At 63.1% G+C, this 56,621-nt stretch carries 49 protein-coding genes, 1 tRNA gene and 3 pseudogenes (1 of these 53 running past the window's edge); 21 read left to right on the forward strand and 32 right to left on the reverse strand.

Translation table 11 applies throughout. From position 1 onward, the window contains the following. Positions 1-382, reverse strand: a 382-nt coding sequence (locus tag ASR47_RS06220; RefSeq protein ID WP_483790120.1) for an IS21 family transposase, incomplete at its 3' end; no start/stop codon positions are given. A 254-nt stretch (positions 383-636) separates the two neighbouring features. Between ASR47_RS06220 and ASR47_RS06225 the strand changes: the two are divergent. Next, positions 637-2,001, forward strand: a pseudogene (locus tag ASR47_RS06225) (AAA family ATPase); the annotation flags it as partial. An 86-nt stretch (positions 2,002-2,087) separates the two neighbouring features. Here ASR47_RS06225 and ASR47_RS06230 read toward each other — a convergent pair. Then, complete coding sequence (locus ASR47_RS06230) at positions 2,088-3,770, reverse strand: AMP-binding protein (RefSeq protein ID WP_065306896.1); 1,683 nt, start codon at positions 3,768-3,770, stop codon at positions 2,088-2,090. Between the two features lie 212 nt (positions 3,771-3,982). On the opposite strand from ASR47_RS06230, the gene ASR47_RS06235 reads away from it, so the two are divergent. Beyond that, positions 3,983-5,587, forward strand: coding sequence for a response regulator (locus tag ASR47_RS06235; protein WP_065306897.1), 1,605 nt, complete (start codon positions 3,983-3,985; stop codon positions 5,585-5,587). Positions 5,588-5,591: 4 nt separating this feature from the next. Here ASR47_RS06235 and ASR47_RS06240 read toward each other — a convergent pair whose 3' ends face one another. From ASR47_RS06240 to ASR47_RS06250, 3 genes are all read right to left on the reverse strand, one after another. Beyond that, positions 5,592-6,560: an IS1595 family transposase gene (locus ASR47_RS06240; protein WP_065306898.1), complete on the reverse strand. Its 969-nt coding sequence runs from the start codon at positions 6,558-6,560 to the stop codon at positions 5,592-5,594. Between the two features lie 91 nt (positions 6,561-6,651). Continuing rightward, positions 6,652-7,107: a response regulator gene (locus ASR47_RS06245; RefSeq protein WP_065306899.1), complete on the reverse strand. Its 456-nt coding sequence runs from the start codon at positions 7,105-7,107 to the stop codon at positions 6,652-6,654. Positions 7,108-7,116: 9 nt separating this feature from the next. Then, a complete protein-coding gene (locus tag ASR47_RS06250) occupies positions 7,117-9,360 on the reverse strand; it encodes an ATP-binding protein (protein WP_245714274.1) in 2,244 nt (747 codons plus the stop codon). Between the two features lie 187 nt (positions 9,361-9,547). Here ASR47_RS06250 and ASR47_RS06255 point away from each other — a divergent pair, with 187 nt between their 5' ends. The 4 genes from ASR47_RS06255 (at position 9,548) to ASR47_RS06270 (ending at position 14,454) form a co-directional block, all read left to right on the forward strand. Then, entirely contained in the window at positions 9,548-11,908 is a 2,361-nt protein-coding gene (locus ASR47_RS06255; RefSeq protein ID WP_065306900.1) for a DNA polymerase II, read from the forward strand. 248 nt (positions 11,909-12,156) lie between these two features. Beyond that, positions 12,157-13,479 (forward strand): enoyl ACP reductase FabMG family protein, encoded by a 1,323-nt coding sequence (locus tag ASR47_RS06260; RefSeq protein ID WP_065306901.1) that lies wholly within the window; start codon positions 12,157-12,159, stop codon positions 13,477-13,479. Positions 13,480-13,630: 151 nt separating this feature from the next. Then, positions 13,631-13,717: transfer RNA gene (locus ASR47_RS06265), tRNA-Leu, on the forward strand. Between the two features lie 167 nt (positions 13,718-13,884). Next, the gene (locus tag ASR47_RS06270; RefSeq protein ID WP_065306902.1) at positions 13,885-14,454 is read left to right on the forward strand and encodes a site-specific integrase; all 570 of its coding nucleotides are present in this window, start codon (positions 13,885-13,887) and stop codon (positions 14,452-14,454) included. Here ASR47_RS06270 and ASR47_RS06275 read toward each other — a convergent pair. From ASR47_RS06275 to ASR47_RS06285, 3 genes are all read right to left on the reverse strand, one after another. Beyond that, positions 14,435-14,887, reverse strand: a complete 453-nt coding sequence (locus tag ASR47_RS06275) for a VOC family protein (protein ID WP_065306903.1) — start codon at positions 14,885-14,887, stop codon at positions 14,435-14,437. The genes ASR47_RS06270 and ASR47_RS06275 overlap by 20 nt on opposite strands. A gap of 393 nt (positions 14,888-15,280) precedes the next feature. Beyond that, positions 15,281-15,859 (reverse strand): NnrU family protein, encoded by a 579-nt coding sequence (locus ASR47_RS06280; RefSeq protein ID WP_065306904.1) that lies wholly within the window; start codon positions 15,857-15,859, stop codon positions 15,281-15,283. A gap of 37 nt (positions 15,860-15,896) precedes the next feature. Continuing rightward, a complete protein-coding gene (locus ASR47_RS06285) occupies positions 15,897-16,262 on the reverse strand; it encodes an Imm10 family immunity protein (RefSeq protein WP_171898904.1) in 366 nt (121 codons plus the stop codon). A gap of 130 nt (positions 16,263-16,392) precedes the next feature. On the opposite strand from ASR47_RS06285, the gene ASR47_RS06290 reads away from it, so the two are divergent. The 3 genes from ASR47_RS06290 to ASR47_RS06300 all read left to right on the forward strand — a co-directional run bounded on the left by ASR47_RS06290 (position 16,393) and on the right by ASR47_RS06300 (position 18,267). Beyond that, complete coding sequence (locus ASR47_RS06290; RefSeq protein WP_082988771.1) at positions 16,393-16,884, forward strand: GNAT family N-acetyltransferase; 492 nt, start codon at positions 16,393-16,395, stop codon at positions 16,882-16,884. Positions 16,885-16,892: 8 nt separating this feature from the next. After that, complete coding sequence (locus tag ASR47_RS06295) at positions 16,893-17,393, forward strand: hypothetical protein (protein WP_065306906.1); 501 nt, start codon at positions 16,893-16,895, stop codon at positions 17,391-17,393. Positions 17,394-17,469: 76 nt separating this feature from the next. After that, positions 17,470-18,267 (forward strand): hypothetical protein, encoded by a 798-nt coding sequence (locus tag ASR47_RS06300; protein WP_065306907.1) that lies wholly within the window; start codon positions 17,470-17,472, stop codon positions 18,265-18,267. Between the two features lie 58 nt (positions 18,268-18,325). On the opposite strand, the gene ASR47_RS06305 is transcribed toward ASR47_RS06300, so the two are convergent. The 4 genes from ASR47_RS06305 to ASR47_RS06320 form a co-directional block, all read right to left on the reverse strand. Next, entirely contained in the window at positions 18,326-20,641 is a 2,316-nt protein-coding gene (locus ASR47_RS06305; protein WP_065306908.1) for an NADP-dependent malic enzyme, read from the reverse strand. 209 nt (positions 20,642-20,850) lie between these two features. After that, the gene (locus ASR47_RS06310; protein WP_065306909.1) at positions 20,851-21,444 is read right to left on the reverse strand and encodes an SMI1/KNR4 family protein; all 594 of its coding nucleotides are present in this window, start codon (positions 21,442-21,444) and stop codon (positions 20,851-20,853) included. Between the two features lie 7 nt (positions 21,445-21,451). Beyond that, the gene (locus tag ASR47_RS06315; protein ID WP_065306910.1) at positions 21,452-22,045 is read right to left on the reverse strand and encodes an SMI1/KNR4 family protein; all 594 of its coding nucleotides are present in this window, start codon (positions 22,043-22,045) and stop codon (positions 21,452-21,454) included. Between the two features lie 67 nt (positions 22,046-22,112). Continuing rightward, the gene (locus ASR47_RS06320) at positions 22,113-23,288 is read right to left on the reverse strand and encodes an MFS transporter (RefSeq protein WP_065306911.1); all 1,176 of its coding nucleotides are present in this window, start codon (positions 23,286-23,288) and stop codon (positions 22,113-22,115) included. Positions 23,289-23,407: 119 nt separating this feature from the next. On the opposite strand from ASR47_RS06320, the gene ASR47_RS06325 reads away from it, so the two are divergent. Then, a complete protein-coding gene (locus tag ASR47_RS06325) occupies positions 23,408-23,926 on the forward strand; it encodes a MarR family winged helix-turn-helix transcriptional regulator (RefSeq protein ID WP_065306912.1) in 519 nt (172 codons plus the stop codon). On the opposite strand, the gene ASR47_RS06330 is transcribed toward ASR47_RS06325, so the two are convergent. Next, positions 23,923-24,519, reverse strand: a complete 597-nt coding sequence (locus tag ASR47_RS06330) for a hypothetical protein (protein WP_065306913.1) — start codon at positions 24,517-24,519, stop codon at positions 23,923-23,925. The two genes, ASR47_RS06325 and ASR47_RS06330, sit on opposite strands and share 4 nt — an antisense overlap. Positions 24,520-24,598: 79 nt before the next feature. Here ASR47_RS06330 and thiL point away from each other — a divergent pair, with 79 nt between their 5' ends. Next, positions 24,599-25,579, forward strand: a complete 981-nt coding sequence (gene thiL, locus ASR47_RS06335) for a thiamine-phosphate kinase (protein ID WP_065306914.1) — start codon at positions 24,599-24,601, stop codon at positions 25,577-25,579. A 25-nt stretch (positions 25,580-25,604) separates the two neighbouring features. On the opposite strand, the gene ASR47_RS06340 is transcribed toward thiL, so the two are convergent. Together ASR47_RS06340 and tnpA are read right to left on the reverse strand one after the other, a co-directional pair. Continuing rightward, positions 25,605-26,189, reverse strand: a complete 585-nt coding sequence (locus ASR47_RS06340; RefSeq protein ID WP_082988772.1) for a PaeR7I family type II restriction endonuclease — start codon at positions 26,187-26,189, stop codon at positions 25,605-25,607. 153 nt (positions 26,190-26,342) lie between these two features. Next, positions 26,343-26,638, reverse strand: a pseudogene (gene tnpA / locus ASR47_RS06345) (IS200/IS605 family transposase); the annotation flags it as partial. Between tnpA and ASR47_RS27840 the strand changes: the two are divergent. Further along, positions 26,631-27,655, forward strand: a pseudogene (locus tag ASR47_RS27840) (RNA-guided endonuclease InsQ/TnpB family protein); the annotation flags it as partial. The pseudogenes tnpA and ASR47_RS27840 overlap by 8 nt on opposite strands. Here ASR47_RS27840 and ASR47_RS06355 read toward each other — a convergent pair. Then, the gene (locus tag ASR47_RS06355) at positions 27,625-30,186 is read right to left on the reverse strand and encodes an EAL domain-containing protein (protein ID WP_065306915.1); all 2,562 of its coding nucleotides are present in this window, start codon (positions 30,184-30,186) and stop codon (positions 27,625-27,627) included. The pseudogene ASR47_RS27840 and the gene ASR47_RS06355 sit on opposite strands and share 31 nt — an antisense overlap. Further along, positions 30,183-31,460 (reverse strand): sensor histidine kinase, encoded by a 1,278-nt coding sequence (locus ASR47_RS06360; RefSeq protein ID WP_065306916.1) that lies wholly within the window; start codon positions 31,458-31,460, stop codon positions 30,183-30,185. The genes ASR47_RS06355 and ASR47_RS06360 overlap by 4 nt, the downstream gene beginning before the upstream one ends. Positions 31,461-31,729: 269 nt before the next feature. Between ASR47_RS06360 and ASR47_RS06365 the strand changes: the two genes are divergently transcribed. Next, positions 31,730-32,209 (forward strand): CinA family protein, encoded by a 480-nt coding sequence (locus ASR47_RS06365; RefSeq protein ID WP_065306917.1) that lies wholly within the window; start codon positions 31,730-31,732, stop codon positions 32,207-32,209. Here ASR47_RS06365 and ASR47_RS06370 read toward each other — a convergent pair. Then, a complete protein-coding gene (locus ASR47_RS06370; protein ID WP_245714275.1) occupies positions 32,202-33,974 on the reverse strand; it encodes a GGDEF domain-containing protein in 1,773 nt (590 codons plus the stop codon). The genes ASR47_RS06365 and ASR47_RS06370 overlap by 8 nt on opposite strands. Before the next feature lie 224 nt (positions 33,975-34,198). Between ASR47_RS06370 and ASR47_RS06375 the strand changes: the two genes are divergently transcribed. From ASR47_RS06375 to ASR47_RS06390, 4 genes are read left to right on the forward strand one after another with little or no spacing between them, the layout of a single operon-like run. Further along, positions 34,199-35,122 (forward strand): metallophosphoesterase family protein, encoded by a 924-nt coding sequence (locus ASR47_RS06375; protein WP_065306919.1) that lies wholly within the window; start codon positions 34,199-34,201, stop codon positions 35,120-35,122. Positions 35,123-35,165: 43 nt separating this feature from the next. Beyond that, positions 35,166-35,894: a P-loop NTPase family protein gene (locus ASR47_RS06380; protein ID WP_065306920.1), complete on the forward strand. Its 729-nt coding sequence runs from the start codon at positions 35,166-35,168 to the stop codon at positions 35,892-35,894. Further along, the gene (locus ASR47_RS06385; protein ID WP_065306921.1) at positions 35,894-36,235 is read left to right on the forward strand and encodes a hypothetical protein; all 342 of its coding nucleotides are present in this window, start codon (positions 35,894-35,896) and stop codon (positions 36,233-36,235) included. The genes ASR47_RS06380 and ASR47_RS06385 overlap by 1 nt, the downstream gene beginning before the upstream one ends. A 28-nt stretch (positions 36,236-36,263) precedes the next feature. After that, on the forward strand, positions 36,264-39,089 hold the full coding sequence (locus ASR47_RS06390; protein WP_065306922.1) for a M16 family metallopeptidase: 2,826 nt from the start codon (positions 36,264-36,266) through the stop codon (positions 39,087-39,089). A 126-nt stretch (positions 39,090-39,215) separates the two neighbouring features. On the opposite strand, the gene ASR47_RS06395 is transcribed toward ASR47_RS06390, so the two are convergent. The 3 genes from ASR47_RS06395 to ASR47_RS06405 all read right to left on the reverse strand — a co-directional run bounded on the left by ASR47_RS06395 (position 39,216) and on the right by ASR47_RS06405 (position 41,179). After that, complete coding sequence (locus ASR47_RS06395; protein WP_065306923.1) at positions 39,216-39,617, reverse strand: ribosomal maturation YjgA family protein; 402 nt, start codon at positions 39,615-39,617, stop codon at positions 39,216-39,218. A gap of 82 nt (positions 39,618-39,699) precedes the next feature. Further along, positions 39,700-40,632 carry a cysteine synthase A gene (gene cysK, locus ASR47_RS06400; protein ID WP_065306924.1) on the reverse strand — a complete coding sequence of 311 codons (933 nt, stop codon included), beginning with the start codon at positions 40,630-40,632 and terminating at the stop codon, positions 39,700-39,702. 82 nt (positions 40,633-40,714) lie between these two features. Next, positions 40,715-41,179, reverse strand: a complete 465-nt coding sequence (locus ASR47_RS06405; RefSeq protein ID WP_065306925.1) for an FKBP-type peptidyl-prolyl cis-trans isomerase — start codon at positions 41,177-41,179, stop codon at positions 40,715-40,717. Positions 41,180-41,277: 98 nt separating this feature from the next. Between ASR47_RS06405 and ASR47_RS06410 the strand changes: the two genes are divergently transcribed. Next, positions 41,278-41,796: a 2'-5' RNA ligase family protein gene (locus ASR47_RS06410; protein ID WP_065306926.1), complete on the forward strand. Its 519-nt coding sequence runs from the start codon at positions 41,278-41,280 to the stop codon at positions 41,794-41,796. A gap of 4 nt (positions 41,797-41,800) precedes the next feature. Here the strand turns inward: ASR47_RS06410 and tcdA are convergent, their stop codons facing one another. Further along, a complete protein-coding gene (gene tcdA, locus ASR47_RS06415) occupies positions 41,801-42,643 on the reverse strand; it encodes a tRNA cyclic N6-threonylcarbamoyladenosine(37) synthase TcdA (RefSeq protein ID WP_065306927.1) in 843 nt (280 codons plus the stop codon). A 123-nt stretch (positions 42,644-42,766) separates the two neighbouring features. On the opposite strand from tcdA, the gene pdxH reads away from it, so the two are divergent. Both pdxH and ASR47_RS06425 read left to right on the forward strand, forming a co-directional pair. Continuing rightward, positions 42,767-43,963, forward strand: a complete 1,197-nt coding sequence (gene pdxH / locus ASR47_RS06420; protein WP_065306928.1) for a pyridoxamine 5'-phosphate oxidase — start codon at positions 42,767-42,769, stop codon at positions 43,961-43,963. A 116-nt stretch (positions 43,964-44,079) separates the two neighbouring features. Then, positions 44,080-45,327, forward strand: coding sequence for an SAM-dependent methyltransferase (locus tag ASR47_RS06425; protein ID WP_065307006.1), 1,248 nt, complete (start codon positions 44,080-44,082; stop codon positions 45,325-45,327). Positions 45,328-45,335: 8 nt separating this feature from the next. Here the strand turns inward: ASR47_RS06425 and msrA are convergent, their stop codons facing one another. Next, positions 45,336-45,869: a peptide-methionine (S)-S-oxide reductase MsrA gene (gene msrA / locus ASR47_RS06430; protein ID WP_065306929.1), complete on the reverse strand. Its 534-nt coding sequence runs from the start codon at positions 45,867-45,869 to the stop codon at positions 45,336-45,338. A 167-nt stretch (positions 45,870-46,036) separates the two neighbouring features. Here msrA and ASR47_RS06435 point away from each other — a divergent pair, with 167 nt between their 5' ends. Beyond that, positions 46,037-46,543: a flavin reductase family protein gene (locus tag ASR47_RS06435; protein ID WP_065306930.1), complete on the forward strand. Its 507-nt coding sequence runs from the start codon at positions 46,037-46,039 to the stop codon at positions 46,541-46,543. Between the two features lie 50 nt (positions 46,544-46,593). Here the strand turns inward: ASR47_RS06435 and ASR47_RS06440 are convergent, their stop codons facing one another. From ASR47_RS06440 to ASR47_RS06480, 9 genes are all read right to left on the reverse strand, one after another. Then, the gene (locus tag ASR47_RS06440) at positions 46,594-47,277 is read right to left on the reverse strand and encodes an OmpW/AlkL family protein (RefSeq protein ID WP_065306931.1); all 684 of its coding nucleotides are present in this window, start codon (positions 47,275-47,277) and stop codon (positions 46,594-46,596) included. 84 nt (positions 47,278-47,361) lie between these two features. Further along, positions 47,362-48,732 carry an SGNH/GDSL hydrolase family protein gene (locus ASR47_RS27380; RefSeq protein ID WP_065306932.1) on the reverse strand — a complete coding sequence of 457 codons (1,371 nt, stop codon included), beginning with the start codon at positions 48,730-48,732 and terminating at the stop codon, positions 47,362-47,364. A 254-nt stretch (positions 48,733-48,986) separates the two neighbouring features. Further along, a complete protein-coding gene (locus tag ASR47_RS06450) occupies positions 48,987-49,997 on the reverse strand; it encodes an L-threonylcarbamoyladenylate synthase (protein WP_425402720.1) in 1,011 nt (336 codons plus the stop codon). Then, a complete protein-coding gene (locus ASR47_RS06455) occupies positions 49,994-51,211 on the reverse strand; it encodes a 5-(carboxyamino)imidazole ribonucleotide synthase (protein ID WP_065306934.1) in 1,218 nt (405 codons plus the stop codon). Before ASR47_RS06455 ends, ASR47_RS06450 begins: the two co-directional genes overlap by 4 nt. After that, positions 51,212-51,712: a 5-(carboxyamino)imidazole ribonucleotide mutase gene (gene purE / locus ASR47_RS06460; protein ID WP_065306935.1), complete on the reverse strand. Its 501-nt coding sequence runs from the start codon at positions 51,710-51,712 to the stop codon at positions 51,212-51,214. 1 nt (position 51,713) lies between these two features. After that, entirely contained in the window at positions 51,714-52,607 is an 894-nt protein-coding gene (locus ASR47_RS06465) for a phosphoribosylaminoimidazolesuccinocarboxamide synthase (RefSeq protein WP_065306936.1), read from the reverse strand. A 117-nt stretch (positions 52,608-52,724) separates the two neighbouring features. Continuing rightward, positions 52,725-53,789, reverse strand: coding sequence for a class II fructose-bisphosphate aldolase (fba, locus tag ASR47_RS06470; protein WP_065306937.1), 1,065 nt, complete (start codon positions 53,787-53,789; stop codon positions 52,725-52,727). Between the two features lie 86 nt (positions 53,790-53,875). Further along, the gene (pyk, locus tag ASR47_RS06475) at positions 53,876-55,324 is read right to left on the reverse strand and encodes a pyruvate kinase (RefSeq protein ID WP_065306938.1); all 1,449 of its coding nucleotides are present in this window, start codon (positions 55,322-55,324) and stop codon (positions 53,876-53,878) included. A gap of 135 nt (positions 55,325-55,459) precedes the next feature. Continuing rightward, positions 55,460-56,621, reverse strand: partial view of a phosphoglycerate kinase gene (locus ASR47_RS06480; RefSeq protein ID WP_065306939.1) — the 3' portion only. It continues 50 nt past the right edge of the window; the window shows 1,162 of its 1,212 coding nt (coding positions 51-1,212); its start codon lies beyond the right edge, outside the window; its stop codon occupies positions 55,460-55,462.

A 56,621-nucleotide genomic window follows, 5' to 3' on the forward strand; every position in this document is an offset into this window, starting at 1 on the left:
GCATCGAGCGCTTGAGCTGCCTGGCGAAGCGGCGGTAGTTTTCGCAGAACTGCGTGTAGCCGTAGGTCTGGCGATCGGCATAGTCGGCGCGGTGCTCCTCCCACAGCAGCATCAACGTCATGCCCTTACGGCGCAGTTCCTGGTGCAGGTAGCCATAATCGGGCTGCACATAGTCACTCGCCTTTTGGGCGCCGACCAGCAGGCGCCGCTCCAGTGCCGCCTCGTCCATGCTTTGTACAGTGAGCCAGTCCAGGCCAGCTGCCGCAGCCAGGCCGGCGTACTTCGTGACCACACCTTTAGACAGGCCAAGTGCATTGGCAATCTGCTGGTGCGACAATTTGGCGTCAAGTTTGAGTCGTAGTACGTCCTTAATTTTACGCATATTGATCCTCGGTGCGGGCACGCCATCTCCAGTCAAAAGCTGGGAGCCTACCCGTTCGGTTGCAAAATGCGTAACGTCATCACTGCGCTGTACAACACCATTCCGGCATCGTGACCAGCGATTCCGGTATCGTGACCGCTGATTCCGGACAATGCCCGAAATCGGTCACGTTCGCCCGGAATGGGCGGTCACGTTCAAACGGAATGGCTGGTCACGATGCCGGAATCACTGGTCACGTTCGTCCGGAATACCCACTGATCGGCATGGACGACATCAAGCAGGAAGTGCTGCACCTGGAAGACATGATACGCAACCGCGGCGTGTACAAATCGCACAATATCGACAAGCCCTTCAATGTCATGTTGACGGGCCCGGCCGGTACAGGCAAGACCAAGCTGGCCGGCTACCTGGCCAAGCGGCTCGATATTGCGCTGATCCAGGCCTCGGGCTCGGCGCTGGAATCGGGCTATGTGGGCGGCGGCGCCAAGGCCTTGAATGCGCTGTACCGCAAGGCTTGCGCACGCGGCAACTGCATCATTTTCCTCGACGAAGCGCAGACGCTGTTCATGCCGCGCGGGCGCGGCGAGCGCAAATGGGAAGACGACACGGCCAATACCTTGCTGGGCCTGCTCGATGGCGTGAAAAGCAGCGAAGGCGCGGGCGTGATCTGGATCGTCGCCTCGAACTTCGACGATGCATCGAGCCAGATGGACGAGGCCATGCTGCGCCGCTTCCCCGTAAAAATCAATTTCCGCCTGCCCAACAAGGCCGAGCGTGGCGCCCTGCTGAAACATTTCCTGTCGCAAAAAGCAGAAGGCTGCGTCGACTGGACCGGGCTGGACCTGGCGCAGGTGGCCGAAGTGACGGCCAACCTCAGTCCGGCCCTGCTGGAAACCGTGGTCGAACGGGCCAGCATGCTGGCGATCCAGGAAAAAGTGCTGATCGATACCGATTTGCTGTTCCGCGCCTTCGAACGCGCCACGATCGGCCTGGCCGACCGCGCCGCCACGGCCGAAAAACACCTGCAGCGCGAACGCATCGCCCTGCACGAACTGGGCCACTTCTTCATGCAGATCGATCCCTATTTGCGCGCCGGCATGCCGCTGGCCGAAGTGAAACACAAGTCGCACCTGCTCAAGATCAGTACCGAAGCCGTCTCGAAGATCGGCGCGCTTGGCTATGTGCTGTCGTCGGGCGACGACCTGTCGCTGCGCACCCTGGAAGAACTGGAGCGCGACGTGATCGGCCTGTATGGCGGTGTAGCGGCCGAGGAACTGTTTTACGGCGCGCGCGGCATCTCGGTGGGCAGCCAGAACGACATCGAAAAAGCCACCACCCTGCTCGACACCATGGTCAACAAGCTGTCGATGTATTCGCGCTCCAAGTTAGATTACCGCCAGCTGAAACACGAGCACGGCGACGAGCGCACCCTGGCGCTGGTGGAGGCCAAGGCGGACGAACTGTACAGCTACACCCTGAACGCCATCGCCGACTACCGCGGCGCCATCGAGGCGATCAAGGTGGTGCTGCTGGAACGCTATGTGCTGTCCAAGGATGCGGTGTTCGAGCTGCTGGAAGAGCATTTGCAGACGTCTTCACCACGATTGCACGCAGTTTGATTGCTTCACTCCCCACCACGGTGTTGCCAGCAAGGTTGTCGGATCAGCGGGGCAAAGCCGCGCGTAATCCGACACCAGCGCCAACCTCAATCCGGCCCCAAGCCCAGGTCCGTCGCCACCTGCTGGCGCAGCAGGTACTTCTGGATCTTGCCGGTCACCGTCATCGGAAACTCCCCGACAAAGCGCACATAGCGGGGGATCTTGTAATAGGCGATCTGGCCGTCGCAAAAGGCGCGGATGTCCTCGGCCGTGGTCGCTTGCGCGCCGGGGCGCAAGATGATGCAGGCGCACAGTTCCTCGCCGTATTTGGCGTCCGGCACGCCCACGCATTGCACGTCGAGCACGCCGGGGTGGCGGTATAAAAATTCTTCCACTTCGCGCGGATAGATATTTTCGCCGCCGCGTATCACCATGTCCTTCGAGCGGCCGACGATGCTGCAAAAGCCGTTGGCGTCGATCACGGCCAGGTCGCCCGTATGCATCCAGCGCGCCGCGTCGATCGCTTCGGCGGTTTTGTCCGGGTCGCCCCAGTAGCCCTGCATCACCGAATAGCCGCGCGTGAGCAATTCGCCCTTTTCGCCGCGCGGCACGATGCGCCCTTCGCCATCGATGATTTTCACTTCCAGGTGCGGATGCACGCGGCCGATCGAGGACACGCGCATTGCGCGCGGATCCTCGATCGCTGTCTGGAAACTGACGGGCGAGGTTTCCGTCATGCCATAAGCGATGGTGATCTCATCCATGTGCATCAGCTCGATGACCCGCGTCATGACCTCCATCGGACAGGGCGAGCCGGCCATGATGCCGGTGCGCAAACTCGACAGATCGTATTGCTGGAAGTCGGGATGATCGAGCATGGCGATAAACATGGTCGGCACGCCATGCAGGCCCGTGCAGCGCTCGGCCTGCACGGTGTCAAGCACGGCTTTCGGATCGAACCCTTCGCCGGGAAACACCATCGCCGCGCCATGCGTGACGCAGGCCAGGTTGCCCAGCACCATGCCGAAACAGTGGTACAGCGGCACCGGAATGCACAGGCGGTCCTGCTCGGTGAGGCGCATGGCCTCGCCGATAAAAAAACCGTTATTGAGGATATTGTGGTGCGTCAGGGTGGCGCCTTTCGGTGCGCCGGTGGTGCCGGAAGTAAATTGAATATTCACGGCGTCGTCGAATTGCAAGGTGGCGCTGACCGCGTCCAGGTGCGCCAGGTCGGCCCCGGTAATGCCGTCCAACAGGCAGTCGAAATTGTGCATGCCTGGCGTGGCGTCCTGGCCCAGGCGGATCACATGGCGCAGCTGTGGCAGGCGGGTTGACTGCAGCTGGCCGGCGCGGCTGGCGGCGATCTCCGGCACCACGTCCTGCACGATGGCCAGGTAGTCGCTGGACTTGAAGCTGGGCGACAGGATCAGCGCGCTGCACGATACCTTGTCAAGCACGTATTCGAGCTCCGCGCGGCGATAGGCGGGGTTGATATTGACCATGATCAGGCCCGCCTTGGCGGTGGCGAACTGGGTCAGCACCCATTCGGCGCAGTTTTGCGACCAGATGCCGATGCGCTCGCCCGGCTGCAGGCCCAGCTTCAGCAAGCCGGCGGCCAGGCGCCGCACGCGCTGCTGGAATTCGCCGTAGGTCCAGCGCACTTGCTGGTGAGCCACGATCAGGGCGTCGTGCTGGCTGTAGCGTGCGGCGATGGCGTCCAGATAAGCGCCGATGGTCGCACCGATCAGCGGTGTCTCGTGGGCACCGTGCACATAACTCATGTCTTGCATACCGTCTCCAGGCAGGGTGGCGCGACGCGCTCTTGTATTGACGAAAATAAGAAAAATTATAGCCCCATCGCCAGCTGGCATGCGGCGCTGTTGTCAAAGTGCCAAAAAGCAGCGCACGGCTGCAAGCGTTGATGATGCAAGCAATCAAGCTCATGTAAAATATTTGCATGCCGGCCCGGGATGCTGGATATCGTCTTCCACCTGGCTTGCTTATGACTCAAGAAACTCCGCGCATTTCCGTTCTGCTCATCGATGACGAAGCCATCGCGCTCGACCTGATCGCCCATGGCCTCGAACGCGAGGCCGACGTCACCCTGCGCTACGATCCGCGCTCGGAAATGGCGGTAGCCCTGGCGCGCGAAACGGCCGCCACCATCGTGCTGGTCGACCTGCGCATGCCGGGCGCGGACGGTTTTGACGTGATCCGCATGCTGCGCGGCGACCCGGCCACCGAACATATCCCGGTGGTGCTGCTGTCGTCCGAAGACGACCCGTCGATCAAGGTCAAGGCCTTTGCCACCGGCGCCAACGATTATCTGGTGAAGTGGCCCGATCCGCGCGAACTGCTGGCGCGCGTGCGCTATCACAGCGCCGCCTATATCGCCCGCCAGCAGCGCGATGCGGCGTTTATCTCCTTGCGGCTGAGCCAGGAAGAGCTGGCCGTGAGCCAGTCGGCGCTGCACCAGGCGCAAAAAATGGAAGCCATCGGCCAGCTGACGGGCGGCGTGGCCCACGATTTCAACAATGTGCTGCAAATCATCGGCGGCAACCTGCAACTGATCAAGCTGCTGGGCGGCGTCAGCGAGAAGGCCAGCAGCCGCATCGAGGTGGCGCTGGCCGGCGTGGAACGGGGCGCCAAGCTGTCGGCCCACCTGCTGGCGTTTGCACGGCGCCAGCCGCTGCAGGCGCAACTGATCAATCCGGGCAAGGTGCTGCGCGACATGGGCGACATGATACGCCGCCTGCTCGACCCGCGCGCCGTGATCGACACCGATATCGAACACGGCCTGTGGAGCACCATGGTCGACGCCAACCAGCTCAACAACGTGCTGCTGAACCTGGCCATCAATGCGCGCGACGCGATGGCGGCCGGCGGCACCCTGACCATGCGCGCACGCAATATCAAGGCCGGCGCGATGCAACTGCCCGAAGTGGGCAATGGCGACTATGTGATGCTGGAAATTGCCGACACCGGGGTCGGCATGGAAGAGGCCGTGCTGCAGCGCGCCTTCGAGCCGTTCTTTACCACCAAACCGACCGGCCAGGGCACGGGCCTGGGCCTGAGCATGGCGTATGGCTTCGTCAAGCAGTCCGGCGGCGAGATCATCCTCAAGAGCGAAGCGGGAGTCGGCACCAGCGTGAAGATTTTCCTGCTGCGCAGCGAACAGGAGGCGCTGCTGGTCGAGGAGCCGCCGGTAGTGCCCCTGACGCGCGGCCTGGAAACGATTTTGGTGGTGGAAGACGAGGAGGAAGTGCGCCGCTCCACCGTCGAGCTGTTGTCGGCCCTGGGCTACAAGGTGCTGCAGGCGGCCCATGCGGGCGCGGCGCTGAACCTGGTGCGCTCGGGCATCCCGATCGACCTGGTGTTTACGGACGTCATCATGCCGGGCGAAATCAGCAGCCTGCAATTGAGCGAGGCGGTGCGCGAACACCTGCCCGACACGCAGATCCTGTTTACCTCGGGCTATGCGGAAGGCGTGCTGGCCCATGAAGGACGGCTCGATCCCGGCGTCAACCTGCTGCAGAAACCGTACACACCCGATGTGCTCAGCAGCCGCCTGCGGCAGTTGCTGCGGCGTCGCAAGGCGGCAAATTAATAGGCTATGTCACCATCAAATGTGGGAACGTCCCCAAAGTGGCCCTGAGCAAGCTTTCGGGGGACAATATTCTTTTGGCGTCGAGTATCCAGCGCCAGCCCAGGTAGTTGGGCAGGTAGCGCGTGGCCACGCCATGAAAGGCGCGCAGCCAGCCGCGCAGCCGGCTGTGATAGGCGTTGACGTTCTGCACATGCACCGTGCCGCGCACGCGGATGCCGGCCCGCAAGTTGACCGCCGCATGTTCGATGCCGATTTCCCTGGCAAAAGCGGGATAGGCAGGATGGCCATCGCTGACCAATAAAATGTCACGGTCGATCACCGGCGGCAGGCAGGCATGCAGTGTGGCCTTGGTCAGCCGGCCCATGCCGGCGACGAAATCGACGGTTTGGCCGGTGCGGTCGCGCGCCACCAGCACGCACATCTGCTCGTTGGAAATGCCACGCTGGCTGGCGCGGCCACCGCGCTGGCGTGCCGGCCGCGTCATGTGTCTTGAACCTTTTTGCGACTCCAGCAGATACATGTCGTCGGCCTCGGTGATGCCGTGCAGGCAGCGTGGCCGGTCGGTCTTGGCCAGTGCCAGGAAGCGGTGGCGCCAGCGAAAGCTGGTGTTGCGATGAATAGTCACTTGCGCGGCGGCCTTGCGCACCGAAAACGAGTTGAGCAGGCAATCGGCATAGGCCAGCCAGCGTTCCTTGTGGTGCAGGTGCGCCAGCGGCGTACCTGTCAACGCGTTGAAAGTTTTGCGGCAGGGCACGCAGCGATAGCGCTGCAGGCCGTGGGCCTGGCCATGCCGGTGGAAATGTGTCGATAAACATGCCGGACAATGCAGTTGCGCCTGCGCTGTCTGCTCGATCAGGGTGGCGGCCGCAACCTGTGGCGCGCTGGTGCGCAACAGATCGCCGCTGGCAAGGCGCTGGCGGTGCGACAGTTGCGGGAATTGCCTGGCGAAGGCCTGCCACTGGGCGGTGTCCATGATCGGCTCCTTGAAAGGCAATACCTGACCAGTTAGAGCGCAGAAATTTCACGGCGTTCCCACCGTTTTCGCTGACATAGCCAATTAATACTTATTGCGGCCGGATATAGCGGTGCGACCCTGGCGGCGGTTCATTCAACACCGCCCAGAAGATGCCCAGATCGGCAATCGCGCGCACGAATTCCTCGAAATCGACGGGCTTGACGACATAGGCGTTCACGCCCAGCTCGTAGCTGCGCAACAGGTCCTGCTCTTCCTTGGACGAGGTCAGCATCACCACCGGGATGCTGCGCAGCGCCGGCGTATTGCGAATTTCCTTCAGCACTTCCAGGCCGTCGATTTTCGGCAACTTCAGGTCGAGCAGCACCACGGCCGGATTGCCGACCTCGCGCGCGGTGTACTGTTCGCGGCACAGCAGATAGTCGAGCGCTTCGGCGCCGTCGCGGGCAATGATGACCTCGTTGGCCAGCTGGCTCTTGGCCAGGGCGATCAGGGTCAGCTCCAGGTCATGCGGATTATCTTCGACCAGTAAAATGGGTTTTAACATAGGCTAACCTTACGTAACAATATCTTTGGGAATGCTGAATGAGAATGTGGCGCCGGCACCCGGCGTCGATTCGGCCCACACCCGCCCGCCATGGCGCTCGATAATGCGGCGCACATTGGCCAGGCCGATGCCGGTGCCGGGAAAGTCTTCCATGCGATGCAGGCGCTGGAATACGCCGAACAGCTTGTGCACATACTCCATATTGAAGCCGGCGCCATTGTCGGCCACGTGAAACACCACTTCCTGGGTGTTCTCGGTGGCGCTGATGGCGATGCGCGCCACTTCCTTGTGGCTGGTAAATTTGACGGCATTCGACAGCAGGTTGTACAGCGCCAGCTGGACGAAAGTCGGATCGGCCTTCACCGAAGGCAAGACGCCGATATCCCACTCCACCTTGCGCTCGCGGATATCGAGCGCCAGCTTCTGGATGCAGCCGCGCACCAGCTCGGTCATATTGACGGGACTGGGGTGCAGGGCGGCACGGCCCATCTGCGAAAAACTCAGCAAGTCGTCGACCAGCTTGCCGGCCAGGCGCGCCGAATCCTTGATGTTTTTCAGGAAACGGCGGCGCTTTTCCAGGTCTTCCGCACCCGCCGTTTCCATCAGCAAGTCGGAAAAGCCGGCGATATGGCGCAGCGGCGCGCGCAGGTCGTGCGACACGGAATACGAAAACGCTTCGAGTTCCTTGTTGGCGCGGCCCAGTTCCTCGGCCAGCTCGGCCATTTGCTCGGCCCGTTCCAGCACGATGCCGAGCAGGGCGCCGCGAAACTCGACGGCCAGCTCGATCTCGCCGTCGTGCCACGGCGCGCTGATGCCATTGATGGTTTCGCGCCAGCTGGCAAAACTGCTGCGCGGCGTCAATTGCCCAGGCCCGCTCTTGTCCTGCGGCTGGCCGGCCCAGTCGATGGTCTGCACCACTTCCGGCCGGAACCACAGCAGATAATGCGGGTGGATGCGCGAAATCGACATCGACAGCAGGCCGCTGGCATTGCGCCTGTAGGCGCTGGCCGGCGCATGCAGGGCGCTCAGCTGATCGGTATGGAACACTTCGCCATGGCCGTTCGCGCCCAGCCACTGCACCAGCTCGCGCACCTCCTGCTCGTCGGGCGCGTCGCCGTAGGTCAGCACGCGGTCGTCGACAACGATGGCGGCGCCGTTCGCACGGGCAAAGCGCAACAGATCAGGAAACACGCCGCACAGGCTGTCGGCAAAGTCGGCCTTCTGCTGCGTCAGGCCAGCCAGCATGCTGACCATGGTGCGCCGCACTTCCAGGCGAAACTCCAGTTCGCCGGCGTCGCTGCGGCTCTCGATGCGCAGCGCCAGGATCTGCCCCAGCTGCTCGCACACGGTGCGCTGCTCGAACGCCACCGGCAGGGGCGTGGCGTTATGGCAGGAAATCAGGCCCCACAACTGCCCCTTGACGATCAGCGAGACCGACATCGACGCCAGGGTGCCCATGTTGCGCATATATTGCAGGTGGATCGGCGAGACGCTGCGCAAGGCCGCATGCGACAGGTCATTGGGCGCGCCGGTCAGCGGGTTGACATCAGGCAGCAGGCGCGCCGGCGTGTAATCGGCGTCGTGGATCAGGCGGATGCGGTTGAGCAGGTACAGCTCGCGCGCCTGGCGCGGAATATCGCTGGCGGGAAAGCGCTGCCCCAGGTAGTAGCCATAGCCCTCGGCCCGGCTTTCGGCCAGCACATGGCCATGGCCGTCGCGGTCGAACTGGTACACCATCACGCGGCCAAAACCGGTGACCTCGCGGATCTGCTGGGCGGCCAGGCCGCTCATCTCGGCGATATCGTGCACATCGTTGATTTTCAACAGAAAACTGCCCACCTTCGGATACAGGTAGCGAAAATCGGGCGGCGTGGCGCGGGTCACGACTTCGAACTCCAGCATCAGCAGGCGGTCGAAAACATGGGCCAGCACATCGAAGTAGCGCTGGTTGCACACTTGGACGGTGCCCAGATGCGTGGGCTGCGCGCTCAGTTCCACGCGCGCCAGCTCGGCTTGCAGCTGCAAGGCGGCCCGTTCGCCCAGGATCGCCGGCAGCGCTTTGCCCAGCGCCTGCTCGCCGTCCACACCGGTATGCTGTGCCAGGTTGGCCGACACCTGCACCACACGCCGCTCGCCCTCTTGCGGCAAGGCCAGCAAAAAGCCGTGCGGCTGGATGCTGCCGGGAATGCGGATCGGCTCCTGGTCGCAGGCGGTGAGGTTGAACGTGGGCGGGGCAGTGGCGGCTGGCATCATGGCGGGTATGTCGGCAACGCGGGCCGGTCAGGCGGTGGGAGTAGCATTATTGTACTAGAGGCCGATGACCTGCGCCGCACGTGATGGGCGCTGTTGCACGCTGTCGTGCATTTTCACCACGGCCCATTTGCATTACCATGCAGCCCAGCGCGGCTGGCGCATAGCCATTCTTATAGCAAGGTCAACGGTGCAATCTTTACAACAGGGCTTTATTTTGACCCGCCACTGGCGCGACACCCGCGACGGCACGCTGGTCGAGTTCTGGCTGGCCACCGACGACGGCCCGCGCCAGGCGCGCCTGCCGCCGCAGACTTCGGTCGCCTTTATACCGCTTGAACAGCAGGAACGGGCCGAACTGCTGCTGCGCGGCGAGCGCCATGCCGAACTGCGGCCGTTGACCCTGTGCGACTTTCACCATCGCCCGGTGCTGGGCCTGTATTGCAAGCAATACCGGCAGTTGCTGAAGCTGGAGAAACACTTGCGCGCGCACGGCGTGGACGTGTACGAGGCAGATATCCGCCCGCCCGAACGCTACCTGATGGAACGCTTTATCACGGCGCCGGTGGTGTTCGAGGGCGAGCCCGGGCAGGAGCTGCACCTGAAACCCGCGCCCGGCTACCGCCCCACATTGAAACTGGCCTCGCTCGATATCGAAACGACGGCCCATGGCGAGCTGTATTCAATCGCCATCGAAGGCTGCGGCCAGCGCCAGGTGTATATGCTGGGGCCGAAAAACGGCGGCGACGAGGCGCTCGACTTTGACCTGGAATACTGCGCCAGCCGCGGCCAGCTGATCGAGCGCCTCAACCGCTGGATGGAACAGCACGACCCGGATGCCATTATCGGCTGGAACGTGGTGCAGTTCGACCTGCGCGTGCTGCGCGAACAGGCCCAGCGCCACAAAGTGCCCCTGAAGCTGGGACGCGGCGGCGCCGAGCTGGAATGGCGCGAGCACGGCGGCAAGCAGGAACATTATTTTGCGGCCGCCGCCGGCCGATTGATCATCGACGGCATCGAGGCGCTGAAATCGGCGACCTGGAATTTTTCCTCGTTCAGCCTGGACAACGTGGCGCAGACGCTGCTGGGCGAAGGTAAGTCGATCGACAATCCGTATCAGCGCATGGCCGAGATCGACCGCCGCTTTCGCGAAGACAAGCCGGCGCTGGCGCGCTACAACCTCAAGGACTGCGAACTGGTCACGCGCATCTTTGCCAAGACCGAGCTGCTGACCTTCTTGCTGGAGCGGGCCAGCGTGACGGGCCTGGCGGCCGACCGCAGCGGCGGCTCGGTGGCCGCTTTCGAGCACCTGTATTTGCCGCTGATGCACCGGCAGGGTTATGTGGCGCCCAACCTCGGCGACGTGCAGGGCGACAACAGCCCGGGCGGCTTCGTGATGGATTCGCGCTCGGGCCTGTACGACTCGGTGCTGGTGCTCGACTACAAAAGCCTGTACCCGTCGATTATCCGCACCTTTCTGATCGATCCGGTGGGGCTGGTGGTGGGCACGCGCAAGGGTGAGGGTGAGCGCGAGGCAGATACCGTGCCCGGCTACCGGGGCGCGCAGTTTTCAAGGCTCAAACATTGTTTGCCGGCCATCGTCAAGCAGGTATGGCAAGGCCGCGAGACGGCCAAGCGCGAGCGCAACGCGCCACTGTCGCAGGCGCTGAAAATCATCATGAACGCCTTTTATGGCGTGCTGGGCTCAAGCGGCTGCCGTTTTTTCGACCCGCGCCTGGCCTCGTCGATCACCCTGCGCGGCCACGACATCATGCACCGCACGCGCGAGCTGATCACCGAACAGGGCTACCAGGTGATCTATGGCGACACCGATTCCACCTTTGTCTGGCTCAAGACCGCGCATGACGACGCTGCGGCCGGCAAGATCGGCCGTGCGCTGGTGGCGCAGGTCAACGACTGGTGGACGACCTATCTGCGCGAAGAATTCGGCCTCGACAGCGCGCTGGAACTGCAATTCGAAACCCATTACCGGCGTTTTTTGATGCCGACCATCCGCGGTTCGGAAGAAGGCAGCAAGAAGCGTTATGCCGGCCTGGTCGGCAAACCGGATGGCAGCGAAGAGATGGTCTACAAGGGCCTGGAAACGGTGCGCAGCGACTGGACCCCGCTGGCCCAGCAATTCCAGCAAGCCCTGTATCTGCGCGTCTTCCAGCGCGCGCCCTACCAGGACTATGTGCGTGACTATGTGGAACGCACCCTGGCCGGCGAGCACGACGCGCTGCTGGTGTACCGCAAGCGGCTGCGCCGCCCGCTCGACGACTACCAGCGCAACGTGCCGCCCCATGTGCGCGCCGCGCGCGCGGCCGACGCCTATAACCTGGCGCAAGGGCGGCCGCTGCAATACCAGAACGGCGGCTGGATCAGCTATGTGATCACGGTGGCCGGCCCTGAGCCGCTGGAGACGCAGCGCTCGAATATCGACTACGAGCACTACCTGACCAAGCAGCTGCAGCCGGTGGCCGACGCGATATTGCCGTTCCTGGGCGACGACTTTTCCAAGCTGATTTCACGCCAACACGATCTATTTTGAAACGATTTTGCTTGCCTTGCCCCTGCCATGAGGTAATATCGGCGCCTGCCCGGCCTCGGCCACAGGCGCAAGCCCCGGCACAGGCGTAAAATACGCCATGGCGAAAGAATAAGAGCTGTACCAGTGACAAGAAGATGCGCCCCGGCCGCGATGACAGGGCTGAAGTGGCGCATACCGCACCGATGTTGAACCAGCAAGCACGGCGGCCTCGCTTGCCCCCTGCCTGTTATTTTTAGATTGAATACACCATGACCCAGATCACGTCCTTGAGAGACATTCCGCAAAAAAACATCTTCCGCAAAGGCGATACCTTCGTGCTGTTTGGCGAGCTGTTCGGCCGGGGCTATGTCAATGGCCTGCTGGACGAAGCGCGCAAGGCGGGCATGAACATCGTCGGCATGACGGTCGGCCGCCGCGATGAGAACCTGGCGCTGCGCCCGCTGAACGCGGAAGAGCTGGCCGAAGCCGAAGCCAACCTCGGTGGCCGCATCATCAATGTGCCGCTGATGGCCGGTTTCGACCTGGACGCCCCCGCCGGCGAACCGACCCCGACCGCCCTGCTGGCCGACCTGACCCTGAAAAGCTGGCAGGAAGACAAGCTGGACTGGGAAAAGATCGAGCGTTCACGCGCAGCCGGCACGGCCCGCTTCACCGCCTCGGTGGCGAAAGCCATGGCCGAACTGGACAGCCTGATTCCTGACGGCAGCAATGTGTATTTCGCCCACACCATGGCCGGCGGCATCCCGAAGGTCAAGGTCTTCCTGGCCATTGCCAACCGCATCTACAAAGGCCGCGGCGAGCGCTTCATGTCTTCGCGCGCCCTGCTCGACAGCGACCTGGGCAAGCTGATCCTGATGAACTTCGACGAAGTCACCGCCAATACCCTGCAGCACCTGATCGACGGCAGCGCCGCCATACGCAATCGCATCGAGCAGCAAGGTGGCCAGGTGCGCTACAGCGCCTACGGCTACCACGGCACCGAGATCCTGATCGACGGCAAGTACCAGTGGCAGACCTACAGCAACTACACCCAGGGCCTGGCCAAGATGCGCCTGGAAAACGTGGCCAAGGCCGCGTGGGACAAGGGCATCAAGGCCACCGTCTTCAACTGCCCGGAAATCCGCACCAACTCGTCCGACATTTTTGTCGGCGTGGAACTGTCGCTGTTCCCCCTGCTCGACGCCCTGAAAAAAGAAGGCGGCGGCGGCTGGGCCGAACAGCAATGGGAAACCTGCCAGGCCCTGCTGGAAGACGGCACCTCGCTGCAAGACCTGCTCGACCGCATTGCCGCCTACAACGGCGACGCCACCAGCGTCCACTTCCGCAACTTCGCCGCCTGGCCAATGGACAACACGCCGGAACTGGCCGAAGTGATGATCGGCACCTCCGACGACATCACCAAGCTGCACAAGGACCGCAAGGAACTGATCACCGACCACCTGAGTTCCTTGGTACTGGAAGGCACGGGCCCGCTGATGTTCCACGCCATGTCGGACCCGCAAGCGCCCGTCGTCTGGCTCAACCACGACATCATCGCGCGCCAGCTGAGCGCGGTGCATAACCCGGCCTAAGCTGCTGCCGTAGCCCTGCAACGCCGCCCCTGGTACCTGCCTGCGGCGGCGTTTTGCATGGCGAATGCGCTAGCGCGCAAACGGTATAAATGATAGGCAAAGCAAAAAACTTGCCGGATCACGATAAATCAGTAATAATGCGTCTCGCGTTGCCGGGATGGCGGAATAGGTAGACGCACGGGACTCAAAATCCCGCGCTGGAAACAGCGTGCCGGTTCGATTCCGGCTCCCGGCACCACCAGACATTATCTAGAAGCACCGAAAAGGCCATAAAATCCAATGTTATCAAGGGTTTAGTGGCTTTTTTTACGTCTATCCCATCCGGCTTTATCCCGATTAAACCCGACAAAAACCACTAGTCATTACGCACGAATTACGCAATGATTACGCACCAACGGGGGATCAATGGCATCATTTAGAAAACATAAGTCAGGATGGCGAGTAGAAATTTTTGTCCAAGGCACACGGGAGTCCGGGGTATTTTCAACCAAGGCTGAGGCATCATCCTGGGCGGCCGAGCGCGAGTCGCAGCTGCGGCGCAGCGATGCTTCAGGCATCGTCCTGGAAAAAACCTGCCCGCAGGCATTCGAGCGGTACCGTGACGAAGTTTCCGTCCACAAAAAAGGCGCACGCTGGGAAACTATCCGACTGGCGGCGATCGCAAGTCACCTGGTCGCAGGCAAGAAGCTGGGCGAATACCTCATCGCTGAAGTTACGCCTGACATTTTGGGACAGTGGCGCGACATGCGTCTCAAAACAGTATTGGGGTCGACGGTCAATCGGGATCTCAATCTGATTTCTCATGTCTTCACCACTGCCCGCCGCGAATGGAAGTGGGCCGCCAAAAGCCCGACTGCTGATGTTCGCCGCCCTAAAGACCCACCGCCCAGGGACCGCCTGATCAGCCAGGAAGAGATTGACAGGATCTGCCTGGCTCTTGGCTACGACGGGCAGTTCACTCCGGATGTTGCATAAGTTCTATGGTGTGGCCGTCAGGTCCTCGGGTGTAGACCATGATTGTTCCGCTAGGCGCAGTTTGCGGTTCGCCGGTTGCCGTCCATCCATAAGGGGCCATGCGATTTAGCATTGCGCGAAGATCGGTCACGGCAAACGTCAAATGAGCCGAACCGACGTCGCATGGACGTTGTTTCAAAACCACGCGATCTTCCGGCGAATCGTACTCAATCAGCTCAACTCTATATCCATCGGGGCCCTCCAGGAGAGCGTTTCTTAAATAAGCCCCCGACACGCCGACCACTTGTTCCATCGCGTGCCCACCGCCAAGTTCTTTGCGATACACGAGTTGAAAGCCGAGGACCTCAGTCCAGAAATCAAGTACGCCATTGATCGACGCGACAGTCAGCCCAGTGTGCTCGGTGCGCAATACGGTAGAGGTTTGGTCCTTCATAGGTGCATCCTGTTCACAGTCGAGGCCGCAGATTTATGCGAGCGTTAAGAATCCAGTCCGGATTTCCCCCATTACTTTAACAGATGACCGTCATGGGGCGTAAGCGGACACCGCGATAGAGAAGCCGACGCCTCAAAAAAATCGCAGCAGTTTTCGGCCATGCTTTTCAAGAAAGTATTCCCTCGCTGCCGATACTTGCTGGGAGGAAAATACAAAATCAAAAAAATCATCGGGATTACTAGCATTTCTGAGTTGACATAGCGGTTTTCGATTCCGGCTCCCCACCAAAGGATCACGTCCTACCGTATTAAGAAACATCAAAACCCGCTCTTCTCATAGGAGGCGCGGGTTTTTTTTGTGATCATCACCGGCGCCAGGCCAGTTCGCCACCCGTTATCCAAACGGCCTGACTCCAAACAGCACACCATGCAGCCAGAAGGCGAGCAGTACCCATAGCGCGACGCCGGCAACGATGGCAATCAAGGTGCCGCGCAGCGTGCCGGCGGGGTAATGCGTCACTGCGCGGCGGTCGCGGCCGATGGCGGAGACGAGGTCGGCGCTGGACCAGAGCAGGAAGCTGCCGAACAGCAGCAAGTCCGCCAACGTACCGTTGGACAACAGGTGTGCCACGGCCCACAATTGCGTGCCCAGCAGCATCGGATGATGGAGCCTGGCCTTGATGGAGTTGCGCGGCACGTTGGCGGCCGCCAGCAGTACCAGGGAAAACAGCATGAGCAAACCGCTGAGATGGCGCAGGGCCGTCGGCGGCGACCACAGGGCCACCGGCTGCTGGCGCGCCAGGCCGTAGCCCCAGATGACCAAGATCAGGCCAGCCAGCGCGGCGACCGAATACACACCCTTCCATTTTTTTTCGCCGAGGCGCGCCAGTTGGGCGCCGCGCCAGCCATCGGCCACGATGCGTACCGAGTGTACGCCCAGAAACAGTAACAAGCCTGCGATCAGAACGGTCATGCTGTGTCCTTTCCAAGGTATCGCCGATGGAGCCGGGTCAGCGTTCTTCCCGGTAGTAATCGCAGCCTTCAAACGTGGTGCGCAGTGCCTGCTGCAGCTGCGCATAACGCTCGGGGGTCAGGTTGAAACGCACGTCGATCTGGCCGTCGTCGTCCATCTGCATGGCGGCTTCGGCATCCATCTGCACCGACAAGCGGTTGGCGTGCAGGATCACGGCGTGCATGTGGCCATACCACGAGAAGCCCTGGCCGCAATATTCGATATACGGCTCGTCCATGCCGAGCGCCACGTCCTGTTCGTCGTACTCGTCGGCGCGCTGGAACATCAGGTAGACGGGGTCGCCGTGGGCGGCGGGTGCGCCCAGGGTAGTGATCAGGGCGTCATCTTCCTGGAGGACGGACATTTCGGTGGCGGTAAATCCTGCGGACATGGCGTGCTTTCAAAAGGTCGATGCCGCCACCATAGCGCAATTGGCAGCTGGCGAACAGCCGCATCTATAATTGCCGGTCATCTACTCATCGCAGGAGTTCGCCTTGTCCTCGCCTTACACCACCCGCCTTGCCATTCCCGATGTGGCCACCTATTGCCATCTGCGCAATGCGTCGGGCCTGAGCCCCAAGACGCTGGAAGCGGCGTCAAAAGGACTGCCGAACTCGCTGTTTGCGGTACAGGTGCTACAGGACAACGAGATCGTCGGCATGGGCCGCATCATCGGTGACGGCGGCTGCTTTTACCAGGTGGTCGATATCGCCGTGCTGCCAGAGCACCAGGGCCGTGGGCTGGGCAAGCTGATCATGCGCGAGATCATGCAGTACATCGAACAGCAAGTGCCGGCCAGCGCCTATGTCAGCCTGATCGCCGACGGCCAGGCGCATCAGCTGTACGCACAGTTCGGTTTCACGCACACCGCGCCAAAGTCGGTGGGCATGGCGCTCAAGCGCCAAGTTGGCATGGCGGCCAGGGAGGCGGCTTGCTATAGTGTCGGCAACGCGTGCCCGACGCCAGCCTGCCACCTTGAAACCTGAGAGTTACCATGCTTTACCTGCTCGCCTTTGCGACCGTTGTCGCGCTGCTGTATTACGTGTTCCGCGACCGTACCGCCGTCCAGCCGCTGTCGACAGCACTGGTGTCGATACGCGAGTATGTGCCGGCGATTCCGCCTGGCGCGCCGGCGCACCACTGGACCGATGGCGGACGCTATGCGTCCGAAGTGGACAACGATGCGATGTACCAGCCGGCGATCGCCAAACTGGCCGGCGAACACGGCCCCGGCAATGCCGATGAAAAATGCCTGGCGCTGCTGGTGTGCGACGACGCCAACCCGTTTCAGGACAAGGCCATCGCCGTGTTTATCGATGGCCAGCTGGTGGGTTACCTGGCGCACGGCGACGCGCTGCGCCTGCACCGCAACCTGGCGCACCGGGACCTGGCCGGGCACTTGAGCTCGTGCGACGCAGTGATCCGTGGCGGCGGCTTGTGGAACGGCAAGCGCCTGTCGTATGCGGTCTGGCTCGACCTGGCCCCGTTCAACTGATCGTCCCTTCAAGCGTGCAAGTGGCGCATGACGAAAAGGCTATACTTGCCTGATCATTCACCATCAGGGCACGCACATGGATCTACCACTGGCCAGCTGGGGCAGCAGCCTGTTGCCGTTCGGCGGCGAACTGCTGTGGACCGCCCTGCCATGGATACTGCTGTGTGGCGTGGCCGGTTTTGTTCTTGCCGCCCTGATCTGTTACCAGCTGGCCCGCAAATGCCTGCTGGTACGCCGCCCGCCGGCCTGGCATGTGGCAGCCAAGTTCAGCTATGTGCTGATCCTGGTGGCGCTGCCGGTGCTCGGTGGCGCGTTTGGCGCCGTGCACAGCGTGCATCGGGTGCTCAGCCAGGCGCTGGTGCGCGATCTGCAGCCGGTGTTCGCAACCCATGCGCCGGCGCTGCGCATCTACCTCGAGCAGCGCGTCAGACTGATGGCGCCAGACCAGCCGGTCAGCATGCGCAGCCTGCTCGAACCCCTGGTGCACAGCATGGTTTACCGGCCCGCTTCCAACAGCTACTGGGAGCGCAGCAAGGCGCACTGGATCAATGAAATCATCCTGCGCCGTGGCGGCGTGCTGCTGACCGAGGTGCTGCAGGATCAGCTGATCGCGCGTGCCGGCGTGCTGGGCGACACGTTGACGGGGGCGGACCTGCGCGACTTGAGCAAACTCGACAAATCCCTGCCGATGGTGCTGATCGACGCCATCGAACACCAGGCCAGCGCCTATTTCCATTCGCTCAAGCTCACCGTGGCCCTGTTCGCCTTGCTGGCGCTGCTGCTGGTGTGGTGCGAGATCATGCTGTACCGTCACTACTACCTGCGCCGTTATCCACCCGCCACGGCCATGCCGGTCACCATGCCACCGATGTAAAAAAGCCGCCCCTCCTTGCGGATGGGGCGGCTTTCCGGCGGCAAAACCGCTCAGGACCTTACACGCGTTGCGCTACCGCATCGACCACGCACAGGGCCGTCATGTTGACGATGCGGCGCACGGTGGCCGATGGCGTCAGGATATGCACCGGCTTGGCGCAGCCGAGCAGGATAGGGCCGACCGCGATGCCGTTGCCGGCGGCGGTTTTCACCAGGTTGTAGGCGATGTTGGCGGACTCGATGTTCGGCATCACCAGCAGGTTGGCGTCGTGTTTCAGGTCCGAATTGGGCATCAGCTTGTGGCGCAGCTTGCTGTCGAGCGCCGTGTCGCCATGCATTTCGCCATCGATTTCCAGTTCCGGCGCGCGTTCCTTGATGATGGCCAGCGCGGCGCGCATTTTTTGCGCCGAGGCGCTGTCGCTGGAACCGAAGTTCGAGTGCGACAGCAGCGCCGCGCGCGGCGACAGGCCGAAGCGGGTCATCTCTTCGGCGGCCATGATGGTGATCTCGGCCAATTGCCCGGCGTCCGGGTTTTCATTGACGTGGGTGTCGACCATCACCAGCTGGCGTTCAGGCATGATCAGCACGTTCATGGCGGCGTAGACATTGCTGCCGGCGCGCTTGCCCAGCACCTGGTCGATATATTTCAGGTGCAGCTGGGTGGTGCCGAAAGTGCCGCAGATCATGCCGTCGGCATGGCCCTTGTGTATCATCATCGAGCCGATCAGGCTGTGGCGGCGGCGCATTTCCAGCTTCGCGTATTCCTCGGTGACACCCTTGCGGCTGGTCATCTCGTAATACGTGGTCCAGTAATCGCGATAGCGCTCGTCGAAGTCGGGGTTGATGATGTCGAAGTCGACACCTTGCTTCAAACGCAGGCCGAACTTCTGGATGCGCGTTTCCAGCACGGCCGGACGGCCCACCAGGATAGGACGCGCCAGTTTCTCGTCGACCACCACTTGCACCGCGCGCAGCACGCGCTCTTCTTCGCCTTCGGCGTAGACGATGCGTTTCATTTCATTCGCGGTTTTCTTGGCCACCTGGAACAGCGGCTTCATGAAGGTGCCGCTGCGATAGACGAATTGCTGCAGGCTGTCGGCGTACGCTTGCAGGTCGGCGATCGGACGCGTGGCCACGCCCGACTCTTCGGCCGCCTTGGCCACCGCCGGCGCGATCTTGATCAGCAAACGCGGATCGAACGGCATCGGGATCAGGTATTCCGGGCCGAACGACAGGCTGGTGAAACCATAGGTGGTGGCGACGATGTCGGACTGTTCGGCGTGCGCCAGTTCGGCGATCGCGTGCACCACGGCAATTTCCATTTCACGCGTGATGGTGGTCGCGCCGCAATCGAGGGCGCCGCGGAAAATATACGGGAAGCACAGCACGTTGTTGACCTGGTTCGGGTAGTCCGAACGGCCGGTGCAGATGATGGCGTCGCCGCGCACGGCCTTCACGTCGTCGGGGGCGATTTCCGGATTCGGATTGGCCAGCGCCAGGATCAGCGGGTTCTTGGCCATGGTCTTGACCATGTCCTGTTTCAGCACGCCGCCGGCGGACAGGCCGAGGAAAATGTCGGCGTCCGGGATCACTTCGGCCAGGGTACGGGCGTCGGTCTCGCGCGCGAAACGTTCCTTGTCCGGATCCATCAGTTCGGTACGGCCCTTGTAGACCACGCCGGCCAGGTCGGTGACGAAAATGTTTTCCAGCGGGAAGCCCAGGTCGACGATGAGGTCCAGGCAGGCCAGGGCGGCGGCGCCGGCGCCCGAGACCACCAGTTTGCAATTCTTGATGTCCTTGCCGACATACTGGATGCCGTTCAGGATCGCCGCGCCAACGATGATGGCGGTGCCGTGCTGGTCGTCATGGAAGACGGGAATCTTCATGCGTTCGCGCAGCTGGCGTTCGATATAGAAACACTCGGGCGCCTTGATGTCTTCCAGGTTGACGCCGCCAAAGGTCGGCTCCAGCGACGCGATGATGTCGACCAGTTTGTCCGGGTCCAGCTCGTTGATTTCGATGTCGAACACGTCGATGCCGGCGAACTTCTTGAACAGCACACCCTTGCCTTCCATCACCGGCTTGGCGGCCAGCGGACCGATATTGCCCAGGCCCAGCACGGCCGTGCCATTGGTGATGACGGCCACCAGGTTGCCGCGCGCCGTGTATTTGTAGGCGTTGGCCGGATCGATGACGATTTCTTCGCAGGGCGCGGCCACGCCGGGCGAGTACGCCAGCGCCAGGTCGCGCTGGTTGGTCAGTGTCTTGGTAGGCGTCACGCTGATCTTGCCGGGGCGCGGAAACTCGTGATATTCGAGTGCGGCCAGGCGCAATTGTTGACGCAATTCTTCTTTTTTATCAGATGACGAATCCATGCTGTGCTGCCTTCCTGTTTGGTCGATCGGGGTGTTCGCGATTTTATCAGACCGATACTTTCAATTAGCTAGGTATTTTCCGCAAGCATAGTCTGATATCACGAAAGCGCATAACCTGCCATTGTAAAGGCCGCTGTCAGCACAAACCGGATTGGCTTCAAAAACTATCGATTAGCGGATATTGATAATTTTTGAAAATGATAGCTCATCTATTCAACATCAAAATTTTCTTCGGCCAAAAAACCGTAATCCCCGTCGATCAGCAGTTGCAGATACGCGTCAAAGCTGTCGGCGATGACCTGGTAGTTGTCAGGATCGTGCATGAAGCGCACCACCTGACCCACCTTGCCCGAGGCCGACGGATTGAAATCGACATACAGCACGGAGCTGCCGCCGTTGTTCATGCAGTGTGAAAAGCACAGGCGCTGGCCCTGCCTGATGGTGGCGTCGATGCGGGCATCGACGATGCCGGGATCTTGGTCGAGGTGGTGGCCATAAATCTCGGCGATGCTGCGCTGGCGCGATTGCTGGTCTGCGAGCATCTGCCCGACCGAACTCAGGTAGTAAGGATACTCGTAAGAGTCCGAGCCCAGCAGGTACACCGACACCTTGCCGCCAGCATACTGCTGATGGTAGGTGCCGTTGTAGATAGCCAGCAGCTGCAACAGGGTGTCCGGGCACAGCGGGTAGGCCTGGCGCAACTGGCCGAGCTGCTCATCGCTGGCGCCACTGGCCAGCGCCAGCGCGTCCAGGCTTTCCTGCGGCAAGCGCGCATGCACGCCGGCGAGGTAAGTGTCCAGCATGGCGGATTTATTGATCGGGGTCGACAAAGACATACTCCTGTTGGATCTGCAATTGCAGGTAATCGTCAAAGCTGGCGGCAATCACGCGATATTCATCGGGATCGTGCAGGAAGCGGATGACCTGCCCGGCCACGCCACCGGCGGCAGGCGCAAAATCGAGGTACAGCATCGAGGTGCCGCCATTGTTCATGCAGTGCGCAAAGCACAGCCGCTCGGCGCCGCTGGCGTGTAGATCGATGCCACTGTCGACCACGACGTCCTCATCGCCAGGCGGGTCGCCATAAATTTCGACAATGCTGTCGGGATACATGGCTTGGTCTTCCAGGATCTGTTCGACCGAGCGCAGGAAATACGGGTAACTGCCCATGGCCTCGTCGGCGCCCAGCGCCAGCACGGCCGTGGCGCCATCGTCATCATCGTCCCAGTGGGTGCCATTGACCTGGGTCAGCAAGGCCAGCAGGCTGGCGGGGCAAGGTGGAAACGCCTGCAGCAGGCTGTGCAGCTGCGCCGCGCTGGCGCCCGCGGCATTCGCCAGGCGCAGGCGCGGCGCTGGCGGCAGGGCGTGGCGCAATCCTGCCAGATACTGGTCGACGATCCGCATGCGTGATGAACTTTCGATTTTGCAAGATCGAAGAATATAGCAGTTCAGGACGCGCGGCCAGCGCACGCTAGCGCAACCTGGCACCCGGTGCAAAGCGCAGCGCGATCAGCAGCAGCAGCACCACGCCGGCGGCCATCACCATCCACGCCTGGGCCAGGCTGGCCGAATGCTGGCGGATCAGGCCGGCAATAAACGGCATGCTGCTGGCGATGATATAGCCGCCGCCCTGCACGAAGCCCAGCAGCGCGCCGGCGCCGGCCGGTTCCGTCACATGGTCCATGCTGACGATCAGCGACAGCGGAAACAGCGCGCCGATGCCGCAGCCGAGCAGTATCACCGCCGGGATCGCCAGCAGCTTGGGCGCGGCGATCAGGCAGGCCAGCCCCAGCAGGACCGACAGCAGTACCGCCAGCAGCAAAGGGCGGCGGTCAGGATAACGGTTGATCACGCTCGACACGCATAATCCGGACAGCACCTCCACCAGGGTCAGCGCGCCCAGCAGCAGGCCGCTGTGCGCCGCACTCCAGCCCAGCTCGGTATAAAACGGCGGCAGCCAGGCCAGCACCAGGGTGTAGGCGCCGGTGCCGATGCCGAAGAACACCATCAGCAGCCAGGCCCGGCCACTTCGCACCGGCAAGCTCGCGCCGGCGCCAGCGGCCACCTCGCGCCCGCCGCCCGCCGCGCGGCGCCACAGCAGCAGCGCGGCCAGGGCCGGCAGCGCCCACAGCGCCAGCAGCACCTGCCAGCCCAGGCTTTGGCCCAGTGGCGAAGCCGAGGCGGCGGCCAGCGCCGCGCCGCCCATGATGCCGGTCGTATAAAAGCCCATCAGCTGGCCGGCGCGCTCGGGAAAGTGGCGCTTGATAAACGCCGGCAGCAAGGCTTGCACCAGCGCGATGCCCAGGCCACCGAGCGCGGCGGTGGCGACCAGGCCGGCGCCGCCGTGCAAAGGCCAGCGCAACGCACAGGCCAGCGCAATGATGGCAATGCCCAGGCCCACGCCGCGCACCACGCCCAGGCGGCGCTGCAGTTGCGCGCCCGCCAGCGCACAGACGCCCATGGCAAACACGGGCACGGTGGTGAGCAGGCCGGCGTCGGCGCTGCTGATGCCGGTACTGGCCTGGATAGCGTCGAGCAAGGGGCCGATGGCGGCGAGGATGGGGCGCAGATTGAGGCCGAGCAGGATGATGGCCGCGATCAGCAGGGCGGAGGAATGGCGATGCGGCTGGTCTGTTTTCGATGGCATGGATAGTCCTTGCCTCGCACGGAGGCACATGGTTTAATATTTGAAGACAACTAACTTAATGAAAAGTATCTTAACATGAAGATGAAAAACAATCTCGACGTCAAGATAAAGGACGCTGCATGACGGACACGCCGCAAGAACACCAGCGCGCGCAATTTGCGGCCGAGCAATGGCAGCGCGAATTGCCGCAACTCGACACGCGCGCCATGCAGGTGGTGGGTCAGCTGGGCACGGTGGCGCAGCTGATGGCGCGCGACTGGCTCAATCCGCTGTTTGCCGAACACGGCTTGCAACCCGGCGAATTCGATGTGCTGGCGACCTTGCGCCGCTCGGGCGCGCCCTATGCATTGACGCCGACGGCGCTGTACGAGGCGGCCATGCTGTCATCGGGCGGCATGACCAACCGCATCGACCGGCTGGAAACGGCCGGCCTGATCGAACGCCAGAAGCACCCGAGCGACCGGCGCGGCGTGCTGGTCGCGCTCACAAGCCAGGGCAGGGAGTTGATCGACAAGCTGGTGCTGCTGCATGTGGCCAACGAGCAGCGCATGCTGGCGTCCTTGACGGCGCGCGAACAGGGGCAGCTGGGCCAGTTGCTGGCCAAGCTGCTGCAGGGTATGGCGCAGGCGAAAGCCTAGGACAGTACCCGGATCAGTTCTTGCAGAGGTGCATGATCCCGGTGGGACAGCTGCCGCAGTTGTTCTGGCGCATAACTGGCGTACAGCGCGTCGAGCGGCGCGTGACTGGCGGCGCGCAGATCGATGTCGCTGCCGGCGGGCGCGGGCAGATGGCCCTCGACATGGATGACGAAATAATGGCGTGGCGCACCGCGCCGATTGGCCGCGAACTGCAGCGCCAGGCCGTTGTCGAACAGCAGCGCACCGCTGCGCCAATTGCGCCGCAGCAGCACTCTGCAACCGGGCAGGGCTGGCTTGCCGACGGCGCGCAGCACGCCCGCCAGCCTGACCTGGTAGCCCAGTTCCAGGCCATTCGCGCACAAGCGGCCCTGCTCCAGAAACACCTTGAAGCCCAGCTGCACCGCCCTGCCCGCGCGGTGAAAACAGCGCTGATCTTCGTACAGGCAGATCTGCGCCGGATCGCCGCAGGCGTCAAAGCCGCGCGCGGCGAGTTCCTCGCGCGTGTAGCCGCGCAGGCCCATCACGGCGGGGTCGTGCAGCACGCCGTCACGCACATACGACTGCAGCACGGCATGGATATCGACAGTATTCATAGCAGGCAACAAAAAATGAAAACGATGCCATTGTAGGCCAGCCTATAATCGTGGTCCCGGCACACACACGCAATCGACCATGGCCCAGCCCGACAATCTTTCCGAATTCGACCTGATCAAACAGTATTTCGTGCGCCAGCGCGCCGGCCGCGCCACGCTCGGCATCGGCGACGACTGCGCCCTGCTGACACCATCAGCCGGCAAGCAGTTCGCGATTTCCTCGGACATGCTGGTGGAAGACCGGCATTTCTTTGCCGGCGCCGACCCGCGCAAACTCGGCCACAAAAGCCTGGCGGTGAACCTGTCGGACCTGGCCGCCATGGGCGCGCGCCCGGTGGCGTTTACGCTGGCGCTGGCGTTGCCGCAAGCGGACCGCGCCTGGCTGGCCGGCTTTGCCGCAGGCCTGTTTGCGCTGGCCGACGCCCACGATTGCGAACTGATCGGCGGCGACACCACCAAGGGCCCGTTGAATATCTGTATCACCGTGTTTGGCGAACTGGCGCCCGGCCAGGCGCTGCGCCGCAGCCACGCCGTGCCTGGTGACGACATCTGGATCAGCGGTACAGTGGGCGACGCGCGCCTGGCGCTGGCAGGCTACCGCATGGAGCAATCCTTGTCGGCCGAGGAACTGGCCAGCGCGGCGGTGCGCATGCACACGCCCACGCCGCGCGTGGCGCTGGGCCACGCCCTGGCCGAAAACAAGCTGGCGCACGCCGCCATCGATATCTCGGACGGTCTGGTGGGCGACCTGGGCCATATCCTGAAGGCCTCGCAAGTGGGCGCCACCCTCGATGTCGACGCCCTGCCCGCCGGCCCCATTCTGGCGCTACAGGACACCGGCTTGCGCCGCCGGTTCGCGGCCGCCGGCGGCGACGACTACGAGCTGTGCTTCACGGCACCCGCCGCCTCGCGCGCCGCCATCGCCGCGCTGGCCATTACCTGCGGCACACCGGCCACGCGCGTGGGCTGCATCGAAGCAGAGCCGGGCTTGCGGCTGGTGGACGCGAATGGCGTGGCGCTGGATTTGAGGCTCAGTTCGTTTGATCATTTCAGCGACTGATTTGTATGCTTTGGAGAGGCACCTTCTATGGTGCTGACGATGCGGCTTCCATGGCGATATGACCGGCAAAAGACGTGATGAAATTCTTCAGGCTGGTCAGTGGCGAGAGATCTTCATAAGCACCTGTGGTAATCGCCTCTTTCGGAGTAGCAATCACTGATGCCGCGGTGTATAGCTGCTCCTGCACCAGACGTTGGCACAGGATATCGTAACGCTTCAAATATGATGCCCCCAGAAACTCTGGAAAAACCGGCAAATGCAGCGATTTGTCACGTACTGTCGCGCGTGACTTGGGCGCATCTTCGACCACCATCAGCCAAGCGACAAAAGGTTTCGGGTATTTGCCAAACGCGTTCTCGCGATAAGCAGTCCAGATATCGTGCGCCGTACCCATCGCCTCCTCAGTCCGATTATTGAAATTATTCCCGAATGATGGACCGACCTGGCTCTTTAACTCAATCGCGGCGACAAGGCGATGATGGTGGATCACCAACAGATCCCATTTCTTGGTCGGCCGAAAATAGCCAGGGAGCGTGACCAGGGAAGAGCGCTGATGAACTTGTGCATCGGACAAACCGTTGGCAGCGACCAGCTGGACTGAAGAAAGCAAACAGCAATTTTAACAGTCCGGCCGCCGGGCTACACTTGGTTTATCTCAGTTGCGAACGTACCACCCCCGGTTGATTGACCGGGTGCGCGGCAAGCCCCGTCCTTCAGGGCGGGGTCAAGAGTGCGGACGGCACAGCTGTCCGGTTTCGCGCATCTAGTGAGGCGTCTGCTGCTGCTCGATGTATTGGCGGATAACTGCAATGGGCGCACCACCACAGCTGCCGGCGAAGCAGGACGGCGACCACAGCGCGCCGCCCCATAGCTTCTTGCAGATGCTCGGGTAGTTCTTCTTCCGCATCATCCGGCTGGACACGCCCTTCAAACTGTTAACAAGATTCGAGACGGAAATTTTTGGGGATAGTTCACCAGCAAGTGAACGTGGTCATGCTCGCCGTCGAATTCCACCAGATCCGCTTCAAAGTCCGCGCAGACGCTGGCGAACATCGGCTTCGCTGGACTGTGCAAGGCGCTCACCGGCTGGCGTCATGGCGTCGAGACACCGTGGCTAAAAGACGCGCCCTGCCACCCGCTACAACAGGCGCTCAAAGACTTGGAAAAGGCATACAAGAACTTCTTCGAGAAGAGCGCCGACTTCCCCAGCTTCAAACGTAAAGGCAGCGGCGACAGCTTGCGTTACCCGGACCCGAAACAGATTAAGCTCGATCAGGCCAACAACCACCTCTTTCTTCCCAAGTTGGGCTGGCTGCGTTACCGCAACAGCCGGGACATTCTCGGCGAACTGCGCAACGTCACCGTGAGCCAGTCTGGCGGCGAGTGGTTCGCGTCGATTCAGACGCAGCGCGAAGTCGACAGCTTCAAGAAACACCAGCAACGCCTTGCGCACTACCAGCGCCGCATGAGCCGCAAGGTCAAATTCAGCAACAACTGGCAGAAGGCGAAAGCCCGCATCCAGAAGATTCACCCCGGCATCGCCAACGCCCGGAGAGATTTCCTGCACAAGACCACAACGACGATCAGCCAAAACCACGCGCTCGTATGCATTGAGGATTTGCAGGTACGGAACATGCCCAGGTCTTCCAAGGGCAACAGCGAACAGCACGGCAAGAAGGTGCGCCAAAGTCCGGCCTGAATCGTGCCATTCTCGACCAGGGTTGGGGCGAGTTCCGCCGCCAGCTTGGCGACAAGGCCGCATGGAACGGCGGCATGCTACTAGCCGTTCCACCGCACCACACCAGCCAGACGTGTCCGGCCTGTGGGCATGTCTCAAAAGATAATCGGCAGACTCAGGCCAAATTCCTGTGTGTCGCTTGCGGCTACGAAGATCACGCCGATGTGGTCGGCGCGATCAATGTTTTAGAGCGGGGATACCGCTTGTTAGCCTGTGGAGAGTCGGCGCGGTCAGGCTGCTCGATGAAGCAGGAACCCACGAAGCGACTGCGCAAATTACCGCGTAGCGCCGTAGGAATCCCCTTCCTTCAGGGAGGGGAGGATGTCAACATCCAGTAATGCTGGAACGCCAGCCGGATATTGTCGCGCAGCTCGGTGTCGTCCCAGGGCTTGGTGTAGAAGCGGTAGATGGCGCCGCGGTTGATCGCGTCGAGCACGGCTTCGAGGCCGGTGTAGCCGGACAGGATGATGCGGATGGTTGCCGGATACAGTTCCTTGACCTTGCTGAGAAACTCCGTGCCACTGAGGCCGGTCATGCGCTGGTCGCAGACGATCACGTGCACCCGATGCAGAGCCAGCAGTTCAAAGCCTTCGGCGGGCGTGCTGGCCGTCAGAATCTGGTAGCCATCGGGGCGGAACAGGCGGTGCAGCGAGGACAGCACATTGACGTCCTCGTCGACAATCAACAGGGTTTGCGCCGGCTGCGCGGCCGGGTCGTGGCCGGGCGGCAAGCCTGCGCCGGCGACGATGATCTGGCCCATCTCCAGCGCCGGCAGGGCGCGGCTGAAATAAAAGCCCTGGATTTCGTCGCAGCGGTTGCGCCGCAGGTATTCCAGTTGCGGCCGCGATTCGACGCCTTCGGCCACCACGCTCAGTTTCAGGCTGTGCGCCATGCTGATGATGGCCAGCGCGATGGCCGCGTCGTTGGGGCTGCTGGTAATGTTGCGGACAAAAGCGATATCGATTTTCAGCTTGTCGATCGGAAAACGCTGCAGATAGGCCAGGCTGGAATAGCCGGTGCCGAAGTCGTCGATGGCCACCTTCACGCCGATCTTCTTGAGCTTGCCCAGCACGATGATGGTGCGCTCGGCGTTCGACATCAGCGCCGTTTCCGTCAGTTCCAGTTCCAGCAGCTCGGCCGGCACCTGGTAGCGCACCAGCGCGCGCGTCACCTCGCCGTCCAGGTCGCCTTCGGCAAACTGCCGGCTCGACACATTGACGGCCACGCGCACCGGGCCCACACCCTCGTCGCGCCACTGCGCGACCTGGCGGCAGGCGGCCTGGATTACCCAGGCGCCGACGCGCCCGATCAGGCCGGTGTCTTCCAGCACCGGCACGAATTCGGCCGGCGCCACCAGGCCGTAGCCGGGGCGGCGCCAGCGCAGCAGCGCTTCCACCCCGCTGATGCGGCCGGTGCGCAGGTCGACCTTGGGCTGGTAGTGCAGGATGAACTGTTGATGCTCCAAGGCATGGCGCAGCGCCAGCTCCAGGTCCAGCCGCGCCAGCACCTGCACGTTCATGCCGGCCGTAAAAAACCGGTAGCCGTCGCGCCCGGCCTGCTTGGCGCCGCCCATCGCCGTATTGGCGTACTTGATCAGCGTTTCCGGGTCCTGCGCGTCGTCGGGATACATGGCGATGCCGATGCTGGCCGTCAGGGTCGCCGCATGGCCGTGCAGGTCGAACGGCGCGCGCAGGGTGTCGCGCACCTGGTTGGCCACCGCCACGGCGTCCTGCTGGTTGCGGCTCATGGTGAGGATCAGCGCGAATTCATCGTTGCCCAGGCGCCCGACGGTATCGCGCAGGCGCACGCAGGCCACCAGGCGATTGCTGAACTGGCGCAGCAATTCGTCGCCCAGCGCCGCGCCGAGGGTGTCGTTGATGCTCTTGAAGCGGTCGAGCGCGATGAACAGCACCACGATGCGCCATGATTTTTCCTGCGCCAGTTCAACCGCCTGCGCCAGCGTCTGGTAGAACAGGCCGCGGTTCGGCAAGCCCGTCAGGCTGTCGTAGTGGGCCAGGTGTTTCAGCCGTTCCTGCACCTGGCGCCGCTCGCTGATGTCGCGCGCGACGGCGATCAGCAGCGGCCCGCCGGTGCTCGTCTGCAGCTGCGCCGGGTCGCAAGCCGGCGCATACCAGTGCCATGTCAATTCGACCGGCACCATGGCCAGGTCGCTGCGCAGCAACTCGCATTCGCTGGCGTCCAGCGCCAGGTGCGCCGGTGCATCGCGCAAGCCGGCCGGCGGCAAGGGCGGCGCCGGCAACAGCACGCCGGGCGCCAGCGCCAGCAGTTTCTCGCGCGCATGGCCCAGCAGGCGGCAGGCGCCATCGTTGACATCGACCAGCGCCATGCTCAGCATGTCGACCAGGAAGATGGCGTCGCTGGTGGCGTCCATCGCGCCGCGAAAGCGCCGCAATTCGGCCGAGCGCTGGCTGACCATCGCTTCGAGCTGCGCGCTGTGCAGGCGCGCGGCGCGGTGCAGCAGCCGCACTTCGAGCATGTTGCGGATGCGCGTGAGCACTTCCAATGCATCGAAGGGCTTGCTGATAAAGTCGCGCGCGCCAGCCTCCAGTGCCGCCAGCCTGGCGTCGGGGTCGGCCGTGATCACCAGCACCGGCAGATAGCCTTCGCGCTCCAGCGGGCGCAGCGCATCCATCACCGCATAGCCGCTCATGGCCGGCATCACCAGGTCGAGGATGATCAGGTCGAACTGGTGGCACTGGTGCAGCGCGGCCACGGCGTGCGCGTCGAGAGTGCTGCTGAGCGCCGTATAGCCGCCGCTTTCAAGCAGATGTTCGAGCAGGCGCAGATTGACTTCCTGGTCGTCGACGATCAGGATGCGCGCGCCGTAAATATCGGCCTGGCTGATCATGCGGACGCTCCCGTCACGTTGGCGGACGACACGCCGGCCGGCAAGGCGCCAGCCGTCCGCAGCACGATCGAAAAGGTGCTGCCCACGCCAGGCGTGCTGGTGACGCTGATACCGCCGTCCATCAATTCCACCAGCCGCCTGGTGACCACCAGGCCGATGCCGCTGCCCTCCTGCGCGCCGCCCTCCTGTCCCAGGCGGTTGAACGGCTGGAACAGCTGCGCCTGCTGGGCGCTGTCGAGTCCCATGCCGGTATCGCGCACGCTGATGCCGATCCGGCCATCGGCCTGCATGGCGCAAGCGATGCTCACTTGCCCCTGCTCACGGTTGTACTTGATCGCGTTCGACAGCAAATTGAGCAGGATCTGTTTCAAGCGCGTGCGGTCGGCCTGCACGTGGAGCGCGCCATCCTCGTCAAACACCATGGCGATGCCGCGCCCGGCCGCCAGCGGCGCCGTCATGTGGCGGCATTCTTCCAGCAGCGGCCGCAAGGCCACCGCTTCGAGCGACAGGCTCAGCGTACCCGACTCGACCTTGGCCAGGTCGAGGATTTCATTGATCAAGGTGAGCAGGTGGCGGCCCGCTTTCAGGATGTGGCCGGCGAATTCCTTCTTTTGCTCCGGGGTCGACGGCAAGCGGTCCGAGCTGAGAATTTGCGCAAAGCCGAGGATGGCGTTGAGCGGCGTGCGCAGTTCATGGCTCATCGACGACACAAAGGCCGACTTGGCCTGGTTGGCGCTGCGCGCCTCGTGCATGGCCAGCGCCAGCTCGCCATTGGCCAGTTCCAGCTGCATGGTGCGTTCATGCACGCGCCCTTCCAGTTCCTGGTTCAGCCGCATCACTTCCTGCTGCGCCTGCGCGCGCTGCGCCGCCTCGCGCGCCAGTTCGCCGTTCGAGCGCTCCAGCGCCTGCGTGCGCTGCTCGACTTCGGCCAGCATCTGGTTGAAGGAATCGGCCAGTTGCGCCACTTCGTCGACGCTGAGCTTGCGCGCGCGGCGCGCATAGTCGCCCGTGTCGATCACGCTGCGGGCCACTTCGGCAATATCGAGGATGGGCTGGATGATCACATGATCGAGGCGGCGCAACAGCAGCCAGGCCATCAGCAGCGCCAGCACCGTCACGCCCAGCGCAATGGCCAGGTAGTCGGCCAGCATCATGCGCTGCCCGCCGTGCATGTCGTAGGCGAGGATGGCGGCCAGGCAAATCAGCAAGGTCATCAGCGTGCTGAGCAGCACCACCGAGGCCAGCCTGTGACGAATCGAGCGCAGCCGTATCATGGGGCAGTCCGCGACAGCATGGACCAGCCAGCCAGGCAGAAGCACCTGGAAAAACCGTCGCCTGGTAGCGGATTCGATCGTGCCATGACAGCCAAGAAAAAATGATTGCGATAAATCGTACGCCAGTCACTGCCCGGCATGCTTGCAATAAGTGTAAACATTTTTCGCTGTCAAAGGGGAAACTTTTTATGCGCTGCGTGCGGCTTTTGCGGCACAATGCGCTGTGCTACAGTCGGCACCTGCCCAACTGCCTGTCTGATCCGATATCCATGAACAAAGAACTTGTTGAGTTGGCCCGCAATGTGGGCCAGGCCCTGCATGCCAAGGGGAAATTACTGGCCACGGCCGAATCGTGCACCGGCGGCGGCGTGGCCCAGGCCGTGACCGACATCGCCGGCTGCAGCGCCTGGTTCGAGCGCGGCTTCGTCACCTATACCAATGTGTCCAAGACCGAGATGCTGGGCGTGCCGGCGCAGCTGCTCGCCAGCCACGGCGCCGTCAGCGAGGAAGTGGCGGCCGCCATGGCGCAAGGCGCACTGGCGCACAGCACTGCCCAGGTGGCCGTGGCCACCACCGGCATCGCCGGCCCCGGCGGCGCCGTGCCCGGCAAGCCGGTCGGCACGGTCTGCTTCGGCTGGGCCAGCGCCGGCGCCGTGCACACCGAGCGGCAAGTGTTTGCCGGCGACCGCCAGGCCGTGCGCGAGCAGGCGGTGGCGCATGCCTTGCAGGGTTTGCTGCGCTTCATATAGCCGGCACGGCGATCATGGAACGGTCGCGGCCGGCCTGCTTGGCCGCGTACAGGGCGCTGTCGGCGCGCATCAGCAATTCGTGGCGGCCGGCGCCATGCAGCGGATACTCGGCGATGCCGGCCGAAAAAGTGCAGCCGGACAAGCTATGCGGCGCCTGCCTGATCAGCAGCTGGCGGTAGCGCGCGGCAATGGCGTCGATCTTGCGCGCCGCCAGCAGGCTGTCGGCCTCGCGCAGCAGCAAGCAAAATTCCTCGCCGCCATAGCGGCATACCATATCGCTGCCGCGCAGCTGGCCTTCGACCAGGCGCGCAAACTGGATCAGCACTTCATCGCCGAAATTATGGCCGTAGGTATCATTGATGCGCTTGAAAAAATCGAGGTCAATGATGATGATGGCCACCGGCTCATCGCCATTGGCCTCGTGCAGGATGGCGTTCAGGCAGGTTTCGAAATGGCGGCGGTTGTACAAGCCCGTCAGGTGGTCGCGCATGGCCTGTTCCTTCAGGCTGTCCTGCAGCGAATTGACGTGCATGATCTGGTGCGCCAGTTCGCGGTTCAGGTGCTCGAGCTTGACGTTTTCCGATTCGCGCGCGGCCTGCAGTTCCAGCGCCTTGTCGCGCTCGGTCTTGAGGCTGCGCATTTCCTTTTCCAGGTTGCGCATCAGCACCCGCGAGGCGCGCGCGGAACGGCTGCCCGCTTCGAAAGCGGCGTGATACTGCTGCAAAAAACCATAGGCGTCCTGCCAATGGCCCAGCTGCGCATGGATGTCGGACAAGCCGCGCAGTATCTGCTGCCGGTGAAACGGATTGCGCGTCCAGCTGAGCAGGCTGTGCGCCTGCGTCAAGGACACCAGCGCGGTGGCGGCATCGCCCGCATGCAGGTCGAGCTTGCCGCGCACCAGCCATACATGCATCTGCTCTTCCAGGTCCTGCGCCTGCTTCGCGTATTGATCGGCGCGCTGCAGCAGGTCCAGCGCCGTTTGCGCTTGCTGCAGAGAAATGGCGGCATGGGCGGCGATGCAGAACAGAAAGGCGCGGATCGCCAGGTCGTCCTCGGGCCACTCGTAAAACGGTTCGACCAGCGCCAGCGCTTCGGCCGGCTTGCCGGTGGCCAGCAAACACATGGCCAGGTTGGCCGAGACGATGGTGTGCTGGTAGCGCAGCTTTTGCGTGCCGATGATGTCGAGCGCCTCATATAACAGCGGAATCGCGTCTTCATCGTTGCCCAGGTCGTGCTGCGACGAGGCCAGGTTCGACAGGCTGTTGACCCGGTGCGCCGGCGTGCCGAAGCGCTCGGCGATATCGAGCGCCAGCAGGAAATTGCGCGGCCCTTCCTGCGTGCCGCCACGGTTCAGCGCATCGACGCCCAGGCGCGCATACAGCATGAATTTATGCAGGGAATCGGGAATCTGCGCCGCCAGCTGGCGCGCCAGCAAAAAAAACTGTTCCGCTTCGGCAAATGCGCCGCGCCTGCTGGCATACGCGCCCTGCAGCGCGGCCACTGCCATGCCGCCTTCGAGGTCATAGCACTGATGAAAATACTGCTGCAATGCGGCAATCGCAGGTTCGGCCTCGCCGCCATAATAGGCCAGCCAGCACTGGTTCAGTTCGGCGTACGCCTGGCCGCGCGGATACTGCTGGCGCTCGGCAGCGGCCAGCGCCAGTTGCACCAGGCGCCGGGCCTGGCGGCGGTTGCCCACCACGCAGGACAAGCCCTGCATATTGAGACGGTCTATATCGGCTTGATCGAGACTGGAGAGCGGCACGGCAACCTTTTCACACTCTGGGGTGGATTTTTTACACAAAAATTGCTTTGTATCAATGGTATTCTTCTCCCTTCATCATAACCAGATTTGCCTTCGTACATGGTATCTTTGCAAACGGTTGTGGTAAAAACACCAGTGCGTGCCGCCGGCCGGCCCCTGCGCCAACGGTTGCCTGTGGAACAAAAAAGCACTATTCTCAGTAATTGCCTTCCGCCACTCCATCCATGACCCTGTCTTCCCCGCTCACCGCCTGCCTGTCCCTGCTGCTGTTATCAAGCTGCGCCGTCGCGCCATCGGCTCCGGATGCCGCAAGCGCCGCCTACCTGGCCGGCCCGGCCTACACCGTCTACGCGGCGGGCGATATCGCCGATTGCCGCCAGCGCGGCTGGCAATATACGGGCGCGGCGCTGACGGCCGAACTGATCGCCGGCGAACTGGCCGGAAAACCCGACGCTGCCGTGCTGAGCCTGGGCGACCATACCTATCCGGCCGGTCTGGCGACGGAATTTCGCGACTGCTATGCGCCCACCTGGGGCCGCTTCAAGGCGCGTACCTATCCCACACCCGGCAACCACGAATATTACGGTTCCAGATCGGCCAGCGGCTACGTTGATTATTTCGGCCGGCCCGACTACTACAGTTTTCAACTGGGCAGCTGGCATGTGATATCGCTCAACAGCCACTTGCCGGCCGCGCGGCTCGACGAGCAGCTGGCCTGGCTGAAGGATGACCTGGCGCGCCATCCCGCGCGCTGCACCCTGGCCTACTGGCATGCGCCCTTGTACAGCTCGGGCGGCCACCGCGCACCGAAAACCATGCAGCCGGCCTGGCAGGCGCTGCACGCGGCCGGCGCCGAATTGGTGCTGTCTGGCCACGACCACGATTACGAGCGCTTCGCGCCGCAGGACGCCAATGGCAATGTCGACCAGGCGCGCGGCCTGCGCCAGTTCGTGATCGGCACCGGCGGCGCCTTCCTGACGCCGTTCTTTTATTTCATGCCGCACAGCGAAATGCGCGACAACAGCAGCCATGGCGTGCTCAGGCTGAATCTGCACGAGGCCGGCTACAGCTGGCGCTACCTGGCCGTGCCGGACGACGGCACGGTGGCGCGGCCGGCGCCCGACAGCGGTGCGGCGCCCTGTCATTGAACCTTATATAACTGTCACAGACGCAATCACTTGGAGTAGTCGCATGCACAACACGGTACATTTCATCCTGCAGGGCAAAGGCGGCATCGGCAAGACGCTGGTGTCGACCTTGCTGGCGCAATGGATGGTCGGCAAGGACGACACCGCCCTGCGCTGCTACGACACCGACCAGGAAAACGCCACCTTCTCGCGCTACAAGGCGATGAACGTCAAGCATGTGCCGGTGATGACGGAAGGGCGCATGATCGACCCCAAGCGTTTTGACGCGCTGATGATCGACATCCTGGAAACCGACGGCAACTGCGTGGTCGATAACGGCGCCAATACCTTTTCGCCGCTGATGGGCTACCTGCTGGAAAACGACTGTTTTGCCATGCTGGAAGAATCGGGCCGCAAGGTGTATATCCACACCATCGTCGGCGGCGGCGACACCCTGCACGACACGGCCACCGGCTTTGTCGCCACGGCGCAGGCGACAAAGGTACCGCTGGTGCTGTGGCAGAACGAACACTTCGGCCTGCTGCAATCGGCCTCGGGCAAGCAGTTCATGGAATCGCAGTCGTATGCCGAGCACCGCGCCCGCGTCAAAGGCAGCATCACCTTGTCGCAGCGTAACCCGGACACCTTTGGCGCCGACGTGAAAAAGATGAACACGGCGCGCCTGACGATGCAGGAGGTGCTGCAGAACGACAAATTCAACATCATGGAAAAACAGCGCATCAAGGTGGTCTACCGCGATATTTTCGAGCAACTCGACAAGGTGCAATGGTAGTGGACCCGCATAAACTGCGCAGCCATGTGTTCGACAAGACCGGCATCAAGGTCGACACCGACGACCCCATCTTTGCCCTGGTGGCGCTGAACGAGGCGGTGCTGGCCGAGACCGTCGAGCGCCAGCTGGCCGTGCTCAATGCCGCCACCGACGCGCTGGCGGCGCAGGCCTGCGCCGCCGGCGGCCTGCCGCCGCCGGCAACGCCTGTCACTGTGGCGATGCCCGCCACACGCTGGTTCACGCCGCGCGAATGGCGCTTGCTGGGCGCGGCCGCCATCGTCTCGCTGGCCTGCGCCCTGCTGGTGCTGGGCGGCGCGGCGCTGCTGTGGCACCAGCCCTGAACTCCTTACCCCCTCACTGGAAGCACGCATGAAACCGATCAAACTGCTGGCCATCCCGGCCCTGATGCTGTCGCTGTACGGCGCCCCGCTGACATTGGCCCACGCCGCCGAAGCGGCCGTAGCGTCACCCACCGGCGCCACCGCCGTGCCGAATATCGCCTACGAAAAATATACGCTGCCCAACGGCCTGGAAGTGATCCTGGTCGAAGACCACAAGCTGCCGGTTACCGCCGTCAATATCTGGTACCACGTTGGGCCGGCCAATGAAGCGCCGGGCCTGACCGGCTTTGCCCACCTGTTCGAACACATGATGTTTGCCGCCACCAAGCACGTGCCGCGCGGCCTGGCCGACCAGTTGCTCGAAGGCGCGGGCGCCACCGATTCGAACGGCAGCACCGACTTCGACCGCACCAATTATTTCGATACCGTGCCGTCGAACCAGCTGGAACTGGCGCTGTGGACCCATTCCGACCGCATGGGCTACCTGCTCGACGTGCTCGACCAGACGGCGCTGACCAACCAGCAGGACGTGGTGCGCAACGAGCGCCGCCAGAGCGTGGAAAACGCGCCGTACGGCATCGTGCAGGAAGCGCTGTTCCATCAGCTGTTTCCGAAGAACCATCCGTACTACGCCAGCGTGATCGGCTCGCACGCCGACATCCAGAACGCCAAGCTCGACGACATCAAGGAATTCTTTACCAAATACTATGGTCCGAACAATGCCAGCCTGGTGATCGCCGGCGACCTCGACAAGGCGAAAACCAAGGCACTGGTCAACAAGTACTTCGGCAGCTTCAAGCGCGGCCCGGCGGTGGATAAGCCGAACGTCGTGACGCCGCCGATCACGCAGGAACGCCGGGTGGTGGTGCAGGATCGCGTCGAACTGCCGCGCGTGTATTTCGGCTGGCTCACGCCGTCGGCGTATGCCAAAGACGATGCGGAACTCAAGATTGCCGCGCAAATCCTGGCCGGCGGCAAGTCCAGCCGCCTGTACAAGTCGCTGGTGTATGACAAGCAGATCGCCCAGGACGTGGGCGCCGACCAGGGTTCGGCCGCCTTGACCTCGATGTTTACCATCGACGCCACCGCCCGCCCCGGCCACAAGCCCGAGGAAATCGAACAGGCGCTCGATGCGGAGCTGGAAAAGCTGCGCACGGAAGGCCCGACCGAGAAGGAAATCGAACGCGCCCGCAACGGTATCGAAACCATCATGCTGAGCCAGGTGGAAAAAGTCGGCGGCCGCGGCGTGGCCAACTTGCTCAACGAATACAACCAGTACACGGGCGACCCCGGCTACCTGGCAAAAGATATCGAGCGCTACCGCCAGGTGACGGTGGCCGGCGTGCAACGCGCGGTCGACACCTACCTGAAAACCCAGGCGCGGGTGGTGGTCTACGGCGTGCCGGGCAAGCCCGACCTGGGCCCGGAAGTGGCGACGCCGGCGCCGGACAAAGTCAAGCCAGCACCAGGCACGGCCATCAATGCCGACGAGCCTTGGCGCAACAAGGTGCCGGCCGCCGGCCCGGCGCCGACGATCAAGCTGCCACAAGGAAAATCGTTCACCCTGGCCAATGGCCTGACCGTGATCCACCACTACAACCCGGCCGTGCCGCTGGTAGCCAGCCAGTTGGTGATCAAGAGCGGTTCGGGCGCCAATCCGCTGGCCCAGCCTGGCCTGTCGAGCTTTACGGCGCAATTGCTGCAGGAAGGCACGGCCACGCGCAGCGCGCCGCAGATTGCCGATGAAGCGGCGCAACTGGGCGCTTTCCTGGGCACCGGTTCCGGCGCCGACAGCTCGTTCGCGCAGATGACGTCCCTGAAGAGCACCTTCCCGCAAGCGCTGGACCTGCTGGCCGACGTGGTGCAGCACCCGCAGTTCCCGCAACAGGAAGTGGAACGCCAGCGCGCCAGCCGCATCGGCAACCTGGCGCAGCAGCGCGAAAACGCCGGGGCCGTCGCCGCGCGCGTGGAAGCGGCCGCGCTGTATGGCCCGCAACATCCTTACGGTTATATCCAGCTGGGCACGGAAGCGGCCTTGAAGGCGACCACCCGCGCCGACCTGCAGCGTTTCTGGCAGCAGCATTATGTGCCGAACAATGCGGCCCTGATCGTCTCGGGCGATATCACGCAAGGCGAGCTGAAGGCGCTGGCCGAAGCGAAGTTCGGCGCCTGGAAAGCCGGTGCAGTGGCGCCATCGGTGACGGCCCTGCCTGCCACCAGCAAGGCCCGATTGATCCTGGTCGACAAGCCGGGCGCGCCGCAAACGGCGCTGCGCCTGTCGACTATCGCGGTCGACCGCAAGACGCCCGACTACGCGCCGCTGCAAGTGATGAACGCGGCGCTGGGCGGCTTGTTTACCAGCCGCCTGAACACGAACTTGCGCGAAGAAAAGGGCTACACCTACGGCGTGCGCTCGCAGTTCCAGTACCGCAGCCAGCCCGGCCCGTTCTCGATCGCCGCCAGCGTGCGCACCGACGTGACGGGTGCGGCGGTGTCGGAAACGGTGAAGGAATTGCGCGCCATGATCGCCAGTCCCCTGAGCGCCAAGGAACTGGCTAACGCGCGCAATTCGCAGGTATTGTCGCTGCCGGGCCAGTTCGACACCAACGCCAGCGTCAGCGCCAGCATGGCCAGCACCTATGTCTACAAGCTGGGACTGGACTACTACACCCTGCTGCCGCAGCGCTTTGCCAGCGTGACCGGCAAGCAGGTGCAGCAGGTGGCAAAGAAGTACCTGCAGCCTGAAAAGCTGATCGTGATCGGCGTCGGCGACCAGGCCAAGATCGCGCCGCAACTATCGAAGCTGAAACTGGCGCCAGTGGAAGTGCGCGACGCGGAAGGGAACGTCAAATAAAATCCAACACCGGACAAAACCGTAGCGAGCGAATGGGAGTTGTGGCCGAGACGCGCAACTGTGCGAATGCACAGTGAGCATCGCAGGCCGCAAATCACGGCGCGCAGTAGGTTTGGTCTGGTGTTGTTAACGTCGCTTGAACAAAGCGACATTATCGATGATCGCCGCCACGGCCACCCCGGCCGTGTAGGCGACCAGGTCGGCCCAGCCGAAGAACGAGCCCAGCACCAAGTGACCCAGGGTGTGGGCGCGGATCTCGACGATCCACGGCGCCTGGTAGAGCTGGCTGAACTCCACCGCGAAGCACACCAGCAAGGCCCACAGCGCCAGCTGCCAGGTGCGCATGCGGGTGGCAAAAAAGCCCAGTCCGAACACGATCATCATGGCCCACAGGGCGTCGCCCGGATATTTGCCCAAGCTATCGGGTAGCCACTGGGGAAAGGCGCGCGAGGCCAGGCCCAGCGCAATGACCACCACGGTGGCAGCAAGCTGCAACAGGCGGCGGCGTTCAGGTTTTACCAGAAACATATTTCCTTCAAAGACGGGAGACGGACCGAACTATTGCGGCCCGTTCCGTATTGTACTGCGCGAATGTTCGCTAGCGAACAAACTAGTCGCCCAGTCCCGCATACAGCGCCGTGCTCAGATAGCGTTCGCCGAACGACGGGATGATGGTGACGATGGTCTTGCCCGCGTTTTCCGGACGCTGCGCGACCTGCAAGGCGGCCCACAGGGCGGCGCCCGACGAAATACCGACCAGCAAGCCTTCATCGCTGGCGGCCAGGCGCGCGGTGGCGAACGCATCGTCGTTCTTGACGCAGATGACTTCGTCATAGATGGCGGTATTCAATATCTGTGGCACGAAACCGGCGCCGATGCCCTGGATCGGGTGCGGGCCCTTGGTGCCTTTCGACAACATCGGCGACGCTTCCGGCTCCACCGCGATGATCTGCACGCCGCTCTTGCGTTCCTTGAGCACTTCACCGATGCCGGTAATCGTGCCGCCGGTGCCGACGCCGGCAATCACGATATCGACCTGGCCGTCGGTATCGCGCCAGATTTCCTCGGCCGTGGTCTGGCGGTGGATGGCGGGATTGGCGGGGTTGTTGAACTGCTGCAGCATCAGGTGGCGCGGGTCGGCGGCGACCATCTCTTCGGCCTTGCGGATCGCGCCCAGCATGCCTTCGCTCCCCGGTGTCAACACCAGTTCGGCGCCATAGGCGCGCAACAGGATGCGCCGTTCGCGGCTCATGGTGTCGGGCATGACCAGGGTGCAGCGGTAGCCGCGCGCGGCGCAGACCATCGCCAGCGCGATGCCGGTGTTGCCGCTGGTCGGTTCGACGATGATGGTGTCAGGATGGATCAGGCCGGCGCTTTCGGCGGCCGCGACCATGGCCAGGCCGATACGGTCCTTGACGCTGTGGGCGGGATTGTAGAATTCGAGTTTGGCCAGGATGGTGGCCACACTGCCGGTGGCGATGCGGTTGATGCGCACCAGCGGTGTATTGCCGATCAGTTCGGTGACGTCGTTGGCGATATTCATGGGGGAGTCTCCACGGTTGCAGGAGTGCCCAGTCTACCGCCTTTGACAGCAACGCGCGAGGGCGTTGCTGTCAAACAATCAATTATTTAATATCAAGCAATTCGACATCGAAGATCAGTGCCGAGTTCGGTGGAATGTCGCCATTGCCGGCGCCGCGCGGACCATAGGCCAGCTCGCCAGGAATGATCAGGGTGCGCTTGCCGCCCACTTTCATGCCGGCCACGCCCTGGTCCCAGCCCTTGATGACCATGCCCTTGCCCAGCGGGAAGTCAAACGGGCCACGGCCGACCGAGCTGTCGAACTGTTTGCCGCGCGAATTTTTCGCCAGCGGACGGTACAGCCAGCCCGTGTAATGCACGCTGACGGTATTGCCGGCGGCCGCTTCCTTGCCGGCGCCAACCTTGTTGTCGATGATGATCAGCTTGTCGGCGGCAGGACCGGGGCTCATCGATACGGCCGATGCCGGTACGGGAGCGGGGGCCTGCGCCTGCGCCAGCGATGCGGCGACGGAGCAGATCAGGGCAAACAATACGGAGCTACGCGTCATGATGGTTACTTTCCTTGAGGTTCAATGAGATGTCAGTCATACCCTGCCATGCTTGATGGGCAGGATGCGCGACAATAATAGCAAACCATGGGAGCGATATGAAAAACTTGTCACCGCAGCCACGCCTGTTCTACGGCCTGTGGCCCGATGCGGCCACGCGCGCCGCCTTCGCCGCATTGCAGCCGGCCGTCGGCGGCACGCCCTCGCGGCCCGACAAGCTGCACCTGACCATGGCCTTCCTGGGGCAGCGCGCGGCGCACGAGATGCCGGCGCTACTGGCCATCCTCGACGAGGTGCCGGCCAGCGCGATCACCTTGTGCTTCGACCATTTCAGCTATTTTCCCAAGGCCGAACTGAGCTGGGCCGCGCTGCGCGCAACGCCGCCAGCGCTGCTGGCCTTGCGCACGCAGCTGATGCGGCGCCTCGCGTGCGCCGGCCTGGCGCCCGCCTTCGAGCACGACCGGTTTACACCGCACGTGACCCTGGCGCGCAAGGCGGGACCGCCGCCAGCGGCGCCATTCGCACCGCTTATCTGGCAGGCCGATCAACTGGTGCTGGTCGAGTCGGTGAAAAGCAGCGGCGACTATCATGTTCTCGCCAGCCGCCAGCTTGTTTGAACGCTCAGGCGGCGTCGGGCAAGGCTTCTGCCTGCGGCTGGCGCAGGCTGTTCAGGGCATGCGCGGCGGCCACCATGCCGAAGCTGGCCGTGACCACCACGCTGGAGCCAAAACCGGCACAGTTCAGGCCGGTCACGCCGGCGGCGGCATCACCGATCTCGCAGGCCTCGCCGGTGTCAGGGGTCGTCAATGGCTCCATCGAAAACACGGCGTCGACATTGAATTTGTTTTTCACGCCGCGCGGAAAACCGTAGTCGGTGCGCAAATGCTTGCGCACACGCTTGAGCAGCGGTTCCTGCTCGGTTTTGGCCAGGTCGCGCACGGCGATCAGCGTCGGGTCGGTCTGGCCGCCGGCACTGCCGATGGTCAGCATCGGCAGGTTGCGGCCACGGCAATAAGCGATCAGCGCCGCTTTCGAACGGGCATTGTCGATGGCGTCGACCAGGTAATCGAAATGCTGGCCGCCCAGCAACTGCTCCAGGTTATCGGGTGCAATAAAGTCTTCGACTTGCGTGACCTGGCAGAATGGGTTGATCAGGCTGATGCGTTCGGCCAGTGCCGTGATCTTGGCCTTGCCGATGGTGTCGCTCATGGCCTGGATCTGGCGGTTGATATTCGACTCGGCCACGTTATCGAGGTCGATCAGGGTCAAATGTCCGACGGCGCTGCGGGCCAAAGCTTCGACGATCCAGGAACCGACGCCGCCCACGCCGATCACACACACATGGGCGGCGCGAAAACGCGCCAGCGCCGGCGCGCCATACAGGCGGGCAATGCCGCCGAAACGGCGGTCAAAATCGATCTCGGTCAAGTCCGGGGAAATAAGTTCATGGGTGGAGGTATGCATGGCGCCATTTTAACGGACACGGCGCTGACGGATATTCTAAAATGGCCGACAGCAGCGCCCGGCAGGCAACACTGTCGCCGCGCCCCAACACTGCACAACCCCTGATTAACTGGAAAGCACACCATGACCGTTCCGCTGTTCGACTCCGTTCCCGGCTTTGACCAGCCGATTGCCGTGCTCAAGCATTGCCACGACAAGATCCGCAAGCAGCTGGCCACCCTGCAAAACCTGCTGGCCTACCTGCCGCAGCAAGGCAATACGATCGCGGCGCAGCAGGCGGCCAAGGCGGTGTTGCAATATTTCAATAAAGCCGCTCACCTGCATCACGACGATGAAGAACAGGACCTGATGCCGATGCTGCAGGCCACCGCCAGCGGCGCGGACGCCGCCCTGCTGGCAACCCTGGTGCCCGAGATCCTGGCCGACCACCAGCGCATGGACCAGGCCTGGTCCACCCTGCGCCCGCAGCTCGACGCGATCGCCACCGGCGCCAGCACCGAGCTGTCCGTTGACGGCGTGAACGCCTATGTCGACGCCTATCACGCCCACATGAGCAAGGAAGAGGGGCAACTGGCACCGATGGCCAAGCGCCTGTTCAGCGCCCGGCAGATGGAACAACTGGGCACGGCGATGCAGCGCCGGCGCGGCATTGCGCCGGAAGCAGCACCGGCGGCCGACCCTGCCGCCGCGCTGGCCGCCATGCGTACCGATTACCTGCATTCGAGCCTGTCCGAAGCCGACGTGCTGGCCGACCCTATCGCGCAATTTCAGAAATGGTTCGACGAGGCGCTCAAGGCCCAGGTCGGCGAACCGAACGCCATGACCTTGTCCACCGTCGGTCCCGAAGGCAAGCCAAGCTCGCGCATCGTGCTGATCAAGCAATTCGACCAGCACGGCTTTACCTGGTACACCAATTACAACAGCGAAAAAGGCCAGCAGTTGCAGGACAATCCCAACGCCGCGCTGCTGTTTTTCTGGCGCGAACTGGAGCGCCAGGTACGCATCGAAGGCACGGTGGTGAAAACCTCGGCCGCCGAGAGCGACGAGTATTTCAATGTGCGCCCCTTGCAAAGCCGCCTGGCGGCGATCGCCTCGCAGCAAAGCGCGCCGATTGCCAGCCGCGCCGCACTGGAAGCGAACTTCGACGCCGTCGCCGCCGCAGCCGGCGAAGCGCCGCCGCGCCCTGAACACTGGGGCGGCTACCGCCTGCAACCGGAACGCATCGAATTCTGGCAAGGCCGCCGTTCGCGCTTCCACGACCGCATCGTGTTTGTGCGCGGCGCCGATGGCGCATGGCGCATGGAACGCCTGCAACCCTGACCTTGCAGGCGCAAAGCAAACTGGTCAATATCGGTGTAGGCTGCGATGGGCAGGATCTGAATAATATTGTTGTTCAATTAACGGCCGCCAGCGCGGCCGCTGCATTGGAGGCCATCTTGTTTATTCAAAACCAACTCAAGTCCTGGATCGCCGGCATGCGCGCCAAGGCCGCCTTGCCGCTGCGCATAGAACTGTGGAATGGCCAGCATGTCGACCTGTCGAGCGAAGCGCCGCGCGTCACCATCCGCCTGCCGACCGTCGCGTCGGCGCGCTACCTGCTGAATCCCTCGCTGGCCAATCTCGGTTCGGCCTATGTCGAAGGCAATATCGAGGTCAAGGGCAAGGCGCAGGACATGATTGCCATCTGCAATGCGCTGGCGCGCAATACCCTCAAGCCGGAAGGCAAGCTGGCGCGCATCGGGCGCAGCTTTACGCACGACAAGAGCAAGGACGCCGAAGCGATCCGCTACCACTATGATGTGTCGAACGCCTTCTACGAGCAGTTTCTCGACCCGGACCTGGTCTATTCCTGCGCCTACTTCGAGCACGGCGATGAAACCCTGGCGCAGGCGCAAGTAAAAAAAATCGACCATATCCTGAAGAAAATCCAGTTGCAGCCGGGCCAGAGCCTGCTCGATATCGGCTGCGGCTGGGGCGCGCTGGTGATCCGCGCCGCGCAGCACTATGGCGCGCGCTGCGTCGGCGTGACCCTGTCCGAAAACCAGTACCAGCTGGCGCGCGCGCGCGTGGCGCAGGCGGGCCTCGGGCACCTGGTCGAGATCCGCCTGCAGGACTACCGCGACGTCACGGGCCAGTTCGACCGCATCACCAGCGTGGGCATGTTCGAACACGTGGGCCTGAAACACTTGCCGAATTATTTTTCCATCATCCACAAGCTGCTGGCGCCGGACGGCATGGCGATGAACCACGGCATCACCTCCACCGATCCCGACAATGGCGAAACGCCGTACGGTGGCGGCGAGTTCATCGAAAAATATGTGTTTCCGCATGGCGAACTGGCGCATATCGGCAATGTGCTGAAAACCATGCAGCAGGGCGGGCTGGAAGTGCTGGACGTGGAAAACCTGCGGCGCCACTATGCGCGCACCTGCGCGCTATGGAACGACAACTTCGAGGCGCATGCCGAGCAGATCCGGCCGCTGGCCGGTGAGCGGCGCTTTCGCATCTGGCACGTCTACCTGGCCGGCTGCAGTTATGCCTTCGAGCAAGATCTGATCAGCCTGTACCAGATCGTCTGCGTCAAGGCCGGCCAGCGTGCCGCCGCCCTGCCCTGGTCGCGCAACTATATGTACGACGCCAAACCGATCGCGCTGCCGCCGCAGGCGCCCGCGCTGGCGCACTGAGGACCGAATTATTTGGCCAGGCCGGCGTGCATGGCGCGAAACTGCGCGACCCTGGGTGCGGCGACCAGCATGCAATATGCCAGTGCAGGGTGGCGCGCCACGTAATCCTGGTGTTCATCCTCTGCCCGGTACCAGGATTGCACCGGCAATACCTGCGTGACGATCGGTGCGTCCCACACGGCGGCCATCCCGGCGATGACTTGGCGCGCCACCGCCGCCTGCCGCGCCGATGCGGTGAAAATCACGGAGCGGAACTGCGGGCCCGCGTCATTGCCCTGCCGCTCGGCGGTAGTCGGATCGTGGCTGGTGAAAAATACATCCAGCAAGTCGTGATAGCTGACGACGGCCGGATCGAATGCCAGCCGCACCACCTGCGCGTGGCCGGTGTGGCCCGCCGCCACCTGCTCATGCGTCGGCTGCGCCACCTGCCCGCCCATGTAGCCGGTCTCGACGCTGACTACGCCGCGCACCTGCCGGTAGACCGCATCGTGGCACCAGAAACAGCCGCCGCCCAGTACCGCCACCTCCATCTGCTCGCTCATGTCGTGCTCCCGGATCTGTCACTGATTGCCATGGCAATCTTGCTTGTTCCACCACTGTAACGCAAACCGGCGCCACCTGCCGCCAGCATGCAACTTGCCGTTGGCGGCCAGGCTTGCGCCGTGTCAGTCAATTTTTGGCATAATGGCTGCAAACACACAGGCCTTCCATGAACACACTCTCCCCCCGCGCGCCAGCGCAAGCATTCGATACACCTCATTTCCGGCAGGCATTGTCGCAATTTGCCACCGGCGTGACGGTGATTACCACGCGCCTGGCCGATGGCAGCTTTCGCGGGCTGACGGCCAGTTCCTTCAATTCCGTGTCGCTGTCGCCGCCGCTGGTGCTGTGGAGTCTGGGCGAGGCCGCCAACAGCATGCCCATTTTCAGCGGCAACTCGCATTACGTGATCAATGTGCTGGGCGCCGGCCAGGCCGAGCTGGCCCAGCGTTTTTCGCGCCGCACGCCGAACCCGTTCGAGGACGTCGAGTTCGACTTGTCGCGCACCGGCCAGCCGATCCTGAAAGGCGCCTCGGCCTGGTTCGAATGCCACAACCGCAGCCGCTATCCGGAAGGAGACCATGTGATATTCGTCGGTGAAGTCGAGCAATGCGCGTACACGGCCCAGCCGCCGCTGATTTTCCATCACGGCAAATTCAGCACCCTGCCCGAATAATCGGACGAAAAAAAATCCGCCGCGGCGGATTTTTTTCAACCACAGCAACCTTAAAAGAACTTGTAGCCGATACCGACGCTGACGGCGGTCGGGTCGAGCTTGATGTTCTGCGTCTGGCCGGTGGAAAACTTGGCGGTGGTTTTCAGGTAGGTCTTGATGATGCCCACATCGGCGAACCAGCGCTCGTTGAAGGCCAGGGTCGCGCCCAGCTGGATGCTGCCGGCCAGCTTGTTTTTCAGGCGGTAGGTCGACGGCTCGCCACCGGGATTGAGCAAGGCCGTCATGGCGCCCGAACCGCGTTCCTTCTGGAAGTAGGCATACGTCAGGCCCGCACCCACGTAAGGGCGGATCATGGTGTTGGCCTCGAAGAAACGGTACTGCATCAGAAAGGTCGGTGGCAGCACTTCCGAGGTACCCAGCTTGCCGGTGCCCTTGATGGCGCCGTCGCCGATCAGGTCATGCTTGTACGGCACGCCCAGGTGCATCTCGGCCGAAATATTGTCGGTGACCATGTACGCCAGGGTCAGGATCGGCTTGGTGTCGGACTCGACGTCGGCCTTGGTGTTCGGCAAGGCAGGTGCCGTCATGTCGCCACTGGTGACATGCGGCGTGATCTTGTTGATGCCGACCTTGGCGGTGAAAGTGCCGGCGCTTTGCGCCGAGGCAGCCGAGGCCAGGGTCATGGCCGCGATGGCCGCCAGTACTTGCACCGCGCTATTGAAACGTTGGTTCATATTGTCTCCTGATTCATCATGTGCGGATAGTGGCCTATCCAGTCAGTCCTTCAGGCGCCCCGGCACGGCCGGGGCGCTGCCCGATTACAGCCAGCCGCGCGTCACCATGTCTTTGGCAACATAACGCGCCAGCAACAGGTTGTTGAACGGCGAAGGATGGACATCGTCGGCATAGGAGTAATGGCTGACGTCACCGGCGATCAGGTTGCTGCCATTGCACACCAGCGAGCTGCCCAGCGGGTTCTTGGCAGCGCTCAGGTCGCATGCCGGTTCCTTGACGTTGGTCAGGCCATACGGGCCAGGGTTGCTCGCCTGGTCATTGCTGACAGCAAACACATCGACGATCAGTACCTTGTCATTGCTGCTCAGGCCGGTCTTGATCTGGTTATTGAAGGCGCTGACCATGGCGTTGATCAGGGTGCGGGTATTGGCATCCTTGCTCAGGCCCGATGGCGTATTGGCGATATCGGGCAGATTGTTGACCACCACGTGGGTGGCACCCTTGGCAACGATCTGGTCCTTCACCAGTGCGACCAGTTCGGCACCGGCCGTGCCCATGGCGGTGACCAGGGCCGGGCCATTGGCGGTGGCGTAGTCGGCGCCAGCCTTGGCGCCAGCAGCGGTGGCGGCAGTTTGCGCCGTGGCCACCATCGGGCCGTAGACGGCGGCCGAAGCGACTGCCGAATTGCCTGGCTGTACGGCAGCGGCGCCGACGGCGGCGGTCACGATGGTGGCGCTGGTGGCGCCTGGCGCCGCGCTGGCCGTGCGCACGGCGGCGGTAATGGCGGCGGCGGCAGTGGCAGGATTGGTGGCGCGGGCGGCCAGCAGCGGAATCAGGGTGCTGGCAAAGGTGGCGCTGCCGGCGGCGGTGCCGGCAGCGGTGGCGCCCGATTGCAGTGCGCCCAGCTGAAACAGCGCATCGTTACCGCCGGCCATCACGAACACCACTTCGGTGCCGCTGAACTTGCCGCCCGATACCGCCAGGTGATTGGCGATCTGGGTGGCGACCGGCACGGTCAGCGCACCGAGCGCGCTGCCCGTCGCCTTGTTGTTCGGTCCGACCGGAACGGTCACGCGCGAGCCGCCCATGGCATAACCAAAACAGCCGGCATGCTTGACGCGGGCCACAGACAGGCCCTGCGCCGCATTGCCTTCGAGTCCGGTCTCGGCGGCGCAGGGCGCCGGCAGGCCGAATTGCGCGGCCAGGTGCTCGGTCCAGTTCTTGCCGGTCAGCTCGGGATTGATGGCGGTATTGTTGCCATTGATGGTGAATTTGCCGCCTTTCAGGGCCGCAACCGTGCCGACCGCATACGAGCCGACGTCGGACAGGCTGTCGCCGAACGAGACTTGTGCCGTGTACTTGACTTTCAGGGTCTGGTCGCCGCCGCTGGAGCCGCCGCAACCGGCCAGGACAGCCGCTGTCAGCGCGGCAAGCGCGAATTTGGTGTATTGCATGTTGTCTCCTAATAGTCTTTTTTTGGTTTTACAAACGAACGGGCGTGCTATTCGCTACCCAACTAATATGCCATCGTTCCGTACGCTTGTATAGAAATTACGCTTGAAAAAACAGCCAAATTACAACACCTCTTTCCGTCCCGGCAAGACAGGGCGATGGCGCCAATTATGGCGGAAGAGTCATGACTCCGGACAATCAGTTGTATTGCGCTGCATCAAGAAAAAGCCCCTGACGGGGCTTGGGAAGACTGGCGTCAGAGGCCAAGAAATTGCTGCAGGATGCCGGTCGAGCCGAAAGCGGCGCGCCGCAGGCGGTCGTTGACGCCCAGCCAGTCCGCGCCGGTAGGCGGCGCTTCCACCAGGATCAGCTCGGCGCCGACCTGATCCATCGTGCGCAGCGAGGCGTACAGCGCATGGGCGTAAGAAGCGGGGTCGGCTGCCAGGCGCACGCTGGCCGAGGCTGGCGGCATCTCCGAATAATGGATCAGCGCCACCCGGCGCCCGGCATTGAGCAGTTGATTCAGCGTTTCGCCCAGCAGATCGGCGTGCTGCATCGCAACAGGCGTGTGTGGCGCGTAGTGCGAATCGAGCGTGCCGGAGGCGCGCGGCGCGGCAGCGTCCGGCAAGGCCGGCAATTGACCGATCACGGCCGCGATCTGCTCGCCACTGATATGGCCGGGTCGCAGCAACACCGGGCCGTGCGTGGCCAGGCGGGATAAATCGACGATGGTCGACTCGATGCCGACCGCGCTCTGGCCGCCATCGAGCACCGCGCCCAGCAAGCCGCTGTCGAGTTCGGCCTGGAATTCATCGCGCACATGCTGCGCGGTGGTCGGGCTGACATTGCCGAATTTATTGGCCGACGGCGCCGCCACGCCACCCTTGCCGCCCTTGAACGCGGCCAGCAGCTCGATCGCCACCGGGTGCGACGGGCAGCGCAGGCCGACCGTATCCTGGCCGCCCGACACCGCATCGGGTATGTGGGCGGCGCGCTTGACGATCAGGGTCAGCGGGCCGGGCCAGAAAGCGGTCACCAGTTGCGTCGCCTGCGGCGGCAAGTCGTCGCACCAGTGCGCCAGATCGGCGCCTGGCGCCACATGCACGATCACCGGATGGTCGGACGGACGGCCCTTGGCCTGGTAGATGCGCGCGACAGCTTGCGGGTTTTCCGCGTCGGCGCCCAGGCCGTAGACGGTCTCGGTCGGGAACGCCACCAGCGCACCCGCTTCCAGCAAGGCGGCCGCCGCAGTGATGGACACGCTCACGGCGCAATGCCCAAAATCAGGCAAGCCTCATGCAGGCGCTGCTGCGCTTCGGGCAAGGTGGCCGCCACCAGCGTCAAATGCCCCATCTTGCGGCCGCGGCGCGGATCGTCCTTGCCATACAGATGCAGGCAAGCGCCGGGCAGCGCCAGCACCTGGTCCCAGGCCGGTTCACGGATGGCGTCGCTGTCGTCGGCAAACCAGGCGTCGCCCAGGAGATTGAGCATCACGGCCGGCGAGTGCTGGCGCGTGTCGCCCAGCGGCAGGCGCGCCATGGCCCGCACCTGCTGCGCGAACTGGCTGGTGACGCAGGCGTCCATCGTGTAGTGGCCGCTGTTATGCGGCCGCGGCGCCATTTCGTTGACCACCAGAGAACCGTCGGCCAGCACGAAGAACTCGATGCACAGCACGCCGACATAAGCGAGCTCGGCCACCATGGCCTGCGCCGCGCGCTGCGCTTTCGCCGCACAGTCAGCCGAAACGTTCGGGCCCGGCACGGTGGTGGTAAACAGGATGCCGTCGCGGTGCACGTTTTCGGCGATCGGATAGACCACCGAGGCGCCGTCAACGCCGCGCGCCGTCAGCACCGACACTTCATAGGCCAGCGGCAGCATTTTTTCCAGCAGGCAGGTGACCTGCCCCATGCCGGCAAACGCGGCGCGCACGTCGTCGCGCGTGCGCACGCGGACCTGCCCCTTGCCGTCATAGCCCATGCGCACGGTTTTCAAAATGCCGGGCAAGAGTTCATCGTCAATCGCCGCGATATCGGCCTCGCTGGCGATCACCTTGTGCGGCGCCGGCAGCACGCCGGATTTGCCTGCGCAGCCGACAAAGAAACGCTTTTCGGCGATGCGGTCCTGCGCCACCGACACGCCATCGGCGTTCGGCGCGACAAACACGCTTTGCGCCAGGCGCGACAGGCTGCCGGCCGGCACGTTTTCAAATTCGGTGGTCACCGCCAGGCATTGCGCGGCCAGGGCGTCGAGGCCGGCGCCATCATCGTAGCCGGCGTTGACCAGGCGCTGCGCGACCTGGCCGGCCGGGCAGGTCGCGCCCGGTTCCAGCACAGGTTCAAGAACTGCAACCTGGTAGCCCATGCTCTGGGCCGCCTGGGCGAACATGCGGCCCAGCTGGCCGCCGCCCATCACGCCCAGCCAGGCGGGTGGGTTAGCGGTCGGCAAGATGGGAGAGGACTGCGGGTCGTAAGAATTGCTCATTTATTCCAGCGGTAAAGTCATCGCCTTGGCGGCGTCGGTTTGCGTGACACGGAAGGCCTCGAGTTGCGCGGCCAGCGCGTCGTCGTTGGCGGCGATCATCGCCACGGCGGTCAGCGCGGCATTGGCCGCGCCCGCTTCGCCGATGGCAAACGTGGCCACCGGCACGCCCTTGGGCATTTGCAGGATCGACAGCATCGAGTCTTCGCCGCGCAGGTATTTCGACGGCACGGGCACGCCCAGCACCGGCACGATGGTCATCGCGGCCACCATGCCCGGCAGATGGGCCGCGCCGCCGGCGCCGGCAATGATCGCGCGCAGGCCGCGCGCGCGCGCGCTCTTGGCATAGGCATACATTTCGTCGGGCATGCGGTGCGCGGAAATGACTTGCGCTTCGAACGGCACGCCGAACTGTTTCAGCATTGCCACGGCGTGCTGCATCACGTCCCAGTCCGAGGACGAGCCCATGATCACGCCGACCAGTGGGGTTGGTTGATCAGTCATCTCAGGCTTTCAGCTTTTCGCCGGTCAGGCGTTCGATGGCTTCGAAGTACTTGGCCTGGGTTTTTTCAATCACGTCGGCTGGCAGTGCCGGCGCCGGCGCCGTCTTGCCCCAGCTCAGGGTTTCCAGGTAGTCGCGCACGAACTGCTTGTCGAACGATGGCGGCGACATGCCGGGCTGGTAGGAGTCCGCCGGCCAGAAGCGCGAGGAGTCGGCCGTCAGCACTTCGTCCATCAGGTGCATCACGCCATCGTCGTCCAGGCCGAATTCAAACTTTGTGTCGGCAATAATGATGCCGCGCGTGGCCGCGTAGTCGGCGGCCGCCTGGTACAACTGAATACTGACGTCGCGCATTTTGGCGGCCAGTTCCGCGCCGATGCGCTGTTCCATGTCAGCAAAGCTGATGTTCTCGTCGTGCTCGCCCAGCTCGGCCTTGGCGGCCGGCGTGAACAGCGGTTGCGGCAGCTTTTGCGCCTGTTGCAGGCCGGCCGGCAGCGCGATGCCGCAAATGCTGCCCGTGTCCTGGTAATCTTTCCAGCCCGAACCGATGATGTAGCCGCGCACCACCGCCTCGACCATGATCGGTTTCAAGCGCTTGGCCACCACGGCGCGGCCTTGTACCTGTTCCACTTCCTCTGGCGCCACCACCGATTCAGGCGCCACGCCCGTCAGGTGGTTCGGCACGATATGGCCCAGCTTCTCGAACCAGAAGTCGCTCATCTGATTGAGCACCTTGCCCTTGCCGGGAATCGGCTCGTTCATGACGACGTCGAAGGCCGACAGGCGGTCGGTGGTGACGATCAGAATCTTGTCGTCGCCGACGGCGTAGTTGTCGCGCACCTTGCCGTGACCGAGCAGTGGCAGGGAATGGATGGAGGTCTGATAGAGGCTGTTCATAGCGGAGGGAGTGGTTTGAATGAAACGAAACATGAAGCGAAACCGGCGCGCAGGACAGTCGCCCGCCGGTCGGGAACAACGGGCCGGCAAGACAGCCGGCCCGCTCCGGACAAGATTTTACTTCACAATCTGCGACAGCTCGCCGGCCTTGTAGCGCTCGGCCATTTTTTCCAGCGAAATCTGTTTGATTTTCGACGCCTGGCCTTCGCAGCCGAACGCCTGCATGCGCGCACGCACGATCTGCTCGGCCGCCAGGCGCGCCGGTTTCAGATAGTCGCGCGGGTCGAATTTCGACGGGTTCTGGAACATGAACTGGCGAATCGCGGCCGTCATCGCCAGGCGGATATCGGTGTCGATATTGATCTTGCGCACGCCGTGACGGATGCCTTCCTGGATCTCTTCGACCGGCACGCCGTAGGTTTCCTTCATGTCGCCGCCGAATTCACGGATCACGGCCAGCAATTCCTGCGGCACCGACGAGGAACCGTGCATCACCAGGTGGGTGTTCGGGATGCGCGCGTGGATTTCCTTGATGCGGTCGATCGCCAGGATGTCGCCGGTCGGCTTGCGCGTGAACTTGTAGGCGCCGTGCGAGGTGCCGATCGCAATCGCCAGCGCGTCGCACTGGGTGCGGGCGACGAAATCGGCTGCCTGGCTGACATCGGTCAGCAGCTGTTCGCGCGTCATGGTGCCGTCCGCGCCGTGGCCGTCTTCCTTGTCGCCCTTCATGGTTTCCAGCGAACCCAATACGCCCAGTTCGGCTTCCACCGTCACGCCGATGGCGTGCGAGAATTTCACCACTTCGCGCGACACTTCGACGTTGTATTCGTAGGAAGCGACCGACTTGCCGTCCGCTTCGAGCGAACCGTCCATCATCACCGACGAGAAGCCGGAGCGGATGGCGGCCATGCAGATCGCCGGCGACTGGCCGTGATCCTGGTGCATGACAACCGGAATGTGCGGATAGGCTTCGATAGCGGCGTCGATCAGGTGGCGCAGGAAGGCTTCACCGGCGTACTTGCGCGCGCCAGCGGACGCCTGCATGATCACCGGCGAGTTCAGCGCATCGGCGGCAGCCATGATGGCCTGCACTTGCTCCAGGTTGTTGACGTTGAAGGCCGGGATGCCATAACCGTTTTCGGCGGCATGGTCCAGCAATTGACGCATGGATACGAGAGACATGGTAATACTCCAAGAACAATAGAAACTGTGGCGACGCTTCGCGGCAGGGTGAGCCGCGCCGGCGTCTGGTTTACCTCGCGCGTGGCTTAATCGTATTCACCCACACGTACAATCTTCAATGCATTGGTGCCGCCGGCCTGCCCCATCGGCGAGCCCCAGGTGACGACGATCATGTCGCCCTTTTTGACGATGCCATTGGCGACCAGCAAATCTTCGGCCTGTTTCAGCACTTGCGCGCTGCCGCCATTTTGCAGCAGGTGGTAGGCGCGCACGTTGCGGTACAGGGCGGCCTTGCGCTGCGTGGTCACGCTGGGCGTCAGGGCAAAGATCGGCGTGTCGATGCTGTGACGGCTCATCCACAAGGCGGTGGAACCGGACTCCGTCATCGCCACGATGGCTTTCACGCGCAGGTGGTGGGCGGTAAACAGCGCGCCGTAGGCGATCGACTGGTCGATGCGCGAGAACGTCACGTTCAAAAAGTCGGCGTCGAGCTTGTTGTATTCGGACTGCTCCGCTTCGACGCAGATGGCGGCCATCATTTCCACCGTCTCGATCGGGTATTTGCCCGATGCGGTCTCGGCCGAAGTCATCACGGCGTCGGTGCCGTCGAGCACGGCGTTCGCCACGTCGGACACTTCCGCGCGGGTCGGCACGGCGTTGACGATCATCGATTCCATCATCTGCGTGGCGGTAATGGCCAGCTTGTTGGAGGCGCGCGCCATCTTGATCATGCGCTTTTGCAACGCTGGCACGGCCGCATTGCCCACTTCCACGGCCAGGTCGCCACGCGCCACCATGATGCCGTCGGAGGCGTCGAGAATTTCCTGCAGCACCGGAATGGCTTCGGCGCGTTCGATCTTGGCGATCATCATCGGCTTGTGGTGATACGGCTCGCCGGCGATATTGGCCAGGGTGCGCGCCATTTCCATGTCGGTCGCGCTTTTCGGGAAGGAGATCGCCAGGTAGTCGGCCTGGAAGCTCATCGCCGTCTTGATGTCTTCCATGTCCTTGGCCGTCAGCGCCGGCGCCGTCAGGCCGCCGCCCTGGCGGTTGATGCCCTTGTTGTTCGACAGCTCGCCGCCGATCTTGACCACCGTATGGATCTCGTTGACGACGATGCGCTCGACGATCAGCACGATCAGGCCGTCGTTCAGCAGCAGCACGTCATCCTTGTTCAGGTCGCGCGGCAGGGCCTTGTAGTCGAGGCCGACGCGTTCCTGGTTGCCCAGTTCGCCGTTCTCGCCCCATTTGGCGTCGAGGATGAACTTGTCGCCGGTTTCGAGCTGGATGCGGCTGTTTTCAAATTTGCCGACGCGAATCTTCGGACCCTGCATGTCGGCCATGATGGCCACTTCGCGGCCGCATTCGGCCGCCGCCTGGCGCACCAGCGCGGCGCGGTCGATATGGTCCTGTGCCTTGCCATGGGAAAAATTCAAACGCACCACGTCAACGCCTGCCCGTATCATCTTGACCAGGATGGCGAGGTCAGTGGAGGCTGGGCCGATGGTTGCTACGATTTTTGTACCGCGTGGCATAGGATTCCTTGTGCGAGAGCAAGAGGTTAGAGCAGTTCGACCGGGTGCTGGCGCGGCCCGGCAAGGTAAAAGCGCAGCGGTCAGGCTGCGCTTGGTGCGTACTATCGTGTTACTGCGCTGTACTGCCGGCCGGCCTTAGCTGGCGCGCTGCATCAGGATCTCGACTGCTGGCAACGTTTTTCCTTCCAGGAATTCCAGGAAAGCGCCGCCACCGGTCGAGATATAACTGATTTTATCGGTAATATCATATTTTGCAATCGCCGCCAGGGTGTCGCCACCGCCGGCGATCGAAAATGCTTTCGACTCGGCAATGGCCAGCGCCAGGGTTTTGGTGCCGTGGCCGAACTGGTCGAATTCGAACACGCCCACCGGGCCGTTCCAGACGATGGTGCCGGCGGCGGCGATTTGTTCCGCCAGCAAGGCCGCCGTTTTCGGGCCGATATCGAGAATCATGTCGTCGTCCGCCACGTCGGCCACGTCCTTGACGGTGGCGGCGGCGGTTGGCGCAAACTCCTTGGCGCACACCACGTCGACGGGAATCGGCACTTGCGCGCCGCGCTGCGCCATGATGTCGATGATGGCCTTGGCTTCCTCGACCAGTTCCGCTTCCACCAGCGACTTGCCGACATTCAAGCCGACCGCCTTCATGAAGGTGTTGGCGATGCCGCCGCCGACGATCAGGTTATCGACCTTGTCGGACAGGGCCTTGAGGATGGTCAGCTTGCTCGACACTTTGGAGCCGGCAACGATGGCCAGCAGCGGGCGGGCCGGCGCGTGCAGCGCCTTGCCCAGCGCGTCCAGTTCGGCCGCCAGCAGCGGGCCGGCGCAGGCGACCGGCGCGAACTTGGCGATGCCGTGGGTCGAGGCTTCGGCGCGGTGGGCGGTGCCGAAGGCGTCGTTGACATAGATATCGCACAGCCTGGCCATTTTTTGCGCCAGTTCATCGCTGTTTTTCTTCTCGCCCTTGTTGACGCGCACGTTTTCCAGCAGCACCACCTGGCCGGCGGCCAGCGACTCCAGGCCGGCGCCATCGATCCAGTCCTGTTTCAGCGCGACTGGCTGGCCCAGCAGCTCGGACAAACGGGCCGCGACGGGCGCCAAGCTGTCGGCCGGCTTGAATTCGCCTTCGGTCGGACGGCCCAGGTGCGAGGTGACCATGACGGCGGCGCCAGCGTCCAGCGCGGCGCGAATCGCCGGCACCGAGGCGCGGATGCGGGTATCTTCGGTAATCTTGCCACTGTCATCCTGCGGCACGTTCAAGTCGGCGCGGATAAAGACGCGCTTGCCTTGCAGGGCG

Origin of the sequence: Janthinobacterium psychrotolerans (genome assembly GCF_001677885.1) — a bacterium.
In the GTDB taxonomy this organism is placed as follows: domain Bacteria; phylum Pseudomonadota; class Gammaproteobacteria; order Burkholderiales; family Burkholderiaceae_D; genus Janthinobacterium; species Janthinobacterium psychrotolerans.

What these genes read in the sequence shown, in the direction of transcription:
- ASR47_RS06320 (WP_065306911.1), bottom strand. Translation starts at nt 23,288, where the DNA reads ATGCCATCGAAAACAGACCAGCCGCATCGCCATTCCTCCGCCCTGCTG.
- ASR47_RS06275 (WP_065306903.1), bottom strand. Translation starts at nt 14,887, where the DNA reads ATGAAGGACCAAACCTCTACCGTATTGCGCACCGAGCACACTGGGCTG.
- pyk (WP_065306938.1), bottom strand. Translation starts at nt 55,324, where the DNA reads ATGCCACGCGGTACAAAAATCGTAGCAACCATCGGCCCAGCCTCCACT.
- cysK (WP_065306924.1), bottom strand. Translation starts at nt 40,632, where the DNA reads ATGAATATCGCCAACGACGTCACCGAACTGATCGGCAATACACCGCTG.
- msrA (WP_065306929.1), bottom strand. Translation starts at nt 45,869, where the DNA reads ATGAGCGAGCAGATGGAGGTGGCGGTACTGGGCGGCGGCTGTTTCTGG.
- ASR47_RS06380 (WP_065306920.1), top strand. Translation starts at nt 35,166, where the DNA reads ATGCACAACACGGTACATTTCATCCTGCAGGGCAAAGGCGGCATCGGC.
- ASR47_RS06395 (WP_065306923.1), bottom strand. Translation starts at nt 39,617, where the DNA reads ATGTTTCTGGTAAAACCTGAACGCCGCCGCCTGTTGCAGCTTGCTGCC.
- ASR47_RS06325 (WP_065306912.1), top strand. Translation starts at nt 23,408, where the DNA reads ATGACGGACACGCCGCAAGAACACCAGCGCGCGCAATTTGCGGCCGAG.
- ASR47_RS06245 (WP_065306899.1), bottom strand. Translation starts at nt 7,107, where the DNA reads ATGTTAAAACCCATTTTACTGGTCGAAGATAATCCGCATGACCTGGAG.
- ASR47_RS06295 (WP_065306906.1), top strand. Translation starts at nt 16,893, where the DNA reads ATGCTTTACCTGCTCGCCTTTGCGACCGTTGTCGCGCTGCTGTATTAC.
- tcdA (WP_065306927.1), bottom strand. Translation starts at nt 42,643, where the DNA reads ATGCATACCTCCACCCATGAACTTATTTCCCCGGACTTGACCGAGATC.
- ASR47_RS06270 (WP_065306902.1), top strand. Translation starts at nt 13,885, where the DNA reads ATGGCATCATTTAGAAAACATAAGTCAGGATGGCGAGTAGAAATTTTT.
- ASR47_RS06440 (WP_065306931.1), bottom strand. Translation starts at nt 47,277, where the DNA reads ATGAACCAACGTTTCAATAGCGCGGTGCAAGTACTGGCGGCCATCGCG.
- ASR47_RS06250 (WP_245714274.1), bottom strand. Translation starts at nt 9,360, where the DNA reads ATGATGCCAGCCGCCACTGCCCCGCCCACGTTCAACCTCACCGCCTGC.
- ASR47_RS06305 (WP_065306908.1), bottom strand. Translation starts at nt 20,641, where the DNA reads ATGGATTCGTCATCTGATAAAAAAGAAGAATTGCGTCAACAATTGCGC.
- ASR47_RS06235 (WP_065306897.1), top strand. Translation starts at nt 3,983, where the DNA reads ATGACTCAAGAAACTCCGCGCATTTCCGTTCTGCTCATCGATGACGAA.
- ASR47_RS06465 (WP_065306936.1), bottom strand. Translation starts at nt 52,607, where the DNA reads ATGAACAGCCTCTATCAGACCTCCATCCATTCCCTGCCACTGCTCGGT.
- ASR47_RS06455 (WP_065306934.1), bottom strand. Translation starts at nt 51,211, where the DNA reads ATGAGCAATTCTTACGACCCGCAGTCCTCTCCCATCTTGCCGACCGCT.
- ASR47_RS06310 (WP_065306909.1), bottom strand. Translation starts at nt 21,444, where the DNA reads ATGCTGGACACTTACCTCGCCGGCGTGCATGCGCGCTTGCCGCAGGAA.
- ASR47_RS06330 (WP_065306913.1), bottom strand. Translation starts at nt 24,519, where the DNA reads ATGAATACTGTCGATATCCATGCCGTGCTGCAGTCGTATGTGCGTGAC.
- ASR47_RS06280 (WP_065306904.1), bottom strand. Translation starts at nt 15,859, where the DNA reads ATGACCGTTCTGATCGCAGGCTTGTTACTGTTTCTGGGCGTACACTCG.
- ASR47_RS06410 (WP_065306926.1), top strand. Translation starts at nt 41,278, where the DNA reads ATGAAAAACTTGTCACCGCAGCCACGCCTGTTCTACGGCCTGTGGCCC.
- ASR47_RS06355 (WP_065306915.1), bottom strand. Translation starts at nt 30,186, where the DNA reads ATGATCAGCCAGGCCGATATTTACGGCGCGCGCATCCTGATCGTCGAC.
- ASR47_RS06315 (WP_065306910.1), bottom strand. Translation starts at nt 22,045, where the DNA reads ATGCGGATCGTCGACCAGTATCTGGCAGGATTGCGCCACGCCCTGCCG.
- ASR47_RS06285 (WP_171898904.1), bottom strand. Translation starts at nt 16,262, where the DNA reads ATGTCCGTCCTCCAGGAAGATGACGCCCTGATCACTACCCTGGGCGCA.
- thiL (WP_065306914.1), top strand. Translation starts at nt 24,599, where the DNA reads ATGGCCCAGCCCGACAATCTTTCCGAATTCGACCTGATCAAACAGTAT.
- pdxH (WP_065306928.1), top strand. Translation starts at nt 42,767, where the DNA reads ATGACCGTTCCGCTGTTCGACTCCGTTCCCGGCTTTGACCAGCCGATT.
- ASR47_RS06300 (WP_065306907.1), top strand. Translation starts at nt 17,470, where the DNA reads ATGGATCTACCACTGGCCAGCTGGGGCAGCAGCCTGTTGCCGTTCGGC.
- ASR47_RS06240 (WP_065306898.1), bottom strand. Translation starts at nt 6,560, where the DNA reads ATGGACACCGCCCAGTGGCAGGCCTTCGCCAGGCAATTCCCGCAACTG.
- ASR47_RS06405 (WP_065306925.1), bottom strand. Translation starts at nt 41,179, where the DNA reads ATGACGCGTAGCTCCGTATTGTTTGCCCTGATCTGCTCCGTCGCCGCA.
- ASR47_RS27380 (WP_065306932.1), bottom strand. Translation starts at nt 48,732, where the DNA reads ATGCAATACACCAAATTCGCGCTTGCCGCGCTGACAGCGGCTGTCCTG.
- ASR47_RS06390 (WP_065306922.1), top strand. Translation starts at nt 36,264, where the DNA reads ATGAAACCGATCAAACTGCTGGCCATCCCGGCCCTGATGCTGTCGCTG.
- ASR47_RS06230 (WP_065306896.1), bottom strand. Translation starts at nt 3,770, where the DNA reads ATGCAAGACATGAGTTATGTGCACGGTGCCCACGAGACACCGCTGATC.
- ASR47_RS06365 (WP_065306917.1), top strand. Translation starts at nt 31,730, where the DNA reads ATGAACAAAGAACTTGTTGAGTTGGCCCGCAATGTGGGCCAGGCCCTG.
- fba (WP_065306937.1), bottom strand. Translation starts at nt 53,789, where the DNA reads ATGTCTCTCGTATCCATGCGTCAATTGCTGGACCATGCCGCCGAAAAC.
- purE (WP_065306935.1), bottom strand. Translation starts at nt 51,712, where the DNA reads ATGACTGATCAACCAACCCCACTGGTCGGCGTGATCATGGGCTCGTCC.
- ASR47_RS06375 (WP_065306919.1), top strand. Translation starts at nt 34,199, where the DNA reads ATGACCCTGTCTTCCCCGCTCACCGCCTGCCTGTCCCTGCTGCTGTTA.
- ASR47_RS06360 (WP_065306916.1), bottom strand. Translation starts at nt 31,460, where the DNA reads ATGATACGGCTGCGCTCGATTCGTCACAGGCTGGCCTCGGTGGTGCTG.
- ASR47_RS06435 (WP_065306930.1), top strand. Translation starts at nt 46,037, where the DNA reads ATGAACACACTCTCCCCCCGCGCGCCAGCGCAAGCATTCGATACACCT.
- ASR47_RS06260 (WP_065306901.1), top strand. Translation starts at nt 12,157, where the DNA reads ATGACCCAGATCACGTCCTTGAGAGACATTCCGCAAAAAAACATCTTC.